58 protein-coding genes and 6 tRNA genes are annotated in these 56,794 nt (G+C 55.2%); 39 read left to right on the forward strand and 25 right to left on the reverse strand.

Features of this window, described 5'->3' with window-relative positions; all coding sequences use genetic code 11:
• Positions 1–103 precede the first annotated feature (103 nt).
• The 8 genes from WC562_06545 to WC562_06580 all read right to left on the reverse strand — a co-directional run bounded on the left by WC562_06545 (position 104) and on the right by WC562_06580 (position 3,371).
• Positions 104–1,351, reverse strand: a complete 1,248-nt coding sequence (locus WC562_06545; protein MFA5055812.1) for an MBL fold metallo-hydrolase — start codon at positions 1,349–1,351, stop codon at positions 104–106.
• Positions 1,352–1,356: 5 nt separating this feature from the next.
• Entirely contained in the window at positions 1,357–1,761 is a 405-nt protein-coding gene (locus tag WC562_06550; protein MFA5055813.1) for a hypothetical protein, read from the reverse strand.
• 16 nt (positions 1,762–1,777) lie between these two features.
• Entirely contained in the window at positions 1,778–2,512 is a 735-nt protein-coding gene (locus WC562_06555; GenBank protein MFA5055814.1) for a hypothetical protein, read from the reverse strand.
• A 357-nt stretch (positions 2,513–2,869) separates the two neighbouring features.
• Positions 2,870–2,945, reverse strand: a tRNA-Ala gene (locus tag WC562_06560).
• 76 nt (positions 2,946–3,021) lie between these two features.
• Positions 3,022–3,098, reverse strand: a tRNA-Val gene (locus WC562_06565).
• Between the two features lie 3 nt (positions 3,099–3,101).
• Positions 3,102–3,179, reverse strand: a tRNA-Arg gene (locus WC562_06570).
• Between the two features lie 11 nt (positions 3,180–3,190).
• Positions 3,191–3,274, reverse strand: a tRNA-Leu gene (locus WC562_06575).
• A 23-nt stretch (positions 3,275–3,297) separates the two neighbouring features.
• Positions 3,298–3,371 (reverse strand) — tRNA-Val (locus tag WC562_06580).
• Between the two features lie 189 nt (positions 3,372–3,560).
• Here WC562_06580 and galE point away from each other — a divergent pair.
• Together galE and WC562_06590 are read left to right on the forward strand one after the other, a co-directional pair.
• On the forward strand, positions 3,561–4,562 hold the full coding sequence (gene galE, locus WC562_06585; protein MFA5055815.1) for a UDP-glucose 4-epimerase GalE: 1,002 nt from the start codon (positions 3,561–3,563) through the stop codon (positions 4,560–4,562).
• 69 nt (positions 4,563–4,631) lie between these two features.
• Positions 4,632–4,868: a hypothetical protein gene (locus tag WC562_06590; protein ID MFA5055816.1), complete on the forward strand. Its 237-nt coding sequence runs from the start codon at positions 4,632–4,634 to the stop codon at positions 4,866–4,868.
• Positions 4,869–5,114: 246 nt separating this feature from the next.
• On the opposite strand, the gene WC562_06595 is transcribed toward WC562_06590, so the two are convergent.
• From WC562_06595 to WC562_06615, 5 genes are all read right to left on the reverse strand, one after another.
• Positions 5,115–5,186, reverse strand: a tRNA-Met gene (locus WC562_06595).
• 390 nt (positions 5,187–5,576) lie between these two features.
• Complete coding sequence (locus tag WC562_06600) at positions 5,577–6,893, reverse strand: acetyl-CoA hydrolase/transferase C-terminal domain-containing protein (GenBank protein ID MFA5055817.1); 1,317 nt, start codon at positions 6,891–6,893, stop codon at positions 5,577–5,579.
• Between the two features lie 10 nt (positions 6,894–6,903).
• The gene (locus WC562_06605; GenBank protein MFA5055818.1) at positions 6,904–7,857 is read right to left on the reverse strand and encodes an enoyl-CoA hydratase-related protein; all 954 of its coding nucleotides are present in this window, start codon (positions 7,855–7,857) and stop codon (positions 6,904–6,906) included.
• Between the two features lies 1 nt (position 7,858).
• Positions 7,859–8,701: an enoyl-CoA hydratase-related protein gene (locus tag WC562_06610; protein MFA5055819.1), complete on the reverse strand. Its 843-nt coding sequence runs from the start codon at positions 8,699–8,701 to the stop codon at positions 7,859–7,861.
• A gap of 2 nt (positions 8,702–8,703) precedes the next feature.
• A complete protein-coding gene (locus WC562_06615; protein MFA5055820.1) occupies positions 8,704–9,600 on the reverse strand; it encodes an enoyl-CoA hydratase/isomerase family protein in 897 nt (298 codons plus the stop codon).
• Positions 9,601–9,980: 380 nt separating this feature from the next.
• Here WC562_06615 and WC562_06620 point away from each other — a divergent pair, with 380 nt between their 5' ends.
• The 11 genes from WC562_06620 (at position 9,981) to WC562_06670 (ending at position 18,854) form a co-directional block, all read left to right on the forward strand.
• On the forward strand, positions 9,981–10,793 hold the full coding sequence (locus WC562_06620) for an SDR family NAD(P)-dependent oxidoreductase (protein MFA5055821.1): 813 nt from the start codon (positions 9,981–9,983) through the stop codon (positions 10,791–10,793).
• 38 nt (positions 10,794–10,831) lie between these two features.
• A complete protein-coding gene (locus WC562_06625) occupies positions 10,832–11,365 on the forward strand; it encodes a hypothetical protein (protein MFA5055822.1) in 534 nt (177 codons plus the stop codon).
• A gap of 55 nt (positions 11,366–11,420) precedes the next feature.
• Complete coding sequence (locus tag WC562_06630) at positions 11,421–11,960, forward strand: hemerythrin domain-containing protein (protein ID MFA5055823.1); 540 nt, start codon at positions 11,421–11,423, stop codon at positions 11,958–11,960.
• A 30-nt stretch (positions 11,961–11,990) separates the two neighbouring features.
• Positions 11,991–12,866, forward strand: coding sequence for a nitroreductase family protein (locus WC562_06635; GenBank protein ID MFA5055824.1), 876 nt, complete (start codon positions 11,991–11,993; stop codon positions 12,864–12,866).
• A gap of 181 nt (positions 12,867–13,047) precedes the next feature.
• The gene (locus tag WC562_06640; GenBank protein ID MFA5055825.1) at positions 13,048–13,359 is read left to right on the forward strand and encodes a zinc-ribbon domain containing protein; all 312 of its coding nucleotides are present in this window, start codon (positions 13,048–13,050) and stop codon (positions 13,357–13,359) included.
• Between the two features lie 238 nt (positions 13,360–13,597).
• Complete coding sequence (locus tag WC562_06645) at positions 13,598–13,912, forward strand: zinc-ribbon domain containing protein (GenBank protein MFA5055826.1); 315 nt, start codon at positions 13,598–13,600, stop codon at positions 13,910–13,912.
• A 283-nt stretch (positions 13,913–14,195) separates the two neighbouring features.
• Positions 14,196–14,789, forward strand: a complete 594-nt coding sequence (locus WC562_06650; protein ID MFA5055827.1) for a class I SAM-dependent methyltransferase — start codon at positions 14,196–14,198, stop codon at positions 14,787–14,789.
• A 190-nt stretch (positions 14,790–14,979) separates the two neighbouring features.
• Positions 14,980–15,291 (forward strand): zinc-ribbon domain containing protein, encoded by a 312-nt coding sequence (locus tag WC562_06655; protein ID MFA5055828.1) that lies wholly within the window; start codon positions 14,980–14,982, stop codon positions 15,289–15,291.
• 510 nt (positions 15,292–15,801) lie between these two features.
• The gene (locus WC562_06660) at positions 15,802–16,542 is read left to right on the forward strand and encodes a flavodoxin family protein (GenBank protein MFA5055829.1); all 741 of its coding nucleotides are present in this window, start codon (positions 15,802–15,804) and stop codon (positions 16,540–16,542) included.
• Entirely contained in the window at positions 16,532–17,809 is a 1,278-nt protein-coding gene (locus WC562_06665) for an acetyl-CoA hydrolase/transferase C-terminal domain-containing protein (protein ID MFA5055830.1), read from the forward strand. The genes WC562_06660 and WC562_06665 overlap by 11 nt, the downstream gene beginning before the upstream one ends.
• A 73-nt stretch (positions 17,810–17,882) precedes the next feature.
• A complete protein-coding gene (locus WC562_06670) occupies positions 17,883–18,854 on the forward strand; it encodes a tetratricopeptide repeat protein (protein MFA5055831.1) in 972 nt (323 codons plus the stop codon).
• 25 nt (positions 18,855–18,879) lie between these two features.
• Here WC562_06670 and WC562_06675 read toward each other — a convergent pair whose 3' ends face one another.
• From WC562_06675 to WC562_06695, 5 genes are all read right to left on the reverse strand, one after another.
• Positions 18,880–19,209: a toxin-antitoxin system HicB family antitoxin gene (locus tag WC562_06675; GenBank protein ID MFA5055832.1), complete on the reverse strand. Its 330-nt coding sequence runs from the start codon at positions 19,207–19,209 to the stop codon at positions 18,880–18,882.
• 1 nt (position 19,210) lies between these two features.
• A complete protein-coding gene (locus tag WC562_06680) occupies positions 19,211–19,435 on the reverse strand; it encodes a toxin HicA (GenBank protein ID MFA5055833.1) in 225 nt (74 codons plus the stop codon).
• 387 nt (positions 19,436–19,822) lie between these two features.
• Complete coding sequence (locus tag WC562_06685) at positions 19,823–20,761, reverse strand: enoyl-CoA hydratase/isomerase family protein (GenBank protein ID MFA5055834.1); 939 nt, start codon at positions 20,759–20,761, stop codon at positions 19,823–19,825.
• A 48-nt stretch (positions 20,762–20,809) separates the two neighbouring features.
• Entirely contained in the window at positions 20,810–22,141 is a 1,332-nt protein-coding gene (locus WC562_06690; protein ID MFA5055835.1) for an acetyl-CoA hydrolase/transferase C-terminal domain-containing protein, read from the reverse strand.
• Positions 22,142–22,279: 138 nt separating this feature from the next.
• Positions 22,280–22,753, reverse strand: a complete 474-nt coding sequence (locus tag WC562_06695; GenBank protein MFA5055836.1) for a hypothetical protein — start codon at positions 22,751–22,753, stop codon at positions 22,280–22,282.
• Positions 22,754–23,224: 471 nt separating this feature from the next.
• Here WC562_06695 and WC562_06700 point away from each other — a divergent pair, with 471 nt between their 5' ends.
• From WC562_06700 to WC562_06715, 4 genes are all read left to right on the forward strand, one after another.
• Positions 23,225–24,166: an SDR family NAD(P)-dependent oxidoreductase gene (locus WC562_06700; protein ID MFA5055837.1), complete on the forward strand. Its 942-nt coding sequence runs from the start codon at positions 23,225–23,227 to the stop codon at positions 24,164–24,166.
• A gap of 143 nt (positions 24,167–24,309) precedes the next feature.
• Complete coding sequence (locus WC562_06705) at positions 24,310–25,740, forward strand: hydroxymethylglutaryl-CoA synthase (protein ID MFA5055838.1); 1,431 nt, start codon at positions 24,310–24,312, stop codon at positions 25,738–25,740.
• Between the two features lie 19 nt (positions 25,741–25,759).
• Positions 25,760–26,941 carry an acetyl-CoA acetyltransferase gene (locus WC562_06710; GenBank protein MFA5055839.1) on the forward strand — a complete coding sequence of 394 codons (1,182 nt, stop codon included), beginning with the start codon at positions 25,760–25,762 and terminating at the stop codon, positions 26,939–26,941.
• Between the two features lie 157 nt (positions 26,942–27,098).
• On the forward strand, positions 27,099–27,773 hold the full coding sequence (locus WC562_06715) for a class I SAM-dependent methyltransferase (GenBank protein ID MFA5055840.1): 675 nt from the start codon (positions 27,099–27,101) through the stop codon (positions 27,771–27,773).
• A gap of 44 nt (positions 27,774–27,817) precedes the next feature.
• Here WC562_06715 and WC562_06720 read toward each other — a convergent pair whose 3' ends face one another.
• Positions 27,818–29,143 (reverse strand): FAD-dependent oxidoreductase, encoded by a 1,326-nt coding sequence (locus WC562_06720; protein ID MFA5055841.1) that lies wholly within the window; start codon positions 29,141–29,143, stop codon positions 27,818–27,820.
• A 245-nt stretch (positions 29,144–29,388) separates the two neighbouring features.
• Here WC562_06720 and WC562_06725 point away from each other — a divergent pair, with 245 nt between their 5' ends.
• The 17 genes from WC562_06725 (at position 29,389) to WC562_06805 (ending at position 42,648) form a co-directional block, all read left to right on the forward strand.
• On the forward strand, positions 29,389–29,874 hold the full coding sequence (locus WC562_06725; GenBank protein ID MFA5055842.1) for a MarR family transcriptional regulator: 486 nt from the start codon (positions 29,389–29,391) through the stop codon (positions 29,872–29,874).
• A gap of 119 nt (positions 29,875–29,993) precedes the next feature.
• Positions 29,994–30,401 (forward strand): Fur family transcriptional regulator, encoded by a 408-nt coding sequence (locus WC562_06730; protein MFA5055843.1) that lies wholly within the window; start codon positions 29,994–29,996, stop codon positions 30,399–30,401.
• A gap of 35 nt (positions 30,402–30,436) precedes the next feature.
• Positions 30,437–30,679 carry a FeoA family protein gene (locus tag WC562_06735; GenBank protein ID MFA5055844.1) on the forward strand — a complete coding sequence of 81 codons (243 nt, stop codon included), beginning with the start codon at positions 30,437–30,439 and terminating at the stop codon, positions 30,677–30,679.
• Entirely contained in the window at positions 30,679–32,385 is a 1,707-nt protein-coding gene (locus WC562_06740) for a ferrous iron transporter B (protein ID MFA5055845.1), read from the forward strand. Before WC562_06735 ends, WC562_06740 begins: the two co-directional genes overlap by 1 nt.
• A gap of 108 nt (positions 32,386–32,493) precedes the next feature.
• A complete protein-coding gene (locus WC562_06745) occupies positions 32,494–32,967 on the forward strand; it encodes a DUF134 domain-containing protein (protein ID MFA5055846.1) in 474 nt (157 codons plus the stop codon).
• A gap of 38 nt (positions 32,968–33,005) precedes the next feature.
• On the forward strand, positions 33,006–33,314 hold the full coding sequence (locus tag WC562_06750; protein MFA5055847.1) for a DUF5320 domain-containing protein: 309 nt from the start codon (positions 33,006–33,008) through the stop codon (positions 33,312–33,314).
• Positions 33,315–33,362: 48 nt separating this feature from the next.
• Positions 33,363–33,728, forward strand: coding sequence for a NifB/NifX family molybdenum-iron cluster-binding protein (locus WC562_06755; GenBank protein ID MFA5055848.1), 366 nt, complete (start codon positions 33,363–33,365; stop codon positions 33,726–33,728).
• Between the two features lie 12 nt (positions 33,729–33,740).
• Positions 33,741–34,115, forward strand: coding sequence for a NifB/NifX family molybdenum-iron cluster-binding protein (locus WC562_06760; protein ID MFA5055849.1), 375 nt, complete (start codon positions 33,741–33,743; stop codon positions 34,113–34,115).
• An 11-nt stretch (positions 34,116–34,126) separates the two neighbouring features.
• Positions 34,127–34,354: a hypothetical protein gene (locus WC562_06765; protein MFA5055850.1), complete on the forward strand. Its 228-nt coding sequence runs from the start codon at positions 34,127–34,129 to the stop codon at positions 34,352–34,354.
• Positions 34,351–35,196, forward strand: a complete 846-nt coding sequence (locus tag WC562_06770; protein MFA5055851.1) for an ATP-binding protein — start codon at positions 34,351–34,353, stop codon at positions 35,194–35,196. Before WC562_06765 ends, WC562_06770 begins: the two co-directional genes overlap by 4 nt.
• A complete protein-coding gene (locus WC562_06775) occupies positions 35,193–36,056 on the forward strand; it encodes a 4Fe-4S binding protein (GenBank protein ID MFA5055852.1) in 864 nt (287 codons plus the stop codon). Before WC562_06770 ends, WC562_06775 begins: the two co-directional genes overlap by 4 nt.
• Positions 36,057–36,107: 51 nt before the next feature.
• Positions 36,108–37,106 (forward strand): Mrp/NBP35 family ATP-binding protein, encoded by a 999-nt coding sequence (locus WC562_06780; protein ID MFA5055853.1) that lies wholly within the window; start codon positions 36,108–36,110, stop codon positions 37,104–37,106.
• A gap of 54 nt (positions 37,107–37,160) precedes the next feature.
• Positions 37,161–37,685: a gamma carbonic anhydrase family protein gene (locus WC562_06785; GenBank protein MFA5055854.1), complete on the forward strand. Its 525-nt coding sequence runs from the start codon at positions 37,161–37,163 to the stop codon at positions 37,683–37,685.
• Between the two features lie 56 nt (positions 37,686–37,741).
• Entirely contained in the window at positions 37,742–38,587 is an 846-nt protein-coding gene (locus WC562_06790) for an MBL fold metallo-hydrolase (protein MFA5055855.1), read from the forward strand.
• A 62-nt stretch (positions 38,588–38,649) separates the two neighbouring features.
• Positions 38,650–39,897: a CoA transferase gene (locus WC562_06795; protein ID MFA5055856.1), complete on the forward strand. Its 1,248-nt coding sequence runs from the start codon at positions 38,650–38,652 to the stop codon at positions 39,895–39,897.
• A gap of 244 nt (positions 39,898–40,141) precedes the next feature.
• On the forward strand, positions 40,142–41,347 hold the full coding sequence (locus WC562_06800; protein ID MFA5055857.1) for a CoA transferase: 1,206 nt from the start codon (positions 40,142–40,144) through the stop codon (positions 41,345–41,347).
• Positions 41,348–42,138: 791 nt separating this feature from the next.
• Complete coding sequence (locus WC562_06805; protein ID MFA5055858.1) at positions 42,139–42,648, forward strand: flavodoxin family protein; 510 nt, start codon at positions 42,139–42,141, stop codon at positions 42,646–42,648.
• 128 nt (positions 42,649–42,776) lie between these two features.
• Here WC562_06805 and WC562_06810 read toward each other — a convergent pair whose 3' ends face one another.
• Positions 42,777–44,066, reverse strand: coding sequence for an acetyl-CoA C-acetyltransferase (locus WC562_06810; protein ID MFA5055859.1), 1,290 nt, complete (start codon positions 44,064–44,066; stop codon positions 42,777–42,779).
• A gap of 576 nt (positions 44,067–44,642) precedes the next feature.
• Here WC562_06810 and WC562_06815 point away from each other — a divergent pair.
• The 4 genes from WC562_06815 to WC562_06830 all read left to right on the forward strand — a co-directional run bounded on the left by WC562_06815 (position 44,643) and on the right by WC562_06830 (position 49,556).
• Positions 44,643–48,080 carry a DNA polymerase III subunit alpha gene (locus WC562_06815; GenBank protein MFA5055860.1) on the forward strand — a complete coding sequence of 1,146 codons (3,438 nt, stop codon included), beginning with the start codon at positions 44,643–44,645 and terminating at the stop codon, positions 48,078–48,080.
• A gap of 94 nt (positions 48,081–48,174) precedes the next feature.
• Positions 48,175–48,402 carry a DUF433 domain-containing protein gene (locus tag WC562_06820; GenBank protein ID MFA5055861.1) on the forward strand — a complete coding sequence of 76 codons (228 nt, stop codon included), beginning with the start codon at positions 48,175–48,177 and terminating at the stop codon, positions 48,400–48,402.
• 9 nt (positions 48,403–48,411) lie between these two features.
• Positions 48,412–48,765, forward strand: a complete 354-nt coding sequence (locus WC562_06825; protein ID MFA5055862.1) for a DUF5615 family PIN-like protein — start codon at positions 48,412–48,414, stop codon at positions 48,763–48,765.
• An 11-nt stretch (positions 48,766–48,776) separates the two neighbouring features.
• A complete protein-coding gene (locus WC562_06830) occupies positions 48,777–49,556 on the forward strand; it encodes a hypothetical protein (protein MFA5055863.1) in 780 nt (259 codons plus the stop codon).
• A gap of 203 nt (positions 49,557–49,759) precedes the next feature.
• Here WC562_06830 and WC562_06835 read toward each other — a convergent pair whose 3' ends face one another.
• The 4 genes from WC562_06835 to WC562_06850 all read right to left on the reverse strand — a co-directional run bounded on the left by WC562_06835 (position 49,760) and on the right by WC562_06850 (position 52,984).
• Positions 49,760–50,005 (reverse strand): hypothetical protein, encoded by a 246-nt coding sequence (locus WC562_06835; GenBank protein MFA5055864.1) that lies wholly within the window; start codon positions 50,003–50,005, stop codon positions 49,760–49,762.
• Between the two features lie 43 nt (positions 50,006–50,048).
• Positions 50,049–51,326 carry a DEAD/DEAH box helicase gene (locus WC562_06840; protein ID MFA5055865.1) on the reverse strand — a complete coding sequence of 426 codons (1,278 nt, stop codon included), beginning with the start codon at positions 51,324–51,326 and terminating at the stop codon, positions 50,049–50,051.
• 527 nt (positions 51,327–51,853) lie between these two features.
• Positions 51,854–52,246, reverse strand: a complete 393-nt coding sequence (locus WC562_06845; protein ID MFA5055866.1) for a hypothetical protein — start codon at positions 52,244–52,246, stop codon at positions 51,854–51,856.
• Positions 52,247–52,312: 66 nt separating this feature from the next.
• On the reverse strand, positions 52,313–52,984 hold the full coding sequence (locus WC562_06850; GenBank protein ID MFA5055867.1) for a DUF6629 family protein: 672 nt from the start codon (positions 52,982–52,984) through the stop codon (positions 52,313–52,315).
• 420 nt (positions 52,985–53,404) lie between these two features.
• Between WC562_06850 and WC562_06855 the strand changes: the two genes are divergently transcribed.
• Positions 53,405–54,883, forward strand: coding sequence for an NAD(P)/FAD-dependent oxidoreductase (locus WC562_06855; protein MFA5055868.1), 1,479 nt, complete (start codon positions 53,405–53,407; stop codon positions 54,881–54,883).
• Positions 54,884–55,029: 146 nt separating this feature from the next.
• Here WC562_06855 and WC562_06860 read toward each other — a convergent pair whose 3' ends face one another.
• Positions 55,030–56,673 (reverse strand): FAD-binding protein, encoded by a 1,644-nt coding sequence (locus WC562_06860; GenBank protein ID MFA5055869.1) that lies wholly within the window; start codon positions 56,671–56,673, stop codon positions 55,030–55,032.
• Positions 56,674–56,794: the final 121 nt, after the last annotated feature.

A 56,794-nucleotide genomic window follows, 5' to 3' on the forward strand; every position in this document is an offset into this window, starting at 1 on the left:
GAATAGCAAGCATAAGAGTATCGTCTTGTCGTACACGTTCAAGTAAAGACTTGAGCAATCCTCCCTTTAAGTCGTCAATAAAATTCTCTGACAGAGCTCTCATTTATACCTCCCAGCATTCGTCATCATAGTGCAATTCCACATTGGGAAAAAGCTCCGAATATCGTTCGGGCATGAAAGTGTGAATCGGAACAACTTTCCCAGGGTTAAGTGCTGTGACAAATCTCTTCAAATCTTGTGGACTAGCATGGCCCGAAGTATGTATGCTTACCTTGAAAATACCATGTTTCATCAACCATTCACGTAAGTAAGCATATGGCTCCTTTTCCCAATATCCCTCCCATTGTGAATAGATATACACGGCTTCCTTTATACAATCAGCTTTTTCAAGATCATTAATATGTAAAGGACGAAAAAGTAATACAGATTTATTTGCGATGCCCCGTAAATCTTCAATGAATATTCTATTCTTTGAGTGTCTCTTCAAGGGCTCAAAATACTCAAGTTTTTTTATCTTGATACGTTGGGAGTTGGGAACATAAAGAGATATCTCCGGCCAATCAGACTGAGGCAAGTTAAGATTACCGGTAGCTTCAAGTACTACAGCTGTATAGAGATCAATTATCAGCCTTCTCCCCGTCTTCTTGCATGCCCGGAAAACAGATACAATGCGGTCAATGTTTTGAGATGAGGCATGAACCATTACCAGGCCAGTGCTTTCTTTAAATGTGTTTACTAAAGACTGCTCTACATCGGATTCGCTGGGGAAACTATCGTCATATTCCAGCCTGCCGAGAGAAGAACCCTCAAGTAACATAGCATCGATATGCGCTGGCGGATTCGACATTAGCCGCTCAAGCAACTTAGATTTTCTTCCGTGCATCCTAAAATCACCGCTGTAAAAAAGCCTCTTACCATCAGCATCTACCATCAGAGCATAAGCATCGTAGGCGGCGTGATCTACGAGAAATGGAGTGATAGTAAACGGGCCCAATTCCATTGGTGTCTCGTTTCTAAAATCTCCTCCGATAGAAGGCACGGTCCAGTTACCCGGAAGAAACGGAGAGGCGGCTTCTATGATATGACGTGCATCAGCACCCATATAAACAGGTATGCTTTTATTGACGTGTTCGAGCAGTCCGAAGTGATCCAGGTGTGAATGCGAGATAAGTATAGACAGCAGAGATTCATCGCCTCCAGCCAGGCCGCAAATTGACGGAAGATACTTCTTATCGTTGTCTTCTGCATCCAGGGGCAATCCGATATCCAGAATGAGCCGTTTACCGCTGGACTCTATTTCCACACAGCTTCCGCCTATTTCATGTGTGCCGCGATGAATGGTTAGTTTCATTTAGCCTATTCCCACTTGCCGATTGGGCGGAAGGTCATCTTTCGCATCCTCCCCCGGCCATCGAATTCCCATCCCCACGCGTTTCCATCGCCTTCTATGCTATGGAGCACTATACGTCCGCCCTTCTCAGAATACTGCTTGAGCCAGCCGGCGATCTGCTCTGCTTCATGCCACTTTCCATATAGAGCAGGCACTGTTCCGTCATCCGTATCTGGTACATACGGATCCAAGCCATCATCACTCGATTTAAATACAAGAAAACCATCGCTGTTGAGCACAGCTCTTTCCAGAAAATACCGAATGGGAGCCAGACCGCGTCCGCTCCGTGTTTTTAGCACTCGGCTTACTTCCGCTGCTGACTCGGCTTTAATCTTCACGTCTATCAAGTGCAATGAACTTTCATAGCCCATGGAATGCTCCTATCTCTTATAGCCGTTGATTCAGTGCCCATTTTCTAAGTCTATTATCCTGATCTTTGTAAACTTTCCGGTTGACATTATATGTTCTCATATGAACACAGGGTAGACATATGAGCGGGTCATTATCAAGAACTATTTCTATTCCTGTAGCAAATACTTCTCTTATGGGATGGAAAGTTACCCCTGCTTTCCTTTGCAAGAATTGGAAAACCGGCTGTCCAAGCGTGATTACATATTTCGGTTTATATTTACTCAACTTCTCTTTAAAATCATCATAGCTCAACTCCGCAAGTCCATTGACCAAGTCATCAAATGGTATGCTCTCCCACTTCGCTATTCTCGCAAGGGATGTATTAAAACTCAAATTGACTAAATTTAAGGCTATGATTTGATCGACAGTTAGATTGAGGGGAGATAGAATATGCTGTGAGACGTACTTATACAACGATGAGTCCTCATCATCAAGCATCAAGACTTTTCTCACAATGCTCTTTGTAGTTATGCCCCCATCCTGTCCAACTATTACCAACCCGCCCTTTTTATAGTCAGTCCCTCGGAAATCCGGTGGGTATGCTTTCCGAGCTTGGTATTTTTCTTTGAGGTTTCTATAAGATTCCTTCATAGTATCTACCATCTTTAATTCCTGTAGCGCTCGCTTGCCAGATGGGCTACCGATTAGTCCCTCAGTGGCTAGCTTGTCATAGAATGCTTCTTCACTCACACAATCATAGCTATCTCTCATAGTCACATATCCTCCGAATCGATAACGGCGCCAACACTTAATCCCGTCAATAAATACAGGATTATCACCGCAGTCATCCATAGAGTCCCAATTTGGAGTTTCACCGGTTTCTGTGACTGCTTTTGCATTACAAATACGGCATACGCGGTTAGGCCAGCCTATATCACGCATTAGACTAGAATCAGACTGATGACAGATACTGCATTCATTTTTCATTACATCATCACCTCAATCATCTTCTTATCTAATCAAATGTTCTGAGCACTACTTTTGAGAGTATGGTTCAATATATTCTTCCTATGCCGCCCGATGGTAAGTCCTTCAAACAGGTAGAAGTTCTATCTATTGGAAAAAATTTGGTGGACCCGGGGGGATTCGAACCCCCTACCTCTTGAATGCAAATCAAGCGTTCTCCCAAATGAACTACGGGCCCGTAATGGTATACCTCTGGGAAGAGGTCTAACCCCCTGCCCCGATATAATCGGGACACATCTTGTCGACGTGTTAAATGGTGGGCGGTATAGGACTTGAACCTATGGCCTTCTGCGTGTAAAGCAGACGCTCTAGCCAACTGAGCTAACCGCCCACATGGCGCGCTTGGTGGGGCTCGAACCCACGACCTCAGCCTCCGCAGGGCTGCGCTCTAATCCTATTGAGCTACAAGCGCGTATTATAAAGTGCCGAAGGAGGGACTCGAACCCACATGTCCGTTTCGGACACTACGCCCTGAACGTAGCGCGTCTACCATTCCGCCACTTCGGCAAATCCCGGCCTTCACAGAAAAATGGGCGATACTGGACTTGAACCAGTGACCTCTTGCGTGTGAAGCAAGCGCTCTAACCAGCTGAGCTAACCGCCCCCGAGAGCACATCTAATTTTAGCCATCGCAGTTATATTTGTAAAGACAGGCTTCCGGACGTGAATTTATGGACGTCGGATGGGAAAGCCTTTGGGGAGCTTTTCTTCGTCTGGATTGACATTAAGTCGTTTTAACAATATGCTAGATGCATCTTTGGGCAGATATATTTTACCTGTAGAGGTTGTCTCGATGGCGAAGAAAGCACAGGACACGAAGATACTGGTGACCGGCGGCGCGGGCTACGTCGGCAGCGTGGTCACGGAGGAGCTTCTTGCCAGCGGCAGGAAGGTGGTGGTGGTTGATGACCTGCGTCAGGGGCACAGAGATGCTGTTGCAAAAGAGGCGGAACTGGTCATGGGAGATATCCGTGACGAGATGCTGCTCGAAGATATTTTCAAGAGCTCCAAGATCGAAGCCGTGGTTCATCTGGCTGCGGACAGCATTATCGGGACTTCCATGACCGATCCCAGGCTTTGTCTGGAAAACAACGTTATCGGCGGGATGACGATCTTGAAGCAGATGTTGAAACACAAGGTCACGAACCTCGTCTTCTCCTCGAGCGCGGCGGTGTACGGCGAGCCCAGGAGCGTCCCTATCGACGAAAATCATCCAACGGAGCCGATCAATACATATGGTGAGTCCAAGCTCTTGTTCGAGCGCATGCTGTTCTGGTACGGGCGGGCATACGGTTTGAAGTATGTCTCCCTGCGTTATTTCAATGCCGCCGGAGCCAGCGAGCGCTTCGGCGAGGATCATCGTCCCGAGTCGCATCTGGTTCCCTGTGTCCTTGCCGCCGCCAGAGGCAAGGTTGCTTCTATGGCCGTGTTCGGCAATGATTATCCTACCAAGGACGGCAGTTGCGTTCGGGATTACATCCATGTCGTGGACATAGCCCAGGCACATATACTGGCCTTGAAGAAGTTGAAGACGTTGAGCGGAAGGGCGTATAACCTTGGCAGCGGGAGCGGCTGCTCGGTGCTGCAGGTGATTAAAGCGGCGCGCAAGATAACCGGCGCGGACATTCCTGTTCAATTCCATGCCCGCCGTACCGGGGACCCGGCAGTTTTGGTTGCCAGTTGCGACCTGGCCAAGAAAGAACTCGGCTGGCAGCCGGCATACACGAAAATCGAGGATATAATCGAGAGCGCGTGGCGCTGGAGGTGCAACTATCCCGACGGCTATCGCAAATAAGAGGATCTGCTTGATAGATTCAGGTTGTTTAATTAATAGATCGGGCAGTTACTCCAGGGGGGGAGCGCTGTGAGCATATATATGAATTACTACGTTCTGTCTCCGCAGGGACGGAAGAAGTTTGAGGATTGGCAGCAGATGGGCATCACCACGGGTCCTCAGTATCAGGTTGTCGAGTACCTGTATAAGAAGAACGCCGCCACTATTGCCCAGATTGCTCAGGGAACGAAGCTCTCGCCCAAGGAAGTCGCATCTCAAATAGAGTTCTTCTCTCAGGCCGGCTACCTCATGACCGTCGAGATGTAGTTTCGTCTGGTTAAGGTATATAGAAAAAGCGGCTGTGACTATCAGCCGCTTATGTTTTGGTCAAGTGTGAACGGGGTAATTCAGCTAATCAACTCCCTGATATCCCCCCAATATTTCGGTCATCGTGTAGAGACGCAACATTTTGCGTCTCTACGGGACACCCTTAATCCTTCCATATACCTCAATATCATGGAAGGACACGCCGAGCAATGAAAAAAGAATCAGCAACGCCGAAAAACAAAAAACTGGTAGCGGCTAGATTCGAACTAGCGACCAAGGGCTTATGAGTCCCCTGCTCTACCTCTGAGCTACGCTACCAAAAGCACGAACAAGGATAACATGCTCCGGCTTTGGGAGTCAATAAGATAGTGATAAGGATACTCCCTGAAATCCCCCTTGAAAGGGGGAAACAATAACCGAATCCCCTGTTAGTCCCCCATACGTTGGGGGACGTAAAAAAATCTGGGGGACACCCCCAGTTCCCCCGGAAGGAGCTTCTCCTTCACCTCTATATCACGGGATGTCATTGCGAGGAGTCCTTCCGTACACCCTAATTATGGAAGGACGACGTGGCAATCTCGTCTTTTTGTGCGGCAGCGTAGGGGCACAGCATGCTGTGCCCCTACATTTCGACGCATGGGACGCATAAAATAAAAACCCCCTCTTTCATAAAGAGGGGGCTAATAAAAAGGGGAGTTCGAAAAATATCTATGGCCAGTAGAGCTTTTTGGCCTCTTTCCACAGCTCCTCGCGGAAGTTGGGGTGCGCAATGTTGATGAGCTGCTCGCAACGCTGGCGCAGGGTCTTGTGCCGCAGGTTGGCCACGCCATACTCGGTGACGATGAGGTCGGCGATGTTGCGCTGCAGGGTGATCGCGGTTCCCTCGGGCAGCAGCGGCATGATGCGGGAGACCTTGCCGTCCTGCGCCGTCGATGGCAGCACGGTTATCGACCTGCCGCCTTTCGAAAGCAGCGCACCCAGGGCGAATGGTATCTGGCCGCCGGCGACGGACATGAGCTTGGGGCCGATGCTCTCGGCAGTTATCTGCCCCGTCATGTCGATGGCCAGGGCGTTGTTGATTGAAACCATGTTATCGTTCTGGGCGATGACGCGGATGTCCTCCAGCCAAAGCAGATCGACGAGGTAGAACATGGGGTTTCCGTTGCACCACTCCATCTCCTCCTTCGATCCGCCGCCTATCGACGTGACCACCACGCGCTCGGGCAGAAGGGTCTTGCGCTTGCCGTTGATGACGCCGCTTCTCACCAGCGAGATGATGCCGGGAGGAGTGGCCTCGGAGTGCACGCCGATGTCGTTCCTGCCGTCGAAGAGTCCCATCTTGACCAGCGGCTCGGTGGTGCGGCCCACGCCTATCTGTATCGTGTCCCCGTCCTTAATCAAAGAGGCCACGTTCTTGACGATCTCTTTCTGGTAGGCGGGCGGCTCCTTGACGGCGCGGCCGCCCAGGCTGCCCGTGCCCGGCGTGCCGGAGCGCGATTCATGGATGACGAAATAGTCGATCTCGGAGACGTGTACATAGTTTTCGCCGTGGGTGCGGATAAGACGGTCGTTGACCTCGGCGATCGTCAGTTTTGCATGCTTTATCTGCTGGCGCTTGCTCCACAGCGACGCGCCGAAGCTGCAGAAGCCGCGCTCGTCGGGAGGGGTCACTTCGGTGAGCAGCACGTCGGGGGGCTCGCCCTCGGTGGAGAAGGGGATGATGAGGGGCAGGTTCACGTCGCAACGCTTCTGGTCCAGCATATCCTGAACGGTGGCCGTAGGCCAAGATATCGTAATCTCGAAGGCCGAGTCCCAGCCCTCATCGTACCAGCCGAAATCGTAGCCCGGCGAGGGCACGGCGACCTTGACGCCCTGCAGCTCGCCCAGCCGCGCGGCGATGGACATGCCCACGGTCAGGGCCTCGCGCCCGGCGGTGAAAGCCACGTTGTCGCCCGATTTCACCTTGCTCGCGGCTTCCTCGGCCGATATCAGCTTACGTTTATATTCATCCTGCCAGTTCTGCATCAGGCACCCCTTATTTCTTCTTCTTAGCTTCACTATCTGCCGCGGCCTTGGCTTGCGGAGTGGCCGTTTCGGCGCGATCCTTGAGGAAGCCCTTGAGCCCCTTGTCGCGCTTTTCCTTGTACAAGTTCACTTCCTCGGGGCGGAAGCGCACGTACTGCAGGCCGGTGTGGGCGTGGTAGTGCGCGCGCTGCGTGCCGCCCATACCCATGATGTCCTCCATGCCGCTTATCCACTCCTTGGTCACGGCCACGCCCTCGCTGGGAAGATTGGCTAAAACTTCAGCCCAGCGCAACGTCTCGGCCTCCAGCTTGTCCAGCGGCACGGACTTGTTAGCGAAACCGCGGTCGGCGGCCTCCTTGCCCGACATCTCGGTGACGGCGCGTCCGGCGTAGGCCATGTTGGACCACATGGGCCACAGCGGGTACTCGGTCAGGCCGTGAAGCTGGCTGCCGAAGCCCCTGATGCCGAACTGCGCGTCGTCGGCGGCGACGATGATGTCGCACGCGGCGGCGAATATCTGGCTGGCGCCGATGCACTTGCCATGCACCTGCGCGATCGTGATTTTGGGGTACTCCATGACATCGTTGTACTTATAGCAGCGGCGCCGCTCGAAGCCGTAGTAATCCTGCATTGTAGGGTTCACATTAGGGTGCACCGGGGGCGACTCCTCGCCCTCGGGGGAGCTCAGGTCGTGGCCGGCGCCGAAGTGGTTGCCGGCGCCCCTGATTATCACGACCCTAACGTCGGGGTCGGCGTTGGCCTTGTTCATGGCCGCTGACAGGTCCTCGAACATGCGGTCGTTGAAGGCGTTCCTCTTGTCCGGGCGATTGAGGGTGATTCTGGCCACGCGTTCGTTGACCTTCTCGTAGATCGCGGTCTGGAAATCCCACTCGCGGTAGTCATTGTGCTCGTAGAAGCACTCTTTGTATTGCGTTTTAAATTCCCATCCAAATCCGGTCGGCATATTATCTCTCCTCGCAGAACTTCTTGAACGGGGCGTCGCGCCGTTCTATGGCCACCTTGAGTCCCTTCTTCTCCCTCTCGGCGAAGAAGTCGTACTCCTCCGGCAGCATGGTGCGCTGCTGCATTACGAGCTGCATATCGTTGGTGAAGCGCCAGCAGGCGCCCAGGCCGCGCGCCTCCATGACCGAGTTGATGGCATCCTTGGCCGGGGCCAGCGCGTCGCAGTGCATGAGCGCCATTCCCTTTGCCATGTTCTCCACCTCGGCCTCGAGTTCGTCGCGGGGCACGGCCTTGTTTATCAATCCGATCTTCTCAGCCTCGATGCCGTCTATGTAGCATCCGGTGAGGAGCAGCTCGCGCGTCTTCTTCATTCCGACGAGATAGAGCCACAGCGGCATGTGCGGCAGCAGCCCCATGCGAAGCAGCGGGTCGCCGAACTGCGCGTCCTCGGCGGCGATGGTGATATCGCATACCATGGACAGGTAGCACCCCGTGCCCAGGCAGTGGCCGTGCACCTGCGCGATGGTCGGTTTGGCCAGGTTGAAGATGTATTCCCACCTGCGGTTGCGGCGTCTCTCCGCCTCCATGCGCTTCTTGATGGTCATATGTTCGCCCGGCTCGGATAACACTTCGTAGGTCTTGACCCCGGTGAGGTCCTGTCCGGCGCAGAAATCCTTGCCCGCGCCGCGGAATATCACAACCTTGACGTCGAGATCCATCTCGACCTGCGGCAGCAGCCTGTCGAGCTCGGCCAGCATCTCATCGTTCATGGCGTTAAGCTCCTCAGGTCGGTTGAGCGTTATATATCCTATACCGTCTTTCTTCTCGTATAATATCGTGCTCATCGTTATTTCCTCGCCTTCGGTTTGGGCTCGGGGAAGTGCTTGCGGAAGGGGGCGTCCCGGCCCTCGATGGCGGCCTTAAGCCCTTTTTCCTCGCGCACCTGGTAGAAATCGTAGCCGCCGCGGTCGATAAGTGTGCGGTGCGGCCGCTGAATCGAGCTCATGACATTAACATTGGCGGTCATCTGACGCGCCGCAGCCATTCCGGACAGTTGCATGATGGACATCCAAGAGCTCCAGAAGACGCCCTGCTGGTCCCAGCCGCCGATGCCTGATGAGCGGGCGAAACCGTCGGTCTCAACAGCCATTACTTCTTCCATCTGATCGGCGGGAACGGCCTTCATGACAAGGCCGATCTTCTCCGCTTCCACGCCGTCGATATACTTTCCGGTAAGCAGCATCTCTTTGGTCTTCTTGAGTCCGATGCGGAAGGTCCACAGAGGGTTCGCCGACGCGATGCCCATCCGAACCGACGGATCGCCGAAGACGGCATCCTCGGTGCAGATTACGGCGCGGCAGTGCATGGCCAGGTCCAGTCCCATGCCCAGGCAATAGCCGTGCACCTGCGCCACAGTTATCTTAGGGTACTCGAAGATGTACTGCCACAGGTTCTGATTCTTGAGCCCCTGCGCGTACATGTCGAACAGGTATGTTTTCTCCCGTGGATTGGGCGGCATGACCTCGTCGGTGCCTTCGCCGCTCAGGTCCTGTCCTGCGCAGAATGACGTGCCGGCGCCCTTTATCACTACTACGAGAGACTCGTAGTCCTTGCGTACCTTCTCCAGGGCCTTGATCAGGTCGCGCATCATGCCATCGTTGATGGCGTTGAGCTTCTCAGGCCGGTTCAAGGTAATAGTCGCTATCCTGCCGTCCAGCTTGAGAAGTACGTTCTGGTATTTCATGCGGATACCTCTCTTTCAAAATGGGTGCACTACATTTTAGCCTAAAACGATGGTGAATGACAACTTTTGTAGCTGAGGTGAATCCCCTGCTCTACCCCTTCGGAAGGGGGAAATAATATCCGAACCCCCTGTCAGTCCCCCTTACGTCATTCCGGTGAAAACCGGAATCCATAACGCGGGCGAACACAGGGGTTCGCCCCTACATTTATCGTCATTGCTAGTACTTCCCTCTGGGAAGCATTCCAGGATAAAGCTGGCTGGAAGAGTGACGCGGCAATCTCGTCGTAATTACTGAATATAGTGGCAGCGGCGGCGGTCGATGAATTGGCAATCTTTTTGACTTCTTGTATAATACGGCAACAACTCAGCGGAGGTGAGATATGTCGGCTTCAGGAACCTTCAGCTCCAGATACGGCCCGTGGGCGCTGGTGACCGGCGCGGCTCGCGGGCTCGGCGCCGAGTACTCGCGTCAGATCGCATCCAGGGGAATCAACGTCGTGATGGTCGACCTTCTGACCGATGAGTTGGAGCGTACGGCAGAGGAGGTCCGCAAAGCGAGCGGTCGTGACGTAGTGACGATAGCCGCCGACCTTTCACGGCCGGATTTCATCGAAACGATTCTCAAGCGCGTCGAGGGACTTGAGGTCGGCTTGCTAGTGTCGAACGCCGCCTACGGTCCTGTGGGGATGTTTCTAGAGCGGGGGTTGGAGGAGAAGTTGAGGGTATTGGACATAAACGTGCGGGCGCCGTTGACGCTGGTACACGAGTTCGCAATCAAGATGGCGGCGCGCGGGCGCGGCGGGATAATCATGATGTCATCGGCTTCGGCTATGCAGGGGACGCCTTATGTGGCCAACTACGCCGCGACCAAGGCCTACAACCTGATACTGGCGGAAGGCCTCTGGGTCGAGCTGCGGCGGAAAGGCGTCGACGTGCTCGGTTTCATGCCGGGAACTACGCGCACGCCGGGATATTTTGAGTCGGGAGCGCAAATCGGAAAGGCAAAAATGGTGAAGGTCATGGAGCCCGGTCCCACCGTGACCGAGGCGCTGGACGCCCTGGGGAGGAGGCCGAGCCACATCGCGGGGAGGGGTAATCGGATAACGTTTTTCATATCGGGGAAGCTGATGCCGCGCAAAGCGGCGATAGGGCTCGCGGCCAATATACTGGACAAGATGTACAGCGGCAAATAATCGCCGCATATAGGAAAGGGGTCGACGGAGGTTGAGTTATGGAGCAGAAGAAAAACGAAGTGAAGATATACGAGCAGGGGATCGAGGAGTTCGGGTGGGGCTCTATAATCTTCGGCAACCTGGCCATGCTGATATGGATCGCGCTCGGCACGGCCTGCTGCTGGTTCTTCCATCCCGTCGCTTCCTGGGTCTACTTGCCGGCGTCGGTTCTTATGGTCTTCGTCGTGCTTCGCAGGCTGGTGTGTGTCAACTGCTACTACTACGGCAAGCGCTGTCCCATCGGGTGGGGAAAGCTGGCTGCCCTCATGTTCAAGCGGGGCAGCATGGATAAGTTCGCTACGAGTATCGGCGTCAAGCTTGCGCCTGCCACCTACGGCCTGCTGAGCCTGATACCGATGGGATTCTGCATCGCGGCCATGGTGCAGGAATTCGAAGTGGCGCAGCCTATCGTGTTGGTACTATTACTGGCCATATCCGCATACAGCGGCGCGGCCAGCAGGAAGAAGTCCTGCATGAACTGCAAGATGAGATATGCCTGCCCGGGCTGCGCGATAAAGGAGAAGCAGCCGTAGGGGCGAGGTCATCTCGCCCTGATATGTGGTCGGACAATAAATCAGGAGGTGTGATATGAAACCCAGAGGACCTTTGATGATCGAGCACAGGCTCATCGAGAAGATGATCGCTGTTATAAAGGATCAGATGTCGGTTATGCGCGAGCAGAAACGGGTCGACCCGGTTTTCATCGATGCGGCGGTCGATTTCATCAGGATATATGCCGATAAGACGCACCACGGCAAGGAGGAGGACATACTTTTCCGCGACCTGGACAAGAAAAACATGTCGGATGAAGATAAAAAAGGCATGCAGGAACTGGTGGATGAGCACGTATTCGCCAGGAAGAAGGTGGCCGAGCTGGTTCAGGCCAAAGAAGATTACGTCGCAGGGCACAAGGAGGCGCTGGATACCGTATTGGACAGGCTTACAACCCTGGTCGAGTTCTACCCGGAGCATATCAGGAGGGAGGATGAGGTATTCTTCCCGGATACCGAGAAATACTTCACGCGAGATGAACTCGATGCCATGCTTGCCGAGTTCTGGGAGTTCGACAAGAAGATGATCCACGAGAAATACAAGGCCGTGGTCGAACAGTGGAAGGGGAAGGTATAGACGATTTGAAAACATACACGGGGCGGTTCAATGGGTTTTAGCAAGCCCGTGACCGATGTGATTCGGGAACGCTGTTCCTGGCGATCGTACGACGGCAAGGCGCTTGATGAAAAGGTCAGGGCGGAACTGGAGGGCCGTCTCTCCCGCCTCGATAAGGGCCCATTCGGAGTGCCGGTGAGAATCCAGCTTATGGACAGGGCTGGGCCGTCATGGCGGACAAGGGCTTTCGGCACATATGGTTTTATCAGCGGGGCAAAGCATTTCCTGGCCGGCGCCGTCGAGAAGGCCGATAAAGACTTGGAGAACTACGGATACGTTTTCGAGGAGGCTATACTCCATGCCACGGACCTGGGGCTGGGTACCTGCTGGCTCGGCGGAACGTTCAATAGAAGCAGCTTCGCCCGCGCGATACGTCTGCGCGATGACGAGATACTACCCGCAGTCAGCCCAATAGGATATAAGCGAAACAGGAAAGGCGTCCTGGATTCGACCATGCACCGAACCGTAGGTTCCGCCAATAGAAGGCCGTGGCGAGAGCTCTTTTTCAATAGTAATCTCGATACACCTGTCGTCGAGGCCGAAGCCGGAAGATACACTGTTCCCCTGGAGATGGTAAGGCTCGCTCCATCGTCGGTCAACGGCCAGCCGTGGAGAATTATCAGGATAGAAGGCTCGGATTCATTTCACTTCTATCTTAAACGTACGGGGCTGAGCACAAGGACGGCCGATATATTCATGCCGCTGTATCTGCAGCGGATAGATATAGGAATTGCCATGTGCCATTTTGAAATTGCTGCGCGGGAGTTGAAGATTGAGGGCAGGTGGGAGGTATTGAATCCCGGCATCGGCCCTCTGCCCGGCGAGGTGGAGTATGTGGTTAGCTGGGTGGGATTGCCGGAATTCTAGGTTCAGCCGCTTGCATTTATTCCGATTGTATCGTACCATTAACTCAGAGTCTTGCTCATGGTTGCCAGTTCTACGGGCAACCCCTTAGAGTTCCCCCGAAAGAGGTCTCTTCAAGGCAAAGTTCCTTTAGAGTATCGGATGACCTGTGTTCATACAGTGTTTGAAGAAAGGATGTCATCCTGTGAGTTTAGCAGATAAAAAACTGAAATGTGTCGACTGCGGAGCCATGTTCACCTTCCGTGCCAGTGAGCAGAAGTTCTACGCCAGCAAAGGATTTACCAGAGAGCCGAAGCGTTGCACGACATGCCGCGCGGCAAAGAATCAGGTGCGAGGTGTCAACCGCGCTGGCGTAAGCAGCATCTCCCGCAGGAGTTTGTATCCTGCTGTCTGTGTCCAGTGCGGCGCTCACACCGAGGTTCCGTTCTCGCCTAATGGCGGCAAGCCGGTTTATTGCAGCCAGTGCCGCAGTCTTCAGGGATCCAAACGCAGATAATAACTTTCGATATGATAGAAGGTGGAAGAAATCGCCGCCTTGCCATTACGATGTAAATCTCTGCCCCTTGCTTTTACTTTAATTGTAGCGTATGCTTGACTTAGTGGCTTGATCAAAGGTTACCAGTTCTACCAGCAACCCCTTAGAGTTCCCCAATTAAAGGTCTCTCAGAGGCAAAGTACTCCAAGTATTGGATGACCGAAGTTCAGCACAGTAATTGAAGAAAGGAGGTCATCCAATGAGTTACACTGACAAAGAACTGCAATGCAACGATTGCGGGAAGACTTTTACCTTCGGTGCCGAGGAGCAGGAGTTCTTCGCACAGAAGGGCTACACCAACGAGCCGAAGCGCTGTCCGGAGTGCCGGGCGGCGAAGAAGCAGGAAAGCGGCGGACGCGGCGGTTATGGCACGCGCAGACAGATGTACCCTGCGGTATGCGCCACATGCAACAAGGCTACAGAAGTTCCCTTTGAGCCTCGTGGTGACAGACCGGTATATTGCAGCGCATGCTACAATGCATCCGGCGGCGGTTCCAGCAGAAACAGGCGATAACCTTAATACAGTAGGTTAATAAAGAGGCCGTGATTCTATCACGGCCTCTTTTTGTTGCATCTGCCAGATTCGCTCTCGTCCATCTGGATATTCTTGAGTGAGTGGGGTTTTGGTTGTATCCTGTAGGGGAGATGCATGAATCGCCAGCTCTGGATTCCCTGATCAAGTCAGGGAATGACAGCCCAAAACAGAGGTATCCCGATGAATCAGGACGGGGGTCTTAGGGGTGTCCCCTATTCTTTTTTAAAGATCCCCCAAGACTGGGGGATACAGGGGGTTGACAATGAAGCCATTCGACAAAGTCCATTTCTTAGATCACGAGCTTTGCCCCTGGTGGTTCGCCTATACGTTCGATAATCCTGTTCGTCGCCTGCTGCACAGTCCGGAAAAAGTCCTCGGCACATATGTTAAAGAAGGGATGACCGTTGTAGACATCGGCTGCGGCATTGGGCACTTCTCCATAGGCATGGCCCGGCTGGTCGGCCCGAAAGGCAGGGTGATCTCCATCGACCTTCAGCAGAAGATGCTGGACAGGGTGAAAGAACGCGCGGTGCGAGCCAATGTAGACGATCGTATATCGCTGCGATTGTGCATAGCGGGCGATATCGGCGTGGCGGAACCGGTAGACTTCGTGCTCACGTTCTGGATGGCGCACGAGGTTCCCGATGTCGAGGCAATGTTCGGGCAGATACATGCGATATTGAAGGGCGGCGGGAGGTGGCTGCTGGCCGAGCCCAGGCTGCACACGTCGCTCGATCGCTTTGAGGATATAGTGTCGTCAGCTGTTGATTGCGGTTTCACGGTTGTCGAAAAACCGTCCGTCGTAATGAGCTATGCCGCGGTACTGGAGCCGGTCAAGAGACATCAGTTTGCATAAAAGTATATATTACCCTATTGCATTTGTTGAAATCTTGTATTATCATCGTGCCAGTGGCTTGATCAAGGTTACCAAGTTCGACCGGCAACCCCGCAAATTCTCTCTTCAGACCATCTCTTGAAGTCAGGGTTTAGCACAGTACATTGGATGACCAAGTTCAGCACAGTAATTGAAGAAAGGAGGTCATCCAATGAGCTTCACCGACAAAGAGTTGCAGTGTAACGATTGCGGCCGCACCTTCACCTTCGGTGCCGAGGAGCAGGAGTTCTTCGCACAGAAAGGTTACACCAACGAGCCCAAGCGTTGCCCGGAGTGCCGTGCTGCAAAGAAGCAGGAGCGTGGTGGTGGACGCGGCGGTTTTGGTGGCGCCAGAAGGCAGATGTTCCCTGCTGTTTGTGCACAGTGTGGCATAACCACAGAGGTTCCCTTCGAGCCTCGCGGCGACAGGCCGGTATATTGCAGCAAGTGCTATACCGCCAACAATCCTACCAGAAGGCGGTAAACCTGCTGTAGTAGCAAGGAAAAACGAGAGGCCGGGACATGTTCCCGGTCTCTTTTTTTGTTTGATCCTTAGATCGATGAAGCGTTTTACTGTTTGGCGGGTTCGAGATTCTTCATCATTCCATGCGAGAATTCAAAATGACAAACATGAGATAAGTGCCCTCACCCTGACCCTCTCCCTGCGGAGGGAGAGGGAAGATAATTATAAGGAAACACCCCCTAGCCCCCTCTTCTAAAAAGAGGGGGAACAGGTACGTCTTGGATTTTATCCAAATGCCCAGCACAGCTCTCTCACCGGCCGGTGAGAGATTAGCTTATAAGAGTGGTGCAGGAGAGATCTCTCTCCTGCTGGGGTATTAGGGGTGTCCCCTATCTTTTTTTCAATTCCCCCAAGATTGGGGGATAGCAGGGGGTTGACCCTCCAGACACCTTTAAAAATTGACAGCCATAGCCGATTCTAGCTATAATCTGGCGGGTAAGCCGAGCAAATTGAAGGGGGAATTTAAAGAGAATGGGTAAAGTTGATATCAAGATACTGGGCCTTTCGGCGACGCCGGTACTGAACGGCAACTGCGACACATTCGTCAAGGAAGCCCTGAAGGCCGCCGAGGCCATGTCAAGCGACCTGGGCAAGGTCGAGGTCGAGTTCGTCACGCTGGCCGATAAGGACATCACCATGTGCAAGAACTGCCAGTGGTGCATCCAGAACAAGAAGCCCTGCAAGATCAAGGACGACGCGCATGACGTATACGAGAAGCTGGTCAAGGCCGATGGTTATATCTTCGGCGCGCCGGCATGGGGGCTGACGCTCTCGCCGCCGCTGACCATCCTCTGGTCGCGCGTGCGCTACTACGCTATATTCACTCAATTACTAAAGAACAAGGTCGCCGGATACCTCACCGTCGGCTTCTTCGGTCTCGGTTTCGACGCCTGCCTGGACCAGATGGAGAACCTGATGAAGCGCATGATGATCCCCGTCGCCCGCGGCTGGGCCGTGACCAGCACCATCTACCAGGGCGAGCGGCCGAGTTACCTGGAGCACGGCGTGCTCGACGACAAGCGCGGCATGGTCATGGCCAACCAGGTCGGCGTCAGGGTCGTTGAGATAACACGCATGATAAAATACGCCACGCAGCAGGGCGTAACCCTGCCCGATGATTATAAGACCACCGTCTTCGGCGGGCACTGGGAGAAGAAGCGCAAGAAGGTATACGTGGACGGCGTATGGAGGGAAGCGGGCAGTGGGGACTAGAGCTCAGCGCAGGGTCAGCGCGGAAGAAGCCATCGCGGCGATCAAGCCCGGCGATATGGTCTTCATCGAAGGCACCAGCGGTGAGCCCAGAACGCTCGTCGATGCTCTGGCCGCCGATCACGTAAGGCTCAAAGGGACGCACATCCTGGACAGCCGCGTCATACCAAACTCGCCGTATGCCAAATTGCTCGACTATTTCCACGTGATAACGATGCACGTAAACCCGGACTACCGCGATCCCGTGAAGAACGGCACGGCCGATTTCCTTCCCGTCGCACTCACGCAAACGCCGAAACTGTTCACGACCACGGTGCCGCTCGATGTGGCGCTGGTGCACGTATCGCCTCCCGACGAGAACGGCAAAGTCAGCTTCGGCTGCGTGCCCGGCTTCAACCGCGATGCCGCGAAGCACGCAAAGGTCGTTATCGCGCAGATGAACAAGAGCATGCCCTATACCTACGGCGACAGCCTCATGCCGCTGAGCGATATCGACTACATCGTCGAGGTCGACCGCCCCGTTCAGCCGTGGCCGGACCCGACCATCGGACCCGAGGAGGAGGCAGTAGCACGCGTCGTCAGCGATCGCATCAATGACGGCGACACGGTGTGCATCGGCGTGGGCGCGATACCGGAGGCGCTGGTTAAAATCTTAAAGACGCGCAAGAACCTTGGCATGCACACCGGCATGATTAGCGACAGCACCGTGGACCTCATGGAGAGCGGCGTAGTCACCAACGAGCGCAAGGCGCACGACAGGGGCGTGACCGTGAGCGGCGCGGCGGTGGGCAGCGAGAAGCTGTTCAAGTTCATACATAAGAACCCTAAAGTCGGATTGTATCCGTATACATACACCCACGATCCCAACATCATCAGCAAGTTCGATAACTTCATAACTATCGTATCAGCCATCGAGGTCGATCTCGCAGGGCAGGTTAACGCCGAGACCATCAAGGGATTGCAGATCAGCGCCGTGGGCGGGCAGGGGGAGTGGCTGCGCGGGGCGGCGGTGGCCCCCAACGGCCGGTCAATAATCGCCTTCAACTCGTCCATCAGGGGCAAGACCTCCAACGTCTCCCGCATCGTGGCCAAACTGGGCGAGGGCACCATCACCAGCGTCTCCCGCTACGATGTGGACATGGTGGCCACGGAGTACGGCATCGCCGAGCTCAAGGGCAGGACCATAGCCCAGCGCGCCAAGGCACTGATAGCGATAGCGCACCCCGATTTCCGTGAAGGGCTGGAGAAGGCCTGGCGCGGGATAAAGTAAGTTCAGTGCTGGCGAAGGTGGCACTCACCTTCGCCAGTTTCTTTGTAACTTCAGCATAGATTAGAAAATAAGAATGACTACATTTAACAAAGTCGTTTTCAATCTAAACATCATTTTGATGGCAGTTGTAATGCTACTAATGGTGACTGCTTGCAATACTGAGACGCAGAAGACAGCAGAAGACTACGTAAATCTTGGGAAAGAAGCCCTATCGGAAAACAGCTTCAATGAAGCGATAGGCTTCTGTAACCAGTCTATAGCACTTAATCCTAATAATGTGTCAGTCTACTGTGTCCGTGGAACAGCTTATGTTGGCTTGAGAGACTTCGATACTGCCATAGCTGATTTTAGTCAGGCTATAAACCTCAATCCCAACGAGTCTGTAGCGTATTGTCTTCGTGGTATAGCCTATGAAGCGATGGAGAATTGGGATAATGCTATAGACGACTATAGTCAAGCCATAGTGCTTTATCCAGAATACGCTTCAGCTTACCGTTATCTTGGAAACGTCTACACAGAGATGAGTAACTGGGAACAGGCCCTAGAGAACTACAACCGATCTATTGAAATAGACCCGGGATATGCTCCCGCTTATTGTGACCGAGGCTTGCTCTATATTGATCTTTATGAGCTTGACATGGCTGAAACTGATCTCAACCGTGCTATTGAGCTAGATCCCTATCTTGATACCGCTTATAGTGGTCGTGGGTTTATATTCTTTATGTCACTCGATATGAACAACGCCCTACTCGATTTTAATCATGCCATTGAACTTAATCCAAATAACGCCTTAGCATACCGCGGCCGCGCGATAACATACTCCACACTTGACGATCAAGATAGAGCCCTTGCTGATGCAAATCGTGCAATTGAACTAGACCCTAATAGCGCTGAAGCTTATTTTGGCCGAGGAGTAATTCGGAAGCGCCTTGGAAATGTAGAAGGGGCTATAGCTGACTTCCAAAAGTGTCTGACTCTAAATCCAGATGCGGACACCAAAGAAGAAGCTGAAGAATATTTAGAAGAGCTTGGAGTTGCACCATAGTCGTAGCATGGGCAGTGCCCACCGCCTACCTGCTGAGCTTTGCGCTGACAAGCCGGTTCAAGCTCACGTGAGACTCGGCAGCCTCTATCGCCAGCTTGCGGTGCACCTCCGGCGGGACACGCACCTGGAACTTGCCGCTGTATTTCCCCAGCGCTATCGGAGTCGGGATCGTTTCCTTTGCAGTTTTCATGTCATCAATGACCTCTGCCACCAGCTCCCTGATACCTTTGAGCGCCTTCTCCGGCTCATCGGCCAGCCAGCTCAGGCTGGGGAACTCGGCGCACAGCCCCACATACTCCTGATCTTCCTCCGACCAGATAACACGATATGTATATTTATCATTTACCGCTGACATCTTAGTTACCATCTCCCGCCTCCAATCTCTCGACAGCCTTGAGCACCTGCTTCACCTGATACGCTTTAGCCATCCCTTTGTCGTCCTGAATATTCAAACGCGGGTCGTCCTTGAACGGAGTTTTGTAGATTCGATGGCTGGAGGCCTTCTGTCTGGGCTGGCCAAAGTAGTGGTCACACACTTTGCACAGATCATCGAATCTCACCCCTTTCGCATTCTGCCGCATCAAGGCTAGGATTTTATCGGTTTTCACAGCTGTATAGTATCATTATTGATATCATCTGTCAATACGTTTGTACCGCTAATTTGTCATTGCGAGGAGCCGAAGGCGACGTGGCAATCCCATAATCTTTGCAGACATACGTAGGGGAAGTTCGCGAACCGCCTCTACCCACGCAAAAGATGTGTCCCTAAATAATTCACCGTTGCATTTGGGCAGACACGCAGGTCTGCCCCTACATCAATCGACCGGGCAATGATAAGGTGACACGAACTCCCCCGTGTCCCCCTCTTTGATTAAAGAGGGGGAAGCAATACAGCCGAGGGGGCGTTCGAAAATCAAAGAGCCCCCCATATCGGAGGGCTCTTTTTTATCGGTTAAATATTCGTACGGCTATCTCTTTTTCTTAGCCGCTGGTTTCTTTGCTGCCGCCTTCTTGGCTGCGGGTTTCTTGGCCCCCTTTTTGATATCCTCGGGGCGCCAGTTCTGATCTTTGTAGGTCTTGTCCCTGTCCGCGTACATGCCCTTGCGGCCTTTTGTCTTGAGCTCCTTCATCAGGTTGAACTCGTTCTCCCCGAACTTGAGGTTGCTCAGGAGGGTGTGGGAAAGGCTGGCCATATCGTAGCCGGCGGAGAAGCCCATCATGTCCATGGACATGAGGAAGTGCTTCTTGCCCATCACTATGCCGTCAAGCGGGCGCGTGGCGATGAGGTTGGCGATCTTGGTGACCTCGGCCTCGAGCTTGGCGTGAGGCACTACCTTGTTCACCAGGCCCATGTCACATGCCTCTTCAGCCTTCAGCGGGTTGCCCAGGAGCATCATCTCCTTCACCTTGCGCCAGCCGATCATGTAAACATACAGCGGAATCGGGCCCTCGATGCCGAGGTAGGTGTAGCCCGGGTGCGTGTAAATGGCGTTGTCGCTGGAGATGGCCAGGTCGCAGGCGCACATGATCTCGAAGTGGCCTCCGTAGCAATAGCCATGCACCTGAGCGATGGTCACCTTGTCGCAGGTAAGGATCGCCTGCAGGATGCCGCGGCGTCCCCACCACTCGTCGACGCCCCAGTAGCGCCGTCTCTGCGGCGGGCGCTTGGCCTCATCGAGCCCGCGCCGAGAGCGCACGGCGTCGATGTCGTAGCCCGCGCCGAAGGCCCTGCCGGAGCCCTTGAGCACGACCACAGCCACGTTGTCGTCCCTGCTGGCATCGTACAGCCGCGCGATGACCTCCTCCAGATCCTTCATCGGAACCAGAGCATGCAATTTCTCCGGCTTGTCGAAGGTCAGGGTGGCCACCCTGGTTTTCTTGTTGACCTCATACTTACAGTAACTCAATCGTTCCTCCTTTGAACGTTTTCTATTGTATTTATTACGCTTTCGCGCTTACAACCCGAACATCTTTTTGGCCGCGGCTTTCAGCTCGTCGCGGAACTTGGGATGGGCCACGTTGATGAGCGCCTCCGCCTTCTGCCGCTGGCTGCGTCCGCGCAGCTCGGCGATGCCGTACTCGGTGATGATGCGGTCGCTCAGGTTCTTGTGTATTGTAACATTTGTGCCCTCCGGCAGCAGCGGCACTATGCGCGATATCTTATCGTTCGACGCCGTTGACGGAACCACTGTTATGGCGCGGCCGCCTTTCGACAGGAGAGCGCCGATCTGGAACGGCACCTGTCCTCCGGCCCCGCTGTACAGCTCCGGCCCGATGCCTTCAGCCGACGACTGTCCGAAGAGGTCGACGATCAGCGTCTGGTTGATGCAGACCATATTATCCATCGACGCGATGGTGCGGATGTCTTCCAGATAATCCACATCTACCAGCTCGAACAGCGGGTTCATATTGACCCACTGCATCTCCTCGCGCGTGTCCCCGCCCACGGATGTGATGACGGCCTTGCCCGGTTTCTCCGTCTTGTACTTGCCGGTGATGATGCCCTCGCGTACGCGGCGGATGATGCCCGGCACGGTGGCCTCTGATTGATATCCTATATCGTTCCTGTTGTCGATGATGCCTAATTGCACAAGCTGCTCGGTGCAGCGGCCCACGCCGATCTGCAGGCAGTCGCCGTCTTTGATGAGCGAGCCGACGAACTTGGCCATCTGCTTCATGCCCTCGTCGGTCTCTTTCTTAGCTTTCTTGCCCAGAAGGCTGCCGCTGCCCATTACCTGGGTCGATTGCGACTTATGTTCCACGAAGTAGTCGATATCGGAGACATGCACATAGTTGTCGCCGTAGGTGCGTATCAGCTTGTCGTTGACCTCGGCGATGACCAGCCTGGCCTCCTGCACCTGGCGTTTCTTGTTCCACAGCGAGGCGCCGAAGCTGCAAAAGCCCTTCTCGTCGGGCGATGAAATCTCGGTGAGGAGGACATCCATGCCCTCTCTAAAATATTGCAGGTCGAAGGGGAAGAGCGAACCGAAGGCTACATCGCAGCGACGCTCCTTTACCATCTGCTCGTTTATGCCCAGCGGGAAGGAGCATGTTATCTTGAACGACTCGTCCCATCCCGGGTCGTACCACCCGAAGTCATATCCGGGTGTCGGCACGTATACGTTAACGTTCTGCAGCTCGCCCAGCCGCGCCGCTATCGCCAGCCCTATGGTGTGTGACTCCCGTCCAACCGTAAAGCCGATTCGGTCGCCTGATTTGACCATGCTGGCGGCCTTCTCGGCGGTAATTGTCCTTTCCTGATAATACTGCTGCCAGTCCTTCATCATTAGCGGAAGACTTCCTCCTTGTTTGTATGCAAAACCGTGTTCAATTATCCTCTTTGAACGGCAAAGTTGTCAAGGATGAGGGTATTTTTTTGCCTCGCGCCCGACGTAGCACCAGATAGGTACCTAATAGTGGGGGAACTACAGCTTCAACTTCTGCTGTGGCTGATTGTGGCTGATATAATTCTTACTCGACTGTCTTTGATGCACCATTTCCAGATAGTTCTCTCTATCGACGATGATAAGAACCAACGGTACACATACTACTGGCAGGAGAATAGAACCGTAGAAGAAGTAACCTCCCCAAAAATAGAATGACGCGATTAGGGATGCCAGAGCAATAAATGAAAGTAATACTACAGCAGACATGTATGCCCATTTCTTTCTAAATAATAGTAATATACATGGCAGAATCCATAGAAACGCTATCGGCACTGTTATTAGAAATAGTATGCCAACTATTTGATTCCGTTCCTGATAGTCAGTAAAACCAATTAGCGGCAATTGAGGTCCAACAATTATAATAATTCCCGATATAACCAGCCATATCATTGATATCTTGGTTTTTAACGGGAACCTCGCTTGCTCTGAGTGCTCTTTTTGTTCTTCATTCATATGGTTGACACTAAATCTGTGACTAATTAGCTATAACTTAATCACTCTCTTGGGCAACAATGTAACCCATAACATAGCTGATGTCAAGAATAAAGGGTGTTTTTCGCCTCGCCTCCGCATCATCAACCGGCCGTAGGGGCGATCCTTGTGATCGCCAGACGTGGGCGAATCTCGTATTCGCCCCTACAAATGTCGACCTCGACGAGATTGCCGCGTCGTCCTGAAGGACTCCTCGCAATGACAATCCAAGATAAGAGATGCCCCGATACATCGGGGCCGGGGTTCTAGGGGTGTCCCCTAGATTTATTTAAGTCCCCCAAAGTATGGGGGACTACAGGGGGTTTGGAGATCATCTCATACCTCAACCCCTAATCGACGTCGTAAACACCCGCCAAAACCGCATCGAAGTTTGCAAAAAAGCATTCGTATATGGTAAACTTTCTACGCAAAATATCTGCTTGGAGGTAAGACTTGAGCGAGCACTTAAAAGGAAGAAATGCGATAGTCACCGGCGCCGCCGGTGGTCTGGGAAAAGAAGTTTGTTTAGCCCTGGCGCGTGAAGGCGCCAATATACTATGCAACGACATCGGCGCCGACAGATCCGGCGCAGGCGCCGAGAAAACCACCGTCGACAAGATCGTCGATGAGGTGAAGGCCCTCGGCGTGAAGGCCGTCGCCAACTACGATTCGGTGACCGATTTCGACGCCGCCGAGAAGATGGTCAAGGCATGTGTTTCAGAGTTCGGCAGGCTCGATATCCTGGTCAACTGCCACGGCAACCTGCGCGACAGGATGATCTTTAACATGACCAAGGAAGAGTGGGACAACGTGATAAACGTCCATCTGAACGGCTGTTTTAACACCTGTCGCCATGCCTGCGTGGTCATGCGCGAGCAGAAGTACGGCCGCATCATCAACGTCACATCCGATGCCTGGCGCGGCACCCTGGGCCATGTAAACTACGGCGCCGCCAAGGGCGGCATCGTGAGCCTGACCCGCGCCATCGCGCGTGAGATGGGGAAATCCAACGTAACCGCCAACTGCTTCGCCCCCATCGCCGCCACCAGAATGACGCTGAACGACGATGTTAAAAAGAGGACATTGAAGGCCGTCGAGCTCGGCCAGACGACCAAAGAAGAAGCGGATTACCTGCTGAACATGCCGGGGCCCGAGCACGTCCCGCCCATCATCGTATACCTGGCCACCGACAAGGCCTGGGACATCAACGGACAGGTCTTCCATGCCGAGGGCGGCAGGGTCGGCATCTACAGCGAGCCCATCGAGGTAAAAGCGATATATAAGGACATTAAAGACGGGCCGTTAACAACCGACGAACTGATAAACATGGTTCCCAAGATACTCATGCAGGGCTACAAGAACCCGGCGCCGCCGGTACCGGAAGCAAAGAAATAACGTTTATTGGAGTAGGGGCGTCCTTCCATAGAAGGATCGCCCCTACGATTAATCGAATATCGACGTACACGAAGGATAGACCGGGCCTCGATAAGAGGTTTCATGAGTTTCGAAGTCCAGCACCTTCATAGAACGGGGGTTCAATGATCGGAATAGTATCATACGGGGCGTACGTCCCCATTTATCGCCTCAAACGTGACGAGATAGGCCGGGCGTGGAGCCGCGGCTCGGGGGGCGGGGAGAGATCGGTGGCCAACTACGATGAGGACAGCGCCACCATGGCCGTGGAGGCCGTCATCGATTGTCTCAAAGGCTTTGAGCGAGAGACCGTGGACGGCCTTTATTTTGCCTCCACGACACCGCCTTACAAAGAGAAGCAGACCGCCAGCCTTGTGGCCCAGGCCTGCGACCTGAGACGGCACATGTTCGCCGCCGATTTCAGCGATTCGGTGAGGTCGGGAACTATGGCGCTGAGGGCCGCCCATGACGCAGTCAAGAGCGGCTCGGCCAAGCACGTCGTGGTCGCCGCCGCCGATATGCGCTCGGCCCAGCCGCAGTCCGGCAACGAGCAGGAGTTCGGCGACGGCTCTGCCGCGCTGCTCATCGGCCGAGAGAACGTGATCTGCGAGATCGAGGAGATTTTCACCCACACCGACGACATCGTCGACACATGGCGCAATGAGAACGATATCTTCGTGCGCGGCTGGGAGGACCGTTTCGTCCTCACCGAGGGCTACACACGCAACATCATCGAGGCCGTGAAAGGCCTTATGAAGAAGTGCAGCCTGAAGCCCGCGGACATCAGCAAGGTGGTGCTGTACGCCCCGGATGCGCGGCGCGCCGCCGAGATAGCCAAGCCGCTCGGCTTCGACGCCAAGACGCAGATGCAGGATGCCATGTTCAAGCAGATGGGTAACACGGGCGCGGCCTTCGCCATGATGATACTTGTGGCCGCGCTGGAGGGCGCCAAGCCGGGCGACCGCATTATAATGGCCAACTACGGCGATGGCGCCGACGCTATACTGCTCAAAGTGACCGACGAGATAACCAAACTGGCCAAGCGCCGCGGCATGAAGACGCACCTGGCGTCGAAACTCGAACTGTCCACGTACGAGAAGTACGTGCGCTTCCGCAAGATCATGGCGCTGGAATCACAGGCGCGCGAGGGGGCCAACGCCTTCCCGCCGGTGGCGTGGAGGGAGCGCGAGCAGCTCACCAGCCTGCACGGCTCAAAGTGCAAGAAGTGCGGCCGCACCTTCCACCCGATGCAGCGGGTCTGCATCTACTGCGGCGCCAAGGACCAGTTCGAGGGCGTCAGGCTTTCCGACAGGAAGGCCACGCTTTATACATACTGCATCGACAACCTGGCTTTGAGCGGAGACCCGCCGACGATAGTGACCAAGGTGCATATCGAGGACAAGGCCGGCAACATCGGAATCTACTGCCAGATGACTGACCGGGACCAGGACAAGGTTCAGCCGGACATACCGGTGGAGATGACGTTCCGCAAGATGCACGACGCCGGCAATATGCACACATATTACTGGAAGTGCCGCATTCCGCGGGAAGCCTAGAGAAACGAGGGAAATGGGAATGGGAACCATTAAGGATAAGGTAGCAATAATCGGCATGGGGTGCTGCAAGTTCGGAGAGAACTGGGATAAAGGCGCCGACGACATGATCATCGACGCGGCCTACGAGGCCTACGAGGACGCCGGCATTGAGAAGAAGGACATCCAGGCGTGCTGGTGCGGCACGGCTTTCTCCGGCATCGGGGGCATCAGCGTCGCCGGGCCGCTCAAGCTGGACCGCATCCCAATAACACGGCTTGAGAACTTCTGCGCCACCGGCATGGAGACCATCAGGAACGCGAGCTACGCCATCGCCGCCGGCATCTACGATATCGTGCTTTGTGTCGGCTTCGAGAAGCTCAAGGACAGCGGTCTGGCCGGGCTCCCGGCGGGCTATATCCACCCCGCCCTGGGCGTGAACGTCACCGCTCCCGGCAGGTGGGCCATGGCCGCTACCAGGTATTTCCGACACTACGGCATAGCGCCGCAGGAAGGGCGGGAGACGCTGGGGCGCATCTCGGTGAAGAACCACTACAACGGCGCGCGCCACCCCAAGGCGCACCTGCGCCGCGAGGTCACGCTGGAACAGGTGCTCAGCGCCCCCATCATCGCCTGGCCGCTGGGGCTATTCGACTGCTGCGGCAACACCGACGGGGCCGCCGCGGCCATACTGTGCCGCGCCGACCTGGCCAAGAAGTTCCGCAACGACTACGTGCTGATAAAGGGCATCGGCCTGGCCATCGGGCCGGGCCTGGGCAAAGAGGATGCCGATTACGATTATATACACCTTGAGGAAACTATAACCGCCGCCCAGCAGGCCTACAAAGAGGCCGGTATCAAGAACCCGCGCAAGGAGTTGAACTTACTGGAACTTCACGACTGCTTTACCATCAGCGAGCTGATGACGATCGAGGCGCTGGGCGTGTGCAAACAGGGCCACGCCAAGGAGGATATCGACGCCGGGTTCTTCACCCTGGCCGGAGGAGGCCTGCCCTCCAACACCGACGGCGGGCTGAAATCATTCGGGCATCCCATCGGCGCCAGCGGCGTGCGCGAGTGCTACGAGGTCTACAAGCAGATACAGGGCAAGGCGCAGCTGCCGGAGCGCCAGCTCAAGGACGTGAAGATGGGGCTGTCCCATAACCAGGGCGGGCACCCGGGGAGCCTGCTGCCCATAATCACGATACTCGGTGCGGCGGGATAGAGGCTTCCTCCCAAGTCGATTTCAATTCAGACGATGGAACAGGCTGTAGCAACACTACAGCCTGTTTTGCTTCAATACCAGGATTGCAGAGATGGCATGAAATGACCCGGCATATCTGCTTGTTCTAATAATAGGATTCTTAAAGCGGAGTCAGGTGATGCAGAGTGAGGCAGCGAGATTCCAGAGTGAAAAAGACAAGGTGAGGGGACGTCTGCTGAAGTATTCGAGGAAGGCATTCAGGATGCTTCCGCGATTAGACAAGCCGAAGATCCTGGACATAGGGTGCGGATCGGGGGTTGCCACCCTGGAGCTGGCCAGGTTGAGCAATGGAGGTGTGATCGGTCTGGACATCGACGGTGGCATGCTCGATGTGCTTCGCAGAAACATCGATAAAGCAAGGTTGTCACACAGGGTCAGCGTCGTGAATCATTCGCTAATGGATATGGAGTTCCCGGACGAGAGCTTCGATATCATCTGGGCTGAGGGGTCCATATATGCTATCGGTTTTGAAAAGGGTCTTAAGGAATGGAAGCGCTTCCTTAAGCCGCACGGCTTCATGATGGTTCATGACGAAAAAGGAAATGTCGATGAAAAGATCCGGATGATCTCCGCCTGCGGCTACGAGTTGATAGGTCACTTTGAAATCGATGTGGCAAAATGGCGGGATGAATACTTCGTTCCTATGGAGAAACTGGTTTCCCAAGATCGCTGGAAAAACAGCGATGACCCCGATGTGAAAAAGGCTGTTAGAAATGCGCTGTGGGAGTTAGACATGTTCAGGAAAGAACCCGAGCGCAACAGCTCGGTTTGCTTCGTCATGAGGAAGAGATGAAGGAGAGCGGGAATGACGTATCAGATCGGTTCGTCTCTGCTCGCCTAGACTTTCGATTCTAAATGCTTCGCCAAGCGCTTGGCTAACACGACGACGGTAAGCGCGGGCGGCCGTCCCGGCGCTTTAGGGAATGCGCTGGTATCGCAGCAGTACAGGTTTTTAATCTTGGTCTCAAGATTTGTATCGAGAAGAACGCCTACCTTAACCGTACTGCTGGGGTGTCCCAGAACGAAATTGGCGTGGTGCAGGTCGTTGGGGTCGCAGCCCGCCTTCACCAGTATCTTCTCGGCGGTATTCCGGGCATGTTTAAATACCTTCCAGTCCTTATCCGTAAATGTCTTGCTGATCTTGCCGTTTGGATGACATGTGCCCTGGCCTTCATCGGACACCTTTTCGAATACACTCAGCACTTTTTTATATTTGCCAATCCTGACCAGGTATCTAAACAGCTCATCCTGAAGGAACTGCATATGCCAGGATATCGCCGGTGCGGCCATGGCGCAGTATACGACTCCGTTCTCCTCGTCGTGCCAGCCTACAGCCATGCTGTGCTCATGGGCATTGCCTTTTTCTTCTTTCAAAAATCCGAAGGAGAACGTCGTCGGGTCACCGGTGAACCAGCCTCCGGCGTCCTTGATTCCGATCCTCTGCAGTAATTCAGCGGTATGAACGCCGCCGCAGGCGCATATAGTTGCCTTGGCGTTTATGCGATACTCTTTGCCGCCGCCCTTGGCCTTCAATCCCCCGGCGACACCATTCTCAACTATGATATCTGTTACCTTGGTACTGGTTAGTAGTGTAGCTCCGTTCTTTACGGCCTCGTCGGCGTATTCCATGGCCGTCCATTTTGCATCTCGGGGGCAGCCCATGACGCAGAGGTCGCAGCCGATCTTGCACTTGCTGAAATCGACATGGCGTGCCACCTTCTCGAAGGGGATGCCAAGCTCATTTGCTGCTTGCATGATGCGGCGGGAACCCTGCCCGACAAACTCATCCGGCGGCATAGCGTACCATGTCTCACGGGCCGCCTCGTCGACCGTATCCTTGTCGAATACGATACCGTATTCTTTCCAGTACTCCTCGCCGGGAAGGAACGCCGAGCCGGCGTAAAGCAGCGAGCCGCCGCCCACGCCGCGACCCAGAATCACGGAATAACCTTCAGTCGTCCTTCTCGTAGGAAACAGGTGCGGCGATTTCTCCATGCGGTATACGATACCCATGGGATTGCCGAAAAATATCTTGCTGTTGATTCCCTGCTCAACTAGGACTACTTTCTTACCCTTGCGCGAAAGCTCCCTGGCGAGCGTACACCCGGCTGGACCGGCGCCGGCGATCGCCACATCGGATTCTAACAATGTATATTTAGCCATCCTTTTATCTCCTATGGTCATATCGGCGCACTGCCGATTATTCTAGAAGCCGCAAGGGGTGTCTATACAAATTATTAGCATATAAATAGTTCGTATACGAACTATATACCAGATTTCAATTGTTTGTCAAGTACAAATCGCTCTCCGACATCCGATGTAATTATCCAGGTATGATATAATTCTCTCGGTTTGTAGAGCTAACAACTTTCTATAAAGAATAAACTATTGCAGATACGGAGTTGGACATGTCTAAGGGATTCAATAGGGAAGAACAAACAAAATACAAAGAATACGCTCCGTTTATGAACAGCAGCTACAACATGTATGTGCATATACATATGACACAGAAGGCTCTGTTAAATGCAAGATACAGCGAGGTAAAAGCATTCGGAATAACAATTATGGAGCTAGCTCTTCTCACGATAGTGAAGGGGCACGGTGGAGAGGCGACACCTGCACAGATAGCCCGGTTGATTATGCGAAGGCGATCCACGGTATCCGGGCTTCTAAATCGCATGGAACGCAACGGATTGATTAGACGCTCCGAATATAAAAACAATAAAAGGCTTAGGAAAGTGACACTGACGGATAAAGGGAAAAAAGTTCTGGAGCAAACCTGGGAAGTGGATAACATACATGATATAGTTGGCTCGCTGTCCGATGAAGAGTTCAAACAGCTATGGACGCTGTTAGAGAAACTTCAAAACCTGGCGCTGAAGCATACCAAGTAAAAAAGACTAAGGTCCGGTCTCTTTTTTATTAACCTCCAGGATTGACCTCCTGGAGGTTTTCTTTTATACTATCTTAATGATAATAGTTATCAATAGCATTAAATGAAGGAGGCTGGGATATGTTGCAGCCACAGAAATTAAGAGGTCATCGCATAACGCTCCAGCGCAAGCTGCTATTTGACCTTTTAGCCGAGAGCGGGGGGCATGTTGATGCCGGAGAGCTCTATGTCAGGGCCAGGGAGCGGGATCCGCGTATCAGCCTGGCAACGGTATATCGTAATCTCAGCGTTTTTAAACAGGCCGGGCTGGTGAAAGAACATACCTTTGCCGAAGGACATCACCACTATGAAGTAAAGGGCAAGAAGGGGCATCAGCACCTCGTGTGTCTGGGATGCGGCAAGGTTATGGAATTCGAATCACCGCTTGTGACTAAGATTAAGGAGGAAGCGGGAAGGGCGAACGGCTTCGATGTAACGGACGTCACAGTTTATCTGGAAGGCTATTGTGCCGATTGTCGCGGGAAATAAGAGCGGGTATATTAGATTAATTTTTAAGGATTAATATGACCGACAAGAAAAGTATCTCAATATGCGAGTTGCGGCAGGGACAATCCGCAAAGATCGTTGAAATACTGGGGGGCCAGGCGATCGCGAGCCGCCTCCATGCAATGGGTGTAAGGCCCGGCAAGAAAATCACCAAAGTCAGCGCCGCGTTTTTAAGGGGTCCGGTGACGATCAGCGTCGACCGCTGTCAGATCGCCATAGGCTGGGGCATGGCGCAGAAAGTAATGGTTGAGGTAATTTAATGCGCATCCTGCTCATGGGCAATCCCAATGTGGGCAAGAGCGCGCTGTTCTCCCGCGTAACAGGTACAAAAGCCGTCGTCTCCAACTATGCCGGCACCACCGTCGGCTTCACTAAAGGCTCGATGAAGCTCGGTGACGAAGAGGTCGAGGTCATCGATGTGCCCGGAACATATACCCTTGAGCCCACTTCGAAGGCGGAAGAAGTGGCCTCCAAGATGTTGCTGGAGGGCGACGTTGTTATAAATGTCGTCGACGCGACCAACCTGGAACGCAACCTTTACCTGACACTGGAACTGCTTGAGACCGGGCTCCCTGTCGTAGTCGCTCTCAACATGTGGGATGATACAAAGCATCGCGGGATAAATATAGATCTGGATAAACTGGTGAAGCTGCTCGGGGTCCCGGTTGTGCCCACTGTCGCGGTATCCGGGCAGGGGATCAAGGAACTGGTCGAGCATATATCCGTGGCCACTGCGCCCAAGTTACACAGCCGCACACCGGACGAGCGCTGGGTTGTCGTAGGCAACATAGTTAGAGAGGCTCAGACCTTAACACATCGCCACCACACATGGCTGGAACGGCTGCAGGACGCCTCGCTTAAGCCCAGGACCGGGATCCCAATCGCCATCCTGGCTCTGGCGGCGGCGTTCTTCGCGGTGCGCGGCGTCGGAGAAGCGATTATCAACTACATCACCGATCCGATCTTTCACAGGCTGTGGGAGCCTTTGATGATGCGCCTTAGCGATGTGCTGGGTGGTGGTGGCTTCTGGCACGACGTGCTCGTCGGCAGACTGATTTACGGAACTTTAGACTTCGAACAGTCCATGGGCGTGCTCACGACCGGGCTGTATATAGAGTTCGGCATCGTTCTGCCGTATATATTTATATTCTATCTGGTTCTGGGGCTGATGGAGGATATCGGCTATTTGCCTCGTTTAGCCGTGCTCCTCGACAGCGTTATGCACCGACTGGGCATGCACGGCTACGCCATCATCCCGAGCATGCTGGGCATGGGATGCGCCGTGCCCGCGCTTATGGCCACCCGCATACTGGAGAGCAAGCGGGAGCGATTCATCGTGGCCACGCTTATCTGTATCGCCATCCCATGCGCGGCGTCCCAGGCCATGATCTTCGGACTGGTGGGAGCGGAGGGCTGGCAGTATGTATTGATCGTGTTCGGCGTGCTCTTCCTGGTCTGGCTGGTGATGGGATTTATCCTGAATCGCGTCGTGAAGGGCTTCAGCCCCGAGCTGCTTATCGAAATCCCCCCGTATCGTTTGCCGTCACTGCGCAGTGTTTCTACAAAGCTGTGGGCAAGGGTCTGGGGATTTATCAAAGAGGCGCTGCCTATCATCACGGGCGCGATATTCGTCGTCAGCGTACTGTACTATTTGGGCGTTTTCGATGCCATCGCCAACTTCACCGCGCCGCTGGTGAGCGGTATCTTCGGCCTGCCCAAGGAGGCGGTTGTTGCCATCATCGTTGGCTTCATGCGCAAGGATATCGCCATCGGCATGCTGGCCCCGCTCGGGCTCACCGCGGGACAGCTGGTTGTCGGCTCCGTTGTGCTGACCATGTTCTTCCCCTGCGTCGCAGCCTTCGTCATGTTCGCCAAGGAGCTCGGTTTCAAGAAGCTGCTGGCCGCTCTCGGAATAATGATTATCGCTACGATAATCGTGGGCGGGCTGTTGAACCTGGTCTTATAGCATTTCCTCCACACATCGGAATTCAAGTAATGTGTTGACAAATCTCGGCATCGGTTGTATTATCATAATGAGCATATGCTCATAATAGACATTTAAAAAGAGGACAGAATGCCGAGACCGATGAAATGGCGCCGCGTCGCTTACATGCCTCAGTTCACTTATTTCAAGCCTGCCGGTATACCGCTCCGTGAGTTAGAAGAGGTCGTGGTCTCTGTAGACGAGATAGAGGCCATACGTTTGAAGGACATCGAGGGTTTGGAGCAGGAGCAGGGCGCCGTAAAAATGAATATCTCCCGACCTACTTTTCAGAGGATGCTGACCTCGGCTAGGGGCAAGATCGCCGACGCCCTGATAAACGGCAAGGCAATACGAATCGAGGGCGGCAGTTTCGATGTGGCACATCGCCGCTTCCGCTGCGCAAAGGATGGACAGGAGTGGGAAGTGCCATCCGAGGAGATAGCATCGGGCCAGCCGCAGTGCTGTCCGAAATGCGATACGCCGCAGGAGTCGCCGGTCGCACCGCCCTGGTGTCGTGGTCGCGGCAGGGGACGCGGGCGTTGTCAAGGACGCAGCGATTGGTAGTAATCGATTAATACAAACTTTTGTAAAGGAGGTTTAAGATGCCAGGATATGATGGAACAGGACCGAGGGGCATGGGCCCCATGACAGGAGGAGGCAGGGGATATTGTGCTGTAGCTTTAAATGGCGCAGGGAGACGGCCTTTGGGGAGGCGCGGTTTTTACGGCAGAGGCGGAGGACGCGGCTTCAGAAACTGCTGGTCCGCTGCAAGCTTTCCCGGATGGGGAGTATCCGGAGAGGATGAAGTAACAGCGCTTAAAGATCAGGCTGATTTACTGAAGCTGCAGCTTGAGGATATCGAGGCGCGTCTTCACGCAATGGAAGCCTCGCGTGAATCGGATAAGAAATAACACACGCTTATATTAAGGAAAGTGAGGTCAGTCTCAATGAGGGTTGGAGTGGTACTGGAGGATAAAAACGGAGTCCAGGGTAATGTATGCGCGCACTTCGGGCAGTGTAAGTTTTTCCTTCTCGCGGATATCGATAAGGATATGAAGAAGATCACAGACACAAAGATTGTGCCTAACACCGCAGCGCATGGAGGCGGCGGGTGTGTAGCGGTGGATGAGATCCTCAAGCACAAGGTGACGCATGTTATCGCCGGCGGGATGGGAATGGGCGCACAGCAGAAATTTGCTAATGCAGGTGTACAAATATTCGGCTATTCCGGCAAAGTGCAAAACGCCCTTGATGATTTTATGAACAACGCCCTGGGAGGGTTGGATGTTTGTAAGGAGCACGGCGAAGGCGGCAGTTGTCATTAAGGAGGAATGAACATGAAGATTTGCATCAGTTCAGAAGGAAAGGATATCAGCGCCTCTGTCGACTCTCGCTTCGGCAGGTGTCAGTACTTCGCGGTTGGCGACACGGATACTATGAAGTTCGAGTTTATCGAGAACGCCGGTATTGTTGCTGGAGGCGGCGCGGGAATATCGGCCGCTCAAACGATCGTCGATAAGGGTGTTAAAGCGATGCTAACCGGAAACTGCGGGCCTAACGCTTATCAGGTGCTTGAGGCTGCGGGGATTCAGGTAATAACCGGCGTCTCCGGAACTGTGAAGCAGGCCGTCGATGATTTCAAAGCGGGAAAGCTTAAAGCCGCCTCGGAACCCAGCGTCAAAGCCCATCACGGCATGGGCGGAACGAGATAAGGAGGTGCGAAATGCCCAGAGGTGATGGAACAGGACCGATCGGCGGCGGCAGGGGAACTGGCCGTGGCGCGGGCCGCGGCGGCGGTCGAGGGATGATGGGCGGAAATCGCCCGGGGGCGGGGCCCGGAGGCGACTGCGTCTGCCCCAAGTGCGGAGCAAAGGCGCCGCACAGCGTCGGACAGCCGTGCTATGAGATAGCCTGCCCCAAGTGCGGCACCAAGATGGTGAGGGGTAAATGATAATATCCGTTGCCAGCGGCAAAGGCGGCACGGGAAAGACGCTGGTATCGACGAGCCTCGCGCTGTCCGTCGGCAAAAACGTTCAGATTATAGACTGCGATGTCGAGGAGCCCAACTCGCATATTTTCATAAAGCCGACAATCGATAAGAGCGAACCGGCATCCATACCCGTGCCTCAGGTAAATGAGGCCAAGTGCACGTTCTGCGGTAAGTGCAAAGAAGTATGCGCCTTCAATGCCATCGCCGTTATCGCCGATCACGTGCTGGTTTTCACCGAGCTGTGTCACGGCTGCGGCGCATGTTCTTACCTCTGTCCCGAGAAGGCTATTTCCGAAGTAGATCGCCAGATCGGGGTCGTTGAATGCGGCAAGGCCGGAGACATCGATTTTGTGCACGGCAGGCTCAATATAGGCGAGGCCATGGCTCCGCCTCTGATAAGAGCGGTAAAGAAGCACATCGACCGCAGCAAGACCGTGATAATCGACGTGCCGCCGGGAACATCATGCCCGGTTGTAGAGTCGATCGAAGGCAGCGACTATTGCATACTCGTGACCGAGCCGACGCCTTTCGGACTGAACGATTTAATACTTGCCGTCGAGGTAGTGAGGAAACTCGGCATACCTTTCGGCATAGTCGTCAATCGAGACGGATTCGGCGATAGCAAAACAGAGGAATACTGCAAAACAAACGGTATTCCGATACTGATGCGGATACCCCTCGATACCGAGATCGCCAAAGCATATTCGCGCGGGATACCGCTGGTGCAGGCCATGGCCGAGTGGCGTCCCAGGTTTCAGCAGCTATACGGCGATATCGTAAATCAGGCAGGGATCAAAACATGAAGGAACTTTTAGTTCTCAGCGGCAAGGGAGGAACAGGCAAGACCACAGTGGTCGCCTCGCTGGCCGCATTGGCGAAGGATAAGGTGCTTACCGACTGCGATGTCGATGCCGCCGACCTGCACCTGCTGCTTCAGTCTGAGATAGTATCGAGCAATGAGTTCTGGAGCGGCAAGACGGCGGTTATCGATACCAGGCTCTGCACCGAGTGCGGTTTGTGTACCGATATATGCCGCTACGGTGCGATTTCGGAAGAATATGATGTCGACCCGATATCATGCGAAGGCTGCGGTTTCTGCTTTAACATCTGTCCCGTCCAGGCGATAGAGATGAAAGAGAATATGGCGGGTCACTGGTTCGTGTCGAATACAAAGTATGGGCCGCTGGTGCACGCTAAGCTTGGCATCGCGCAGGAGAACTCGGGGAAGCTGGTGGCCACGGTGAGGCGGAACGCTAGGGAACTGGCGCAGGAAAAGAACATCGACTTGATCATCAGCGACGGGCCTCCCGGGATCGGCTGCCCGGTGATTTCATCGCTCTCGGGCGCGAACCTGGCGCTGCTCGTTACCGAGCCGACGCTTTCAGGCATACACGACCTGGAACGTGTCATCGGCACGTGTCAGCACTTCGGAGTGCCGGCGCTGGTATGCATTAATAAATACGATATCAATGAGGAAAACTCGCGTACCATCGAGGAAAATTGCAAACGCGTGAAAGCAGAAGTGATCTCAAAAATACCCTTCGATAATGTGGTCACCGAGGCGCTGGTTCATGGAGTGCCCATCGTCGAGTACAGCGATGGCAAGGTGTCGAAAGAAATAGCGAAGCTGTGGGATTCATTATCATCAATGCTAGGTGTATAGATTATAAAACCGCAACGGCAAATGAATTACATCGAAAGAAGAGGAAGCTAAATGACTACACAGAAGGAAATAACGGCGAATCTGGAAACGATCATAATACCGGGTTCCACGCGCAGCCTGGTGCAAGCGAACCTGGTGCGCGATATCAATGTCGCTGACGGCAAAGTCGAATTAAAGCTATCATCGGCGGCGCTGGCGCCGGGCGTTCAGGAGTGGCTCGCTGACAGGATAAAGGAGGAAGTCGGCACCCTGCCCGATGTGAAAGACGTCGAAGTTGCCTTCACCGATGAAAAACCAAAGGACGTTAACGAGATAGGCAACATCATCGCCATTATGAGCGGCAAGGGTGGCGTGGGCAAATCCCTTGTATCCGCGCTCACGGCAATGGCGCTAAGACGGCAGGGATATGAAGTCGGCATTCTGGACGCCGACATCACCGGCCCCAGCATCCCCAAGATGTTCGGCATCACGGAGAGGCCCGGGGGCAGCGAAACGGGCATTCTGCCCGTATCATCGGGTACGGGGATACAGGTGATGTCGATAAACCTGCTGCTGCCCAATCAGGATGACGCCGTCATCTGGCGCGGACCGCTCATCGGCAAGGCCATAACCCAGTTCTGGGAGGAAACGCTCTGGGGGAAACTCGATTACCTTATCGTCGATTTGCCGCCGGGCACTGCCGACGCCCCGCTCACCGTGCTGCAGACGCTTCCGGTGTCCGGCATCGTCATCGTGTTCACGCCGCAGGAACTGACGGCCATGGTCGTGCGCAAGGCGGTCGATATGGCCAAACAGATGAAGAAAAACATCGTTGGCGTGGTTGAGAACATGAGCTACCTGTACGTGGCTGAGATCGATAAAAAGATCGAGCTTTTCGGCAGGAGCCGCGGCGAAGAGATGGCCAAGGCCGCCGGCGCTCCGCTGCTGGGGCAATTGCCCATAGACCCGGAGCTGGCCGTACTGTGCGACGAGGGAAAGATCGAAGGGTACGAATCGAAGTCTTTCTCGGACTTCGCCCAAAGCGCGCTTAAGGCACTGTCACACGGCTAAGTCGAAACGTCGTGTGAATATTAGTAAGCCTTGTAATCGAGAAAGGACGCTATCGTGCTCTATAAATTCGACGGCAAACAACCTGTTATAGGGAAAGAGACCTACGTGAGCGAGACGGCGACGGTCATCGGGGACGTGGTCATCGGCGATAACTGCTACATCGGGCACGGCGCCATCATAAGGGGCGACTACGGCCGGATCGAGATCGGCGATGGTACCGCGGTCGAGGAAGGCGTCATCATCCACTGCCCGCCTAACGAGGTGCACAGCATCGGCAGGAGCGTGACCATCGGCCACGGCGCCATGGTTCACGGCAAGCGCATCGGGGACAGCGCTGTGATCGGGCTGGGGGCCTCGGTGAGCATCTGGTCCGAGGTCGGTGAATGGGCCATCGTCGCCGAGGGGGCCGTCGTTAAGATGAAGCAGGTAGTTCCTGCAGGTACGGTCGTTGCCGGCAACCCCGCCCGCGCCGCGCGCAAGGTCAGCGCGGAGGACAAGAAACTGTGGAACCTGGGAAAGTGGGTCTACGTTGAGCTGGCGAAGAAGTATGTAAAGGAAGGCATGCAGCCTGTGGAATAGTGGTTTCTACTGATTACCGGCAAGCACGTCGCAGGCCGGCGGAAGGGAGATAATCAATGGAGATCAAGCTGACTACGCTAACTGAAAATACGGCTAATTACGGTTTCATCGGCGAGTGGGGACTGAGTATTCTGGTAGAGGCGGAAGGGAAAAGGATATTAATGGATACCGGGCTCGGCTTTTCGCCGGTACACAACGCTCAGCTGATGGGCGTCGACCTTGCAACCATCGACCTTGCAACCATCGACCGCATAGCGCTGAGCCATGGCCACGCCGACCACACCGGCGGCCTGCGCGACGTGCTGAAGGTGAAGGGCGGCGTTGAGATCGTAGCACACCCCGACATGTGGGATTCAAAGTACGCACAGCGCGGGCCGGAATCGTTCCAGTACATCGGCGTGCCGTTCGCGAGGGAGGAACTGGAGAGCCGCGGCGCACTCTTCAACCTGTCGAAAGAGCCCGTCCGCATAATGGAACACATCATGACCAGCGGCGAGATTCCCATGACCTCCGGTTACGAGGAAATCGATAAGAACCTCTTCGTGAAAAAGGACGGCGTGCTACAGCCCGATCCCCTGGCCGACGACCTGGCGCTCATTATCGACACCGATTTCGGTCTTGTGGTCATATTCGGCTGCGGCCACCGCGGAGTGGTGAACACGCTGCGCCACGCCCAGAAGCTGACCGGCAAGGAGATGATATACGCCGTCATCGGCGGGATTCACCTGTTTCGCGCTCCCGATGAACAGTTGGAGCTGACCATAGCCGAGCTGCAGACGATGGGCATCCAGAGGCTGGGTGTTTCCCACTGCACCGGTTTCAGGGCCTCGGCGCGGCTGGCGCAGGAGTTCCCGGAGGCCTTCTTCCAGAACAATGCCGGGACGCGCATCGAATTGCCGTAGCCGTTCGGCTCCACAGCTTGTCGCATGACGAGCTTAATTGCTATACTGACACGGGATTTGACATGACCGGAAAGACGCGAAAATCGACCAAATCGCAATCGGCTACCAAATCGGCGCTGGGCGGCGTGAAGATACTGGAGCTATGTCAGATGGTCGCCGGACCATATTGCGCAAAGCTCATGGCGGACCTGGGGGCCGAGGTGATAAAAGTAGAGACGCCGTCATACGGAGACGCCGCGAGAAGATCGCCCCCGTTCTATAAAGATAAACCGGATTCGGAAGGGAGCGGCCTCTTCCTCTATCTCAACACCAACAAGCTCGGCGTAACGCTCGATGTCGCAACGACGACCGGACGAGATATCTTCATCGAACTGGCCAAAGACGCCGATATCATCGTCGAGGACAACGCGCCGGGATGGATGGATCAGCACCGTATCGGGTATGACGAATTAAAGTCGATAAATCCTGACATCATAATGACATCGATAACGCCGTTCGGGCAGACGGGGCCGTATCGCGATTACAAGGCTTATCCTCTTAATTCTTTCCAGAGCAGCGGCGAGGGCTATCTCACGCCGGGCGGCATCGAGAACATGGGGAGGCCGCCGCTTCGACTCGGCACCTTCGTCGGCGAGTACGACAGCGGGCTCAACGCGGCCAACGCCACACTGGGCGCGCTATTCGTTAAACGCCGTACAGGCCGCGGCCAGCACGTCGACATCTCCAAGCAGGAATCGATAATGGCGCTTAACCGCCTCGATATGGCTCGTTTCGCCAACCATGGAGAAGTCATGACGCGGGCCAGGCTCGGCGCTCCGTACGGCGGCATCCTGCCGTGCAAGGACGGCTACACCGTCTTCATCACGTGGGAGCCGGAGCAGTGGGACAAGCTGGTGCGCTTCATGGGCGACCCGGACTGGGCCAAAGACGAGCAGTTCAGGGATTACGCCGACCGCCATAAGTACGGGGAGGTCATCAACGCACTGATCACGGAATGGACCATGCAGCACACCAAAGAGGAGTTGTATCACTGCGGCCAGGAGGCCGGCATAGCCTTCGGCATGGTGTTCACGCCCAAAGATTTAGTCGAATCGGAACACCTCAAAGCGAGGGAGTATTTCGTCGAGGTCGATCATCCCAGTACCGGGCCGATAAAGTATCCCGGGGTACCATACAAATTCTCGGAGACGCCTGCTCGCATCGAGCGCCCCGCGCCCATGCTGGGCCAGCATAATGTTGAGATATTTGTCGAGAGATTGGGACATAGCAAGGACGAGATGAGGAAGTGGGGTTCTGCGGGTATAATATGATTCGTAGGGGCGAACCCCTGTGTTCGCCCGCTGTCATTGCGAGCGGAGCGAAGCAATCTAATGACGAGATTGCCACGTCGTCCTTCCGCAGTTCGGAAGGACTCCTCGCAATGACAAGTTCTAGAAGAGTAGTACAGGAGAGAATTCTCTCCTGACGGGGTATTAGGGGTGTCCCCTATCTTTAAAAATCCCCCAAGAGTGGGGGATAACAGGGGGTTGATAGCTTGTAGCTAAAGGTTTTTTTATGCAGATACTTGAAGGAATAAGGATAGTCGATTTCACACGCTATGCGGCCGGGCCGCAGATAACGCTAACGCTGGCATTCATGGGCGCCGAGGTCATCAGGATAGAGAGCAATGCCGAACTCGACCACTTCCGGCGCCCTGAATCGGCGGTGAGCTACGGCTCGACGCGCGCCAGCCACGACAGCTTCAACACGCTGAATTTAAATAAGCTGAGCGTGACGCTGAACCTCAAAACAGAGGGCGGCATCGAGCTGTCCAAAAAGCTCATTGCCAAGAGCGACGTGGTCGTGGACAACTTCCGCCCCGGCGTCATGTACCGGCTCGGCCTCGGCTACGATGCGTTAAAACAAATAAAACCCGACATTATCATGCTCTCAGCATCGAGCCATGGGGCGGTCGGGCCGGAGAAGCAGTACTCGGCCTACGCCGTGACCTTCGGGCCCATCGGCGGGGTCTCGCACCTCACCGGCTATGAGGACGGCAGCCCCGCCGTGACCCGCAGCAGCGCCGACCTCAGGCCGGGAACCGCCGCCGCCTTCGCCGTCCTCGCCGCGCTGAACTACCGCGAAGTGAGCGGCGAGGGGCAGTTCATCGACCTCTCGGCGCGCGAGGCCATAAGCTGCGAGATCGGCGAGGCGATCATGGACTATACAATGAACGGTAGAGTACGCACCCGCCGCGGCAACCGCGATGATATCCTGGCTCCCAACAACTGCTACCGCTGCAAGGGCGATGACAAGTGGATAAGCATTTCAATCGCGAACGACGCTGAGTGGAAGGCGCTTGTCGCAGCTATGGGCAATCCCACGTGGACTGACGACGAGCGTTTTGCCGATCAGTTCCGCAGGTGGCACAACCAGGACGAGATCGATAAGCACATCTCGGAGTGGACGTCCCAACACAGCGACTACGAGATTATGGACTTGCTGCAGCGTATGGGAGTGGCTGCGGTTCCCGCCTTCGACAGCGAGGAGCTTTTTACCGATCCGCACTGCAAGGGGAGGAACGTCTTCGTCCCTACGGAAACCGCCGCTGAAGGTCGATTGTACGCCGTGGCCCCGCCCTGGAAATTCCCGGAGACCCCGGCCCGCGTTACCAGGGCCGCTCCAGAGCTGGGACAGGATAACGACTACGTCCTGCGTAAGCTGCTCGGGCTCTCGCAGAAAGAGATCGATAAACTCATCGAGGATAAGATTCTCTACTAGCAGCCGTCATCGCGGGGCTTTCCCGCAGGCCAAAAAAGGAAGGACGACGCGATCTCCTGTTGCCCCCGATAAAACAAACAATGAGATTGTCGCATCGTCCTTCCACAACTAAGCGCGTACAAAAGATCATCGCTATGACGCGTCTCATGAAATCAATCGATATATGGGCGGATGGCTATATCTAATCGGCAGTAATCGTTCCGCTTACGTTGTCTTATATGACCTTGCGATAGAGGAGCCCTCGATGCGCCTTCCGCCGGGAGCGGTAACGAAGCGTATCTGCGGGCCGGGAAGGGTACCAGACGATCTAAAAGGTGGGATAGGGGCGGCATTGGGAATAGATTTAGGATTTACATTGGGATGAGTGACAATGCGCATATGCTGACTGGAGCCAGAGGAAGGTGGTTTTGATGAGTAGATATGATCGGATTCAGTCTTGTATACAAGCGTCTCTTCATGCGCAATGGTCTTGCCACATATGATGCAAGTATCCGTTCCCTGTACTAGAAGGCCCCCGCATTTTGTGCAATACCTTGCCATTGCAATCCCCCATAAATTTATTTAGATAATAATATATTCTATTATATTATTACATAGTTATTATATATTATTTTATCCATGTTGTCAAGCCTTTTAGCTTGGTAAAAGTAATAGTTATGGCGGCCGATTTTCCCGGCGCTACTTTCTACATGTGCGACAGCGTCGAAATCCGACACCTTGTCGCATAAACGCTATTATTATTGCGCCGCCGCTGAAATCGCCGTATAATTTCGGCGCTGGGAGGTTATACGATGAAAGTTCTTGTTACATATCATTCCGTCAGCGGCAACACAAAGAAGGTCGCAGATGCTATCTTTAAGGAGATCAAGGCCGATAAAGAGATATTGCCTTTGAATGAGGTGAGAGACCTTAAGGGCTACGACCTCAGCTTCATCGGCTTCCCCATACACGCCTACGGCCCGTCCAAGGATGCCAAGGAATTCCTTGAGAAGAAGGTTACGGGCAAGGATATAGCTCTGTTCATTACACACTCAGCGCCCGAGGACGAGCCGCTGGTACCGAGTTGGCTTGCAGCCTGCAAGATAGCCGCCTCCGGAGCCAACCTTGTCGGGATATTCGATTGCCAGGGTGAGCTGGCGCAGAATGTTAAAGAGATGATGCTTGGCAGCAAGGACCCGCAGCTCATCGCATGGGCCGAGCGCAGCGGCGAGGCGCTGGGCCAGCCGGATAAGACCAGGCTCAAGAAGGCGAGCAAGTTCGCCAAGGACGTGATGGGGAGGTATAAAAAATCAGCCCTCTGATATCCTCATAATATTTCGGTCATCGTGTAGAGACGTCTCTACCTTCATAAATCGCAACGACATAAAACCGTAGGGGCATCCTTCCTTGGAAGGACTGTGCCCCTACTACGTTAATCGGCAATATTAATTTATCGTTCCAGAGCTATTGCCATGCCCTGGCCGCCGCCCACGCAGAGCGAGGCCAGGCCGCGCTTGAGATTGCTGCGTTCCATCTCGTGCATCAGCGTGACCACCAGGCGCGCGCCGGTGCAGCCGATGGGATGTCCCAGCGAGATTCCGCTGCCGTGGATATTTGTCTTGTCCATGTTCACTTTCAGCTCGCGTATGCAGCCGATGGCCTGCGCCGCAAAGGCCTCATTGAGCTCGATGTTATCGAAATCGTCCAGCTTGAGTCCGGTCTTATCCAGCAGTTTGCGCACGGCTGGGATCGGGCCCAATCCCATGTAAGCCGGGTTCAGCGCGACGGACGTGAAGGCCGTTATCTTGGCCATAGGTTTTATACCCAGTTCCTTGGCCTTCTCCGCCGACATCAGCACCACCGCCGCCGCCGCGTCGTTGACGCCGGATGCGTTGCCCGCGGTGACCGTTCCGTCCTTCTTGAACATAGTGGGCAGCTTGGCCATCTTCTCAAGGCTTGTATCCATAGGGCGCTCGTCGGTATCGAAAGCGACGGGATCGCCCTTCTTCTGCGGAACCATGACCGGCACGATCTCCTTCTTGAAGATGCCCTCGGCGATAGCTTGCCGCGCGCGGTTGTGGCTCATCAGGCCCAGCTCGTCCTGTTCCTTGCGCGTAATGCCGTACTTGGCGGCGATGTTCTCGGCAGTGACGCCCATATGGTAATCGTAAAATGTCTCCAGCAGGGCGTCCCAGAGCAGCAGGTCGTTCATCTCGCCGTGGCCGTCGAGGTCCATGCGGTATCCCCATCGCGCCTTGGGCAGCGAGTAAGGCACTCCGCTCATGCTTTCCATGCCGCCGGCGACCACGACATCGGCCTCGCCCATCATTATCGACTGCGCACCCAGTGCTATCGCCTTCATGCCGGAGGCGCACAGCTTGTTCAGGGTGAAGGCCGGCGTCTCTTTGGGCAGGCCGGCGTATACGGAAGCCAGCCGCGCCGGGTTCTGGCGCTGCCCGGCGAAGAGCACCAGGCCCATGATGACCTCATCGATCTGAACCGGCTTGAGCTTCTCGTCCCATTTCATATGCTTCTGCTCAAGATCGATAAAACGCTCGTCCTTGAGCCCGTCGGGCCCGAAATCAAGCAATTTTTTACCCGTCTCGGGGCGGATGCCGGCGCGCAGCATCGCCTCCCTGATCACGGTGGTTCCAAGTTTCACAACCGGGATGTTCTGCAGCGTGCCGCCGTAGTTTCCTATGGCCGTGCGCGCGCCGCTTACAAATACTACTTCTCGCATTGAAAAAGTCTCCTTACCTTTTTTACAAACCAAAGCCTGACTCCGGCGGGAATCAGGCCTGTCACATTAAATCGACCGCGAATGCATGACGGTTATAATTATAGTCCTATCAGTCGAGATGTTTCAATGTTGCGATGAGCCGACCGTATGTACACCGCCGAATATTTCGATCATCGTGTAGTAGGGGCAATTCATGAATTGCCCCTACGGGAACCATCCTGGTGGGCACAGCCTACCATACATCTGTCATTCTGAGCAATGCGAAGAATCTCGTATATCTCGAACTCCAAGAGGCGCAGCCGAAGGAGGCGTTCGTAAATCGTGTCATTATCCGATTGTCATTGCGAGTAGTCCTTCCATACACTTAAATCATGGAAGGACGACGTGGCAATCTCTACATCTGGAGACACAATATAAACGAGATTGCTTCGCCATTCAGGTAAAAGGCTCGCAATGACAGAGGGTGCAGGGAGAGTCCTTCCATATACCCCAATGTCATGGAAGGAAGGGTGAGGGCCATATGAATCTTTGCACAGATGGCAGTTGGTCGCCTGAAACTGTTATAATGAAATACCCATGTTTACCCACCTTCACGTTCATACCGAATACAGCCTTCTCGACGGATTGTGCCGCATTCCGCAGCTCGTGGCCCGGGCTAAAGAGCTGGGCATGAACAGCGTGGCTATTACCGACCACGGCGTGATGCACGGCGTTATCCAGTTCTACCGTGCCGCCCGCGATGCCGGCATCAAGCCCATCATAGGCTGCGAGATGTATGTGGCGCCGCGCGGACGCGAGCAGAAGGACATCGCGGACAAGAACCCGTATCATGTGACGCTTCTGGCCAGGAATGAGGCCGGCTATCACAACCTGACCCAGCTCAACTCCAAGGCGCACCTGGAGGGCTTCTATTACAAGCCTCGAGTGGATCGTGATCTGCTGGTCAAGCACCGCGAAGGCATCATCGCGCTCTCCGGCTGCCTGCAGGGAGAGGTGCCGCGCCTGCTGCTGGATGGGCGCACCAACGAGGCGCGGGAGGCGGCGCTGTGGTACAAGGAGACCTTCGGCGATTTCTACTTCGAGATACAAAGGCATCCCATAGCCGAACTCGACAAGGTAAATCCGCTGCTCATCGAGCTGGGCCAGGAGCTTGAGATACCGCTCGTGGCCACCAACGACGTGCATTACACGCTCAAGGAGGACTTCCGAGCCCACGACCTCCTGCTCTGCGTGCAGCGCAACACCACTATGTACGATGCCGGCAGATATTCCATGGGGCAGTCGTTCTATTTCACCAGCGAGGAGGAGATGCGGCAGCTCTTCGCCGACATTCCGGAAGCCGTCGACAACACCCAACTCGTGGCCGACAAGTGCAGCCTGGAGCTGGAGTTCGGCCGTCAGCTGCTCCCCGAGGTGGAGTTGCCCCGTGGCATGACCGCCGACACATACCTCGAAAAGCTGTGCCGCGATGGTCTGGCTAAGCGCTACGGCACGCCGTCGCCGCAGCTTACCGAGCGTCTTGAGTATGAGCTGCATGTCATCAAGGAAACTAATTTCGCCAACTACTTCCTCGTCGTCGGCGATCTCGTGTCGTATGCCAGGAATCGCGGCATCCTGGTCGGCGTGCGCGGCAGCGCGGCGGCTAGCCTGGTGCTGTACGCCCTGGGCATCACCGACATAGATCCAGTGGAGCACAAGCTGGTCTTCGAGCGCTTCCTCAACGTCGAGCGCAGGGAGATGCCGGATATAGACCTCGATTTCCAGGACGACCGCCGCGACGAGGTCATCACCTACGCTGCGCAGAAGTGGGGCGCCGAGTGCGTGGCGCAGATAATCACTTTCGGCACCTTCGGGGCGCGCGCCGCGGTGCGGGATGTGGGCCGCGCGCTGGGCATGTCCTACGGCGATGTGGATCGCGTGGCCAAGCTGATACCGGCGACACCCAACGTCAAGCTCGACGGCGCGCTGGAGGAGAACCCGGAGCTGGCGCAGCTTTACGCCGCCGATGACGCGGTCAAGATGCTCATCGACGACGCGAAACGGATCGAGGGCATCTCCCGTCACGCGTCGACGCACGCCGCCGGCATCGTCATCTCGAAGGAGCCGCTGACAAGGTACGTTCCGTTGCAGCGCCCGACACGGTCCACCGAAGACGCTATCGCCATGACGCAGTTCTCCATGGACGATATCGCCAAGATCGGCCTCTTGAAGATGGATATACTGGGCCTCATCAACCTGACCGTGCTGGCCAAAACCGTCGAATTGATCGCCGCCAACAAGGGCGTCAAGGTCGATATGAACAATCTCCCGCTCGATGATACGAAGACGTTCGAATTGCTGGCCGCGGGCGAGACCACGGGCGTGTTCCAGCTGGAGGGCAGCGGCATGCGCGCCTTCGTGAAAGACCTCAAGCCGTCGACCTTCGGCGACATCGCGGCCATGATCGCGCTCTACCGCCCGGGCCCGATGCAGCACATCCCGCGCTTCATCAAGGCCAAGCAAGGTCTGGAACCCGTCGCTTTCCCCCATCCCGACCTGGCCAACATTCTGCGCGACACCTACGGCATCATCGTCTACCAGGACCAGGTGCTGTTCATAGTGCAGGCCTTCGCCGGCTACAGCCTGGGCGCCGCCGACATCTTCCGCAAGGCCATGGGCAAGAAGATACCGGAGGTCATGAAAAAGGAGCGGGAGAACTTCATAGCCGGAGCCAAAAGGAAGGGCTTCTCGCAGAAGCTGGCCGAGCAGGTCTTCGAGCTCATCGAGCCCTTCGCCGGATACGCCTTCAACAAGGCGCACAGCACCAGCTACGCCATGATCGCTTACCAGACGGCCTATTTCAAAGCCAACTACCCTGTAGAATTTATGTGCGCGCTGATGGCCATGCACATGGGAAACCCGGAGAAGATACGCTCGGCCGTGACCGACTGCAACCGCATGGGTATAAAGGTCCTTCCCCCCGATATCAACAGGAGCCGCGTCGAGTTCTCAATCGAGAAGACCGATGACGGCGACGCCATACGCTTCGGGCTGAACGCCATCAAGAACGTGGGCGCGGGCGCCGTGGAGCCCATCATCAAGGCGCGCGAGGAGGGCGAGTTCCAGTCCATAGCCGACCTGTGCCGCCGCGCCGACATGCGCTCGGTGAACAAGAAGGTCATGGAGAGCCTGATAAAGGTCGGCGCCCTCGATAAGCTGGGCCTGCGTGGCGTGCTGCTGGCCAACATCGACCGCATCCTCTCGCTGGCGCAGAGGGAACGGCGTTTACAGGAGACGGGCCAGACCACCATGTTCGACCTCTTCGGCGACAGCGTGCAGACGCCTCTTCCCGAGCTTCAGCTCGAGGGCAGGGACGACGCGCCGCTGCAGGAGAAACTGTCGTGGGAGCGCGAGCTCACCGGCCTGTACCTTTCGGAGCATCCGCTTTCCAGCGCCACGCGCAAGCTGGCGGCCATGCACACCACGCTCTGCGGCCAGATCGATGAAACCATGGTCGGAAAAACGATTACCATCGCCGGCATGGTTTCCAGCCCGCGCCATCTCTTCACGAGGGATAACAAGCCTTTCGTGGCCACGTCTCTGGAAGACTTGGACGGCACCGTTCCCATAAACGTCTGGCCCGAGGTCTACCAGCGCACCAAGGACCTCTGGGTGGAAGGCAACATAGTACTTATCGACGGCAAAGTGCAGAACCGCCGCGACCAGATACAGGTCAGCGTGGACAACGCCCGCCTCTACCTGCCTGACGACGAGCCCGAGCCGCCCCCGCCGCCCGTTCCGAAACGTAAAATCCGCATCACCGTGACCGAGAGCGAGAGCAAGGAAGCCGACCTCGAGCGGTTAAAGAGTTTGGTCGGCCTGGTCAGGCAGTACCCGGGCAAGGACGACGTGCTCCTGCGCGTGGAGGTTTCCAACGGCGGCGACACCGTGCGTTTGTCTCCCGCGGCCTACACCCCGGAGCTGCACGAACGCCTCGTGGAGATAGTGGGCGAGGGTAATGTGGTTGTCGAATAGCGTCGACCGCAGTTAAATTCTCTTACTTCTTGTGTTGATAACGGCTGTACAACAGTGTAAGATAAAGCCACGGAGGAATCAGGGGAGGTTAACGATGGAATGGCAAAAGTACATTACCGTTGATCCGAAAGTTTGCCACGGGAAGGCCTGTATCAAGGGAACCCGCGTCATGGTGTCCGTTATCCTCGATAACCTGGCCGCCGGTCTCACCCCTGAGGAGATCGTCCGAAACTACCCCTCCATAAGCGTCAAAGCTGTAAATGCCGCCATCGTCTATGCGGCGGAGCTTGCCAAAGAGCGCGTCGTTTCCATGCCGTCTTAAAGGGGACTGATGGAGTTCAAGGTTGACGAGAATCTGCCGATAGAGGCCGCGGAGCTGCTCCGCGAGGCGGGTTATGATGCGGCTACGGTGCTGGAGCAAGGGTTGGGTGGCGGAGATGATGCTGAAGTCGCAGCCCTGTGTAAGAAAGAAAAACGCGCCTTAATAACCCTCGACGTCGATTTCTCTGATATTCGCAGCTATCCTCCCAAGGATTATCACGGTCTGGTCGTGCTGCGACTCAAGTATCTCGATAAAGCCCATGTTCTTGACGCACTCAAAATGGTGGTGCCCAAGTTTGCCAAGGAGCCGCTTGCGCATCATATGTGGATTGTGGAGGAAGGGCGCATCAGAATCAGGGATTGAATCTTGGTCTTATGGCTGAATCTGATATCGTATACGTTGCAGTGATTCCTCAGGATTACCCTTCCATAAACCTGTCTAAAGCCGTGTCCGAGATCATCGGCAAGGATGCCTACCAGACGCGGCTGCTGCTGGCGGGCAGCATACCGCGGATCGTGGCCCGCTGCGTTGGGGCGGGGTCAGCCGAGGCGACGGCGCGCAAGCTGAGGGAGGCGGGGTTGACCACTATAGTGTGCAGCGACGCCGAGCTGCGCAAGCCGTTCGGCGGAGTAAGGGCCAAGACGATAGTCTTTGGAGACAAAGAGGCTACGTTCCGGCAGGAGGACGAGAAAGAGACGACAATGGACGCCATCTTCCTGATTATCAAGGGGACCAGGCAATTTGTGCCGGAGGTTAAGGAAGAGGATAAGACTCCGGTTAAGACCAGGTATAAGCTGGATATGGGTAAATCTCTGCTGCTGGGGGGGGTTCCTGTTGTCAAGCGTGTCAGCGAGAAACCCAAATCGGAATCCTCTCAGCCCGAGTGGTTCTTAAGGCTCTACGAGCGCCGGTCGCCTGATGCTACGGTGGAAATCCTGCAATACGACATGGATTATACATTCCTGGGGGAGGAGACGTCGCTTTCGTCCACGGCCAATTTCTTGAATGTCGTCAAGAGATTGCGCGGGATTTATCCGCAGGCGATTTACGACGAGCGGTTGATGAAAACCTCCGTGACGGATATTCCGGGAACTACTCCCGACGAGGACATCGACATCAACTGCAGACTGATATATTATCAGCATTTACCTTAGTCAGTAGTAGGGGCGTATCGCGATACGCCCTATATGGATTCCGGTTTTCACCGGAATGACGGATTCGAGAAGAGGTATCCTTCCATGACATTTAGGTATATGGAAGGATGGGGGTATCTAGTAGTGCCTGCCCGTTGTGGGCGACCACGAGGGTCGCCCCTACACGATGACCGAAATATGGGGGGGATTCCAGGGGGCCTCAACTATATAGTGACGGCGGCGCGGCTTCTCTTAACCGGAGATGCGATCTTAGCTTTCACAAGAGCCAGTTCCTCTAGCTCCTTCTGTATATTATCCAGCACGCGGCTTTGCAGCTTCACAGTGGTATCAACCTCTTGACCTTTCTTCCAGCTGATACGCATAACATCCCCGTCGATAGCGACCACCGTATATTTTCCCTTCCTGTTGCTGTACGTTTGCCCGACCTCAAAAGTCTCTTTCTTTATCATGGCGACTCCTTTCCCGGATAGGCTTATTGCTGTCTCAAAGATGCTATATCGCGTGCGATAGGTTTCGCCAACCGCTTGCCGTGTATATCTCCGTCGACTTATCTTTAGCCGAATTGGTTCCTTTCGATGGCAGGAAGCGGCGGCTCGACGGCACGCGCCGCGATTTCATGTTCGTAAAAGACGGCTTGGCCGCTGTCGGCTCATCGTATTTGAATCCCGTTATCAGCTGCTGCGGAAGCTCCTGGCTCATGATCTTCTCAAGCTCTCGTACCATCGCGTTGTCCTCGGGCGTAACGAGCGTGAACGCGTCGCCGCTGCGTTCGGCGCGGCCGGTGCGCCCGATGCGGTGGATGTAGGCGTCGGCGGTATCGGGCATGTCGTAGTTGATTACGTGCGAGATATGCTCCACGTCCAGGCCGCGCGCGGCGATGTCGGTGGCCACCATGATCTGATACGCGCCGTCCTTGAATCCGTTGAGCGCGGACTGGCGCTGGCCCTGCGAGCGGTTGCCGTGCAGGCTGGTCACTTTGTAGCCGGAGCGCTCTATCTGCTCCGCGAGCCGGCTGGCGCGCTGCTTGGTGCGTGTGAAGATAAGCACCGATTCGGTGTCGGTCTGCTTTAATATAGCCAGCAGCAGCCTGGTTTTCAGGTTGCTCGTCACCGGGTACAGTGCGTGCGAGACCGTGCGCGCCGGGCACGTGAGCCCGACCGCGATGCGCTGCGGGCGGTTCAAAATCTGCGCCGCCAGCTGCTCCACCTCACTCGGGAATGTAGCGGAGAACAGCATCGTCTGCCGCTGCCTTGGAACATAGCTGATGATGCGACGTATATCGGGCAGGAATCCCATATCGAACATCCTGTCGGCCTCGTCCAGCACCAGCACTTCGACGCCGCTAAGCTGAGCGAAGCGCTGTCCGATGAGGTCCAGCAGCCGTCCCGGGCAGGCCACGATGACCTCGGTTCCGTTTTGCAGCGCCTTGATCTGCGACGCGGCTCCCACGCCTCCGTAAACGGTGGCGCTGCGTATGCCGGTGCCGGCCGCGAAGTCGCGAAACGTTTCGTGTATCTGCTCGGCCAGCTCGCGCGTTGGCGCGATGATGAGCGCGCGGGTGCGGTTGCGCGGCCCGCCGAGAAGTTTTTGCAGTATCGGCAGGACGAACGCAGCCGTCTTGCCGGTTCCTGTCTGCGCCGTGCCGATCATGTCGTGTCCGGCCAGCGCCGGGGGGATAGCCGCCTCTTGCACGGGGGTCGGCGCGGTATATCCGGCGCGTTCGACCGCCGCCGTCAGGCGCGGGTCCAGTTTGAATTGTGCGAAGTTCACTAAGTCTCCTTGTCTTTCTAAGTCAGGCCAATGTCAGCGGATCGAGCGAGGCTTGAGCTGTTGATAACGTTCTCCGTCCCGGATATCGGGACATCGCCGCAATGGTAACAGGCCAGGGTCTTTTCGATAAAGCTCATCGGATGACCTTCTATAATAAATTGTGAACTGAATTCCGGTCATCCAATACGTTTGAGTAACTTGGCCTTGAAGAGAGATTCTTTCTCAGGGAGATCAAGGGGGTCGCAGAAGGACTGGCAACCTTAATTAATTCACTATATGTCAAGTATACATGACAATCTGAGTAAATACAAGGATGGGAAGATTCAACCCCCTAACCCCCAGTCTTGGGGGAATTTTATTAGAATGGGGGACACCCCCAAATCCCCCGTCAGGAGACTCTGTCTCCTGTACCTCTTTTTATATGTCATTGCGAGGAGTCCTTCCATGATATTGTGGTATGTGGAAAGGCGACGCGGCAATCTCATCGTTTGTGGGGCATGAGATGTCGGGCGATTCATGAATCGCCCCTACGGTGATTCCGACCACTCCACCGTGAACTGCTCGCCTTTGTTGGCGCCGAACAACAGCCTGGAAGGAAGCTCCGTGCAGTAGAGGTAGTAGCTCATTTCCGGCGTGGCCTCGTTATCCGCGAAACAGAAAGCCCAGTCATCGGTGAAGCCTTCTCCTGCCCCATTGAGCACGCCGCCGGACGGGGGGTTCCCGGGAGCGCCGGGGAGGATGCGCAGGTTGACTTTGAGCTTGTCCGTCAGGGGCACCGCCGCGACGAAAGGCGTCCACGACCCTGCCGCGGGACGCACCTCGACGATATATCCTTTCGATGGCAGTTGCTGCCTGTGAACGGTGAGGTGAAACGGTTCTTCCGCGGGCTGCTTTACGTCATCGTCGCGATTACGGTCCAAAACACACTTCCTTAGCTATTCTCGTCACACGTCCGATAAAACTGCTGTTGCACCGGAGAGAGATATTCATGTGCTGTGCTGCAGCTGCTGTTCCTTGTTCTTCTTAGCCGCCTTGGCCTCGTATCTGAAGTAAAGGTAGACTATCAGGCTCAGTATCGCGGCGTAGAAGCACCACAGCGAGGGGAAGGTGTTGCAGCAGGACATGTAAGCCGCCGTTCCGCAGGCTACAAGGAGTGCGAATCCCAGTATGGCCAGACGCTTGTTGCTGGCGACGAGGAAAGGTATAGATACGGCTATGAGGTAGGGGGCCAGCGCCATGGGTGGAGCGGTGACGTGGTAAGTGATACTGCTGCTCATCATTGTCGCTTCCACAGGATGTCTGATCATGCCGACGAGACAAGCGATCCCGATGTACAGCCCCGCTAGCTGGCAGAGAAGGATGATCTTACGCCGCATGCGACCGGTCTCTATCATGTACATCGAGAAAGGCACGAATATGGGCCATAGGACGAAGGCGATAAAGGCATAGGCGTAAATGGCTCCGGCTCTATACGTGTCCGAGATGACGCCTGTGAGGCTCAGCCAAAGGATTCCCTCGGTGAGCTGGTGTGCAGCGAAGATTATTGGGAACAGGGAGAGCGGTATATCGGCTTTTCTCTTTTGCAATCTAAGAGTAGCTATGCCTCCGATGGCAAGCGCGCCGCTGGCTGCAAGGCTGGCCGGTGCGGAAAAACACATCGCTCTTTTACCTTTCCTTGACCTTTTGTCAGTTTAAACATGTTAGCAAGATATGCTAATAGAGTCAAGCAATCCAGTTTGTTCGGCACGATGCTGAATCTCCAACCCCCATAAATCCCCCACCTCGGTCATCGTGTAAGGGCTTGATTAATCAAGCCCCTACGGAATATGGATTCCGGTTTTCACCGGAATGACGGATGTAGGGGCAGACCTGCGTGTCTACCCACTGCGGGCGAACACATAGGTTCGCCCCTACCCGGTAACCAACGTATGGCAGGGGGTTGAATCTGCGAATCAAGCATCCCATCATTGCAATCTCATACCATTCTCTGTTATCCTTACTTACTTCTCACTGATTCCATAGTGCGACATGCTGTTCGGTTGAGGAAAACGTCGTTATTCTTCGTTAAGGAGGTAGCTATGCCGTCCAAATATGATGTCATCGTTATCGGAGCCGGGCCCGGCGGTATCACCTGCGCCGCGTTACTGGCAAAGAAAGGCTTGAGCGTGCTGGTTCTCGATAAGAACCGGGACGTTGGCGGCAAGCAGATGTCTGTCTCGGCAAAAGGGTACCATGCCGAGCTGTGGCCCACCGGAGGGCTGCCGGTGCAAGGCGGTTCCTGGCTGGAGGCCTTCAAAGCGCTGGGCATAGAGTCCAAGTTCAGGGTTTCCGTGAAGGATATCGAGATGCTGTACAGGCGTTCCGGAGGGAAGTGGCAGCACACGGTAACGAAGATGGACCCGTACGTTCTGCCGGATCCCAACGCAATGTTCGACCAGTGGGGTCTGAACGATAAACAGCGCGAGTTCGCCTTGAAGCTGCTGGCCGAGATCGCGTTAATGCCTTCCAACCAGATAAACGATCTGGATGATACAACCGTCCGCGAATATCTGGAGCAGTATCCCGACATGCCGCGAGCGTTGTACGGGTATTTTGCCTTCCTTACGCACGCATTTAACGTCGGGTTGATCGACCTGGTGCCGATGTCGGAGGTTATAAAGGCCTTTCAGCGGCTTATGGCTCAGCCGCTCGCATATCCCATCGGCGGCTACGGACGCATGTCTCAGAATATCGCCGGGGTATTGAAAGATTGCGGCGGTCATATAAAGAATAAGACACGCGTCGAGAAGATACTGATAGAGGACGGGCGCGCGGTCGGAGTCGTCGCAAAAGATGCCGTATACAGGGCGCCGATCATCGTGAGCGGCGCCGGTTTGCAGCCGACGGTGCTCAAGCTGGTCGGGGAGCGTTATTACGACAAAAGCTACATCGATTATATAAAGAACCTCCTGCCCAGCAACGGGTTCACCGGCTGCCATTATGTTCTGAGCAAGCCCGTGCTCAAATACGGACTGTACCAGGTATGGTCGGAAGATGCCTGGTGGGACATGGAGCGCCAGGACGCGGTGAGGAGCGGCAAGATGCCCGCCGACCTGGTAGTTACCGTGATCGTGCCTACTAATTATGACCCGGCTATGGGGCCGGAGGGCAAGCAGGTCGTTGTATTCGGCACGCCGTGCTCTCCCGACCCGTCGGATAAAACCATAGCCGCTCTGTGGAAAAAGAACGATCAGCAGATGGCCGAGATGTTCCCGGAGATCGTGCCGTTCATCGAATCGAAGGGCCCTTATTCGGGCCCGGCGCAGGTATCAGCCATGAGCCGCGACCAGGTTCTGCCGGCGCAGGGAGGGGAGGCGTGCGGCCTGTGCGTGACGATAGGCCAGTGCGGCAAGTACAAGCCTTCGGCTAAATCGCCGATACCGGGGTTGTTCTACGTTGGCTTCGACGCGGGTAGCACAGCCTTCATGGGCTCGCAGCAGGCCGTCGATTCGGCATTAAGGGTGGCGCCGCTTATTTACCGACAGCACCTGGAGGACAGGCAGGCGGGGAGGGGGTAGGGAACCCTAGTGAATAGTGAGTAGCGTGTAGGGGCGAGGTCGTCTCGCCCTCCATGGGTTCCGGCCTTCGCCGGAATGACGATCAAAAGAGAAGGGGCGAACCATTGGTTCGCCCCTTTGCCATTTAGTTATACGATAAGTCGATTTTATTTAGCCTGCTGTTTTGCCGCATGGTTGCCGGCGCGGCGTCCCGCGAACACGCAGTCCGCTATGGATGAGCCGCTGGCGAAGTAGTAGTTTGAGCAGAGCCCTACCGCGTTGCGCCCGGCGGCGTACAATCCTTCTATAGATGAACCGTCCGCTTTCTTGACCTGTCCCGTCTGCTCGTTGACAACGAGTCCTCCCAGCGTAATTGCTGCAGTTGGAATGCCGCCCTTGGTGAGCGTGGCCGAGAAACCGGAAAGGGAGCAGTCCAGCGCGTAGAACGGAGGCGTGTCCTGCGGCACGAAACGCTTCTGCAGCTTACCCAGCGGATCCGGATCGCCCTTCTTCGCGGTCTCGTTATACTGTTTCATCGTGGCCGCAAGTCCTTCCGCGGATACGCCAAGCTTCTTTGCCAGTTTCTCAAATGAATGAGCCTTCTTGCGGCTCATGAGCAGCATGGGCATCATGGTCAGCTTCTGGAAGAAGGCGCACTGATCGCCGAAATGGCTCTTGGCTTCCTTGAAGGTTTTACTGTCGATGATTAGGTATGCCTTGCCGCAGCCTTTGGTCACTATGTAATCGCCCTGCTTGCCGCCATAGAGGTCCTCGCTGCAGATGCGCTCCCCCTGCTTGTTGACCAGCACCCCCTGCATCAGCGCCTCCGGGGGCACGTAGAATCGCCATGCCGACATCCTGTCCATGTGCGATGTTATCCCACCCACGCTCTCTCCGAGCGCGATACCGGAGCCGTCGTCGGCGTAGGTGCCTAAAGGCAGGCATTGGCAGAAGATATCGTTGCACTCATGAACCCTGTTTTTATTGAAAATGAAACCACCTGCAGACAGGATCACGCCCTTGCGCGCAAGAGCTCGGTAGGGGCGTGCGCGCAACTTCATAATGCCGTTGGCCAGACCATTAAGCAGGCTCGCCAGCGGCGGCATATAAGTGTTGAGCTTGGCGTTGATCCAGGTGATGCCGCCATGAAATCTTCTCAATATGATAGAGCTTGACGGTATGGAGCGGCCTTCTACTCCGATGACACGTCCGTCCTCCGCCTGGATGAGCTTCAAAATCTGGGTCTGGCAGCGCACCTGAACCTTATCGCTCTTGCGCACTGCTTTCTCCATGCTATGGAACAGCGTCAGGCCGGATATTCCCGGCCCTTTGGCGCGGTGGCCGCGCGGCGCGGGCTTTGCTTTGGCCTTGTAGGCGCCGTTGTTCTCGCTCCCGGAGAAGTACAGGTAATACTTATCGGTGGGATAGGAGGTTTTAAACGGGCACATCGATCCTTCAAAGGGGACGCCGGCATCGGCGAGCCACTGAAGGTCAGCCGCGGAGTTCTCGCAGAGACGCCGCAGCGTCTCGTCCGACATGACGCCCTCGCCGACCTCCTGCTTCAGGTACTTATACATCTCATCAACTGTATCCTCGAAGCCCGCCGCCTTCTGGTAAGGCGTGCCGCCCCCGGCGTATATGATGGCGCCGCTGGCGGCGGTGGCTCCGCCTCCGTGAAAGCGGTCCAGCACCAGCACCGAGGATCCCTGCTGTGCGGCCTCCAGCGCGGCGCAGGCGCCCGCTCCGCCAAAGCCGACTACAATAACGTCTACTTCAGCATCCCATCGCTCATTACCTTTCTTTGAAGCCATTTATCCTCCTTTGGAAGGGCAAGCCCCGTGCACTCGGCCGAAAAAAGCGAGGCCAGCCTCAACATTACGCAAGGTATTCTAGCCATTATCTGACAAATTGGCAAGCACTATATAAAGATAA

The organism is Dehalococcoidia bacterium (assembly GCA_041649635.1).
In the GTDB taxonomy this organism is placed as follows: Bacteria; Chloroflexota; Dehalococcoidia; order E44-bin15; family E44-bin15; genus JAYEHL01.

Excerpts from the sequence above, each read along its gene's own strand:
- WC562_06545 (MFA5055812.1), bottom strand. The coding sequence starts at position 1,351 with ATGAAACTAACCATTCATCGCGGCACACATGAAATAGGCGGAAGCTGT.
- WC562_06550 (MFA5055813.1), bottom strand. The coding sequence starts at position 1,761 with ATGGGCTATGAAAGTTCATTGCACTTGATAGACGTGAAGATTAAAGCC.
- WC562_06555 (MFA5055814.1), bottom strand. The coding sequence starts at position 2,512 with ATGAGAGATAGCTATGATTGTGTGAGTGAAGAAGCATTCTATGACAAG.
- galE (MFA5055815.1), top strand. The coding sequence starts at position 3,561 with ATGGCGAAGAAAGCACAGGACACGAAGATACTGGTGACCGGCGGCGCG.
- WC562_06600 (MFA5055817.1), bottom strand. The coding sequence starts at position 6,893 with ATGCAGAACTGGCAGGATGAATATAAACGTAAGCTGATATCGGCCGAG.
- WC562_06605 (MFA5055818.1), bottom strand. The coding sequence starts at position 7,857 with ATGCCGACCGGATTTGGATGGGAATTTAAAACGCAATACAAAGAGTGC.
- WC562_06610 (MFA5055819.1), bottom strand. The coding sequence starts at position 8,701 with ATGAGCACGATATTATACGAGAAGAAAGACGGTATAGGATATATAACG.
- WC562_06615 (MFA5055820.1), bottom strand. The coding sequence starts at position 9,600 with ATGAAATACCAGAACGTACTTCTCAAGCTGGACGGCAGGATAGCGACT.
- WC562_06620 (MFA5055821.1), top strand. The coding sequence starts at position 9,981 with ATGTCGGCTTCAGGAACCTTCAGCTCCAGATACGGCCCGTGGGCGCTG.
- WC562_06625 (MFA5055822.1), top strand. The coding sequence starts at position 10,832 with ATGGAGCAGAAGAAAAACGAAGTGAAGATATACGAGCAGGGGATCGAG.
- WC562_06630 (MFA5055823.1), top strand. The coding sequence starts at position 11,421 with ATGAAACCCAGAGGACCTTTGATGATCGAGCACAGGCTCATCGAGAAG.
- WC562_06635 (MFA5055824.1), top strand. The coding sequence starts at position 11,991 with ATGGGTTTTAGCAAGCCCGTGACCGATGTGATTCGGGAACGCTGTTCC.
- WC562_06645 (MFA5055826.1), top strand. The coding sequence starts at position 13,598 with ATGAGTTACACTGACAAAGAACTGCAATGCAACGATTGCGGGAAGACT.
- WC562_06650 (MFA5055827.1), top strand. The coding sequence starts at position 14,196 with ATGAAGCCATTCGACAAAGTCCATTTCTTAGATCACGAGCTTTGCCCC.
- WC562_06655 (MFA5055828.1), top strand. The coding sequence starts at position 14,980 with ATGAGCTTCACCGACAAAGAGTTGCAGTGTAACGATTGCGGCCGCACC.
- WC562_06660 (MFA5055829.1), top strand. The coding sequence starts at position 15,802 with ATGGGTAAAGTTGATATCAAGATACTGGGCCTTTCGGCGACGCCGGTA.
- WC562_06670 (MFA5055831.1), top strand. The coding sequence starts at position 17,883 with ATGACTACATTTAACAAAGTCGTTTTCAATCTAAACATCATTTTGATG.
- WC562_06675 (MFA5055832.1), bottom strand. The coding sequence starts at position 19,209 with ATGTCAGCGGTAAATGATAAATATACATATCGTGTTATCTGGTCGGAG.
- WC562_06680 (MFA5055833.1), bottom strand. The coding sequence starts at position 19,435 with ATGCGGCAGAATGCGAAAGGGGTGAGATTCGATGATCTGTGCAAAGTG.
- WC562_06690 (MFA5055835.1), bottom strand. The coding sequence starts at position 22,141 with ATGATGAAGGACTGGCAGCAGTATTATCAGGAAAGGACAATTACCGCC.
- WC562_06695 (MFA5055836.1), bottom strand. The coding sequence starts at position 22,753 with ATGAATGAAGAACAAAAAGAGCACTCAGAGCAAGCGAGGTTCCCGTTA.
- WC562_06705 (MFA5055838.1), top strand. The coding sequence starts at position 24,310 with ATGATCGGAATAGTATCATACGGGGCGTACGTCCCCATTTATCGCCTC.
- WC562_06710 (MFA5055839.1), top strand. The coding sequence starts at position 25,760 with ATGGGAACCATTAAGGATAAGGTAGCAATAATCGGCATGGGGTGCTGC.
- WC562_06715 (MFA5055840.1), top strand. The coding sequence starts at position 27,099 with ATGCAGAGTGAGGCAGCGAGATTCCAGAGTGAAAAAGACAAGGTGAGG.
- WC562_06720 (MFA5055841.1), bottom strand. The coding sequence starts at position 29,143 with ATGGCTAAATATACATTGTTAGAATCCGATGTGGCGATCGCCGGCGCC.
- WC562_06725 (MFA5055842.1), top strand. The coding sequence starts at position 29,389 with ATGTCTAAGGGATTCAATAGGGAAGAACAAACAAAATACAAAGAATAC.
- WC562_06730 (MFA5055843.1), top strand. The coding sequence starts at position 29,994 with ATGTTGCAGCCACAGAAATTAAGAGGTCATCGCATAACGCTCCAGCGC.
- WC562_06735 (MFA5055844.1), top strand. The coding sequence starts at position 30,437 with ATGACCGACAAGAAAAGTATCTCAATATGCGAGTTGCGGCAGGGACAA.
- WC562_06740 (MFA5055845.1), top strand. The coding sequence starts at position 30,679 with ATGCGCATCCTGCTCATGGGCAATCCCAATGTGGGCAAGAGCGCGCTG.
- WC562_06745 (MFA5055846.1), top strand. The coding sequence starts at position 32,494 with ATGCCGAGACCGATGAAATGGCGCCGCGTCGCTTACATGCCTCAGTTC.
- WC562_06750 (MFA5055847.1), top strand. The coding sequence starts at position 33,006 with ATGCCAGGATATGATGGAACAGGACCGAGGGGCATGGGCCCCATGACA.
- WC562_06760 (MFA5055849.1), top strand. The coding sequence starts at position 33,741 with ATGAAGATTTGCATCAGTTCAGAAGGAAAGGATATCAGCGCCTCTGTC.
- WC562_06765 (MFA5055850.1), top strand. The coding sequence starts at position 34,127 with ATGCCCAGAGGTGATGGAACAGGACCGATCGGCGGCGGCAGGGGAACT.
- WC562_06770 (MFA5055851.1), top strand. The coding sequence starts at position 34,351 with ATGATAATATCCGTTGCCAGCGGCAAAGGCGGCACGGGAAAGACGCTG.
- WC562_06775 (MFA5055852.1), top strand. The coding sequence starts at position 35,193 with ATGAAGGAACTTTTAGTTCTCAGCGGCAAGGGAGGAACAGGCAAGACC.
- WC562_06780 (MFA5055853.1), top strand. The coding sequence starts at position 36,108 with ATGACTACACAGAAGGAAATAACGGCGAATCTGGAAACGATCATAATA.
- WC562_06790 (MFA5055855.1), top strand. The coding sequence starts at position 37,742 with ATGGAGATCAAGCTGACTACGCTAACTGAAAATACGGCTAATTACGGT.
- WC562_06795 (MFA5055856.1), top strand. The coding sequence starts at position 38,650 with ATGACCGGAAAGACGCGAAAATCGACCAAATCGCAATCGGCTACCAAA.
- WC562_06800 (MFA5055857.1), top strand. The coding sequence starts at position 40,142 with ATGCAGATACTTGAAGGAATAAGGATAGTCGATTTCACACGCTATGCG.
- WC562_06805 (MFA5055858.1), top strand. The coding sequence starts at position 42,139 with ATGAAAGTTCTTGTTACATATCATTCCGTCAGCGGCAACACAAAGAAG.
- WC562_06810 (MFA5055859.1), bottom strand. The coding sequence starts at position 44,066 with ATGCGAGAAGTAGTATTTGTAAGCGGCGCGCGCACGGCCATAGGAAAC.
- WC562_06815 (MFA5055860.1), top strand. The coding sequence starts at position 44,643 with ATGTTTACCCACCTTCACGTTCATACCGAATACAGCCTTCTCGACGGA.
- WC562_06820 (MFA5055861.1), top strand. The coding sequence starts at position 48,175 with ATGGAATGGCAAAAGTACATTACCGTTGATCCGAAAGTTTGCCACGGG.
- WC562_06825 (MFA5055862.1), top strand. The coding sequence starts at position 48,412 with ATGGAGTTCAAGGTTGACGAGAATCTGCCGATAGAGGCCGCGGAGCTG.
- WC562_06830 (MFA5055863.1), top strand. The coding sequence starts at position 48,777 with ATGGCTGAATCTGATATCGTATACGTTGCAGTGATTCCTCAGGATTAC.
- WC562_06835 (MFA5055864.1), bottom strand. The coding sequence starts at position 50,005 with ATGATAAAGAAAGAGACTTTTGAGGTCGGGCAAACGTACAGCAACAGG.
- WC562_06850 (MFA5055867.1), bottom strand. The coding sequence starts at position 52,984 with ATGTGTTTTTCCGCACCGGCCAGCCTTGCAGCCAGCGGCGCGCTTGCC.
- WC562_06855 (MFA5055868.1), top strand. The coding sequence starts at position 53,405 with ATGCCGTCCAAATATGATGTCATCGTTATCGGAGCCGGGCCCGGCGGT.
- WC562_06860 (MFA5055869.1), bottom strand. The coding sequence starts at position 56,673 with ATGGCTTCAAAGAAAGGTAATGAGCGATGGGATGCTGAAGTAGACGTT.